The following is a 57,671-nucleotide window of genomic DNA, read 5'->3' as shown; positions in this document are numbered from 1 at the left end:
TAGGTTGATGATAATGTGGACGAACTTCACGACAAATGGTCAAACCATCAGCACCAGGAAGCATCACATCAAGCACGACCATATCCGGTTGCTCTGCAATGATGCGACGGATTGCACGATTACCATCGGGCTCTACCCCAACTTCTAATCCATTACGGATAAGGTATTCTTGAGTCAAACGTGCAAGACGCTCATCGTCTTCAACGATTAAAATTTTTGGTAACTTTTCTTCTTGGCTCATAAAATGCCCCTTTATATGGATTAAGGTATCCTTAAAAATCCAAAGGATACGCTTCAACATATCCAGCAATATACACACGTTTACATTGTAAACAAGATAGCATTCACCAAACTGATACATCAAAGTAGTTTTTTGTTATATTTTTATTAAGTGTTGAATTTATTAAACTTTTAAAAATATGTTACAAATACAGCTTCATTAATAATATATTTTGTTACAAAATGACCTTTTTGTGCACGATTTCACCTCTTGTTCAGAATATGACTGATTAAACCAATTAATCCTGCTCTTTTAAACTTATCCACAATGTTATCTATAAGCACATTTTTTTAGCTTTGCTATGCTATATCCTTGTCTCATAAGACTTATACCAGAAACATAAAAATAGGGATTTTTTTGCAAAGGAATATTGCAAGGCATTAGAAAAATTTTTACTAAAATGTCAATATTGATCTACCCTGAATTTTCCCGTATCTTGTGTTCAATTCGATTTTAAACCACTAGTTCTTGTGTTTAATCCTCAAACACTGAGACGATTTATCGTCCAGTTCAAATGGTTCACACACATAACAATAGATGACAATGGAGCTATGCCAACATGAGCATAATCACTTCAATCCCTGGTCAACTTCAGGTGATTAAACGCACCGGTGATGTTGCCGCTTTTGATGCAGAAAAAATTTCTGTCGCGATCGGTAAAGCATTTTTGGCTGTAGAAGGTCAACAAAGCGCTGATTCAAGCCGTATTCATGATCGTATAGAACAATTGACTGAAATGGTCATGAATACGTTTAACCGTCGTTTGCCATCAGGCGGCACCATTCACATTGAAGAAGTTCAAGATCAAGTTGAGCTAGCGCTTATGCGTACAGGCGAACAGAAAGTTGCCCGTGCGTATGTCATCTACCGTGAGCAGCGTTCTGAAGCGCGCAAACAAATGGGTGCACATCATCACCCGACGTTACAAGTGACTGCTGCAAATGGTCAACTTCAACCTCTTGACCTAGGTGCGCTAAAAGCACATATAGAAAAAGCAGCTGAAGGCTTAGAAGGCATTGATGTTCAAGCGATCATCGATGAAACCATTAAGAACCTATATAACGGCGTAAAAGAGTCTGACATCTCAACCACCATGATGATGGCGACACGTACCCGTATTGAACAAGAACCAAACTACACCTATGTAACCGCACGTTTACTACGTGACAACTTGGTTGCTACAGGTTTAGAGTTTTTAGGTCTATCTACAGATACTTTAGAAAATGCGGCTTTAGAAACCTTCTTAAAGAAAGGGATTGAGCTTGATCTTTTATCGCCTGAACTCCTGAACTTTGACCTTGTTAAATTGGCCACAGCGATTCAACCAGAACGTTCAAACCAATTCACTTACTTAGGTCTACAAACTTTATTTGACCGTTACTTTATCCATTCAGATGGCGTGCGTTTTGAACTACCACAATTGTTCTTCATGCGCGTATCAATGGGTTTAACGCTAAATGAAGAAAACCGTGAAGATCGTGCGATTGAGTTCTATAACTTATTGTCTAGCTTCGACTATATGGCATCTACACCGACCCTATTCAACTCGGGGACTTTACGTCCACAGTTGTCGAGCTGTTACTTAACCACCATTGGTGATGACCTGTACAACATTTATGGCGCAATGCGTGATAACGCAATGTTGTCTAAATGGGCAGGCGGTTTGGGCAATGACTGGACACCAGTTCGTGCCTTGAACTCATACATCAAAGGGACAAACGGTAAATCACAAGGTGTTGTGCCATTCCTAAAAGTGGCCAACGATACTGCTGTTGCGGTTAACCAAGGTGGTAAACGTAAAGGTGCCGTGTGTGCTTACCTTGAAACTTGGCATTTGGACATTGAAGAATTCCTAGAACTGCGTAAAAACACGGGTGATGACCGTCGTCGTACCCATGACATGAACACAGCAAACTGGGTTCCAGACTTGTTCATGCAACGTGTATTTGAAGATGCTGAATGGACGTTGTTCACACCTTCTGAAACCCCAGATCTTCATGATTTGATGGGCGTAGAATTTGCTGAACGCTATGCTTACTATGAAGGCATTGCAAAAGAAACCAACATGTTGCACAAAGTCATTCGTGCAAAAGATTTGTGGCGCAAAATGCTGTCGATGTTGTTTGAAACGGGTCACCCGTGGATCACATTCAAAGACGTATGTAACTTACGCTCACCACAACAACACGTGGGTGTCGTACATTCATCTAACTTGTGTACAGAAATTACGTTAAACACCAATGAAGATGAAATTGCGGTGTGTAATTTAGGTTCAATCAATCTTGTGCAACACGTTAAAGGTGGTGTACTTGACCGTGAGAAACTTGCTCGCACAGTAAAAACTGCGGTTCGCATGCTCGACAACGTGATTGACATCAACTACTACGCTGTTCCTCAAGCACGTACTTCAAACTTGAAACACCGTCCAGTCGGTATGGGCATCATGGGCTTCCAAGATGCACTATATGAAATGAACTTGGCGTATGGTTCTGATGCCGCAGTTGAGTTTGCCGATGAATCAATGGAAGTGATTAGCTACTACGCAATTACAACTTCTAGTGATTTGGCTGTTGAACGTGGTACCTATGAGACATTTAAAGGATCACTTTGGGATCAAGGTATCTTGCCAATCGACTCTTTAGACTTGGTTGCGAAATCACGCCCAGAACGTATGTTCGAAGTGGATCGTACACAACGTTTAGATTGGGACACTTTACGTAACAAAGTTCAAAAAGACGGTATGCGTAACTCGAATGTGATGGCAATTGCACCAACGGCAACCATTTCCAACATTTGTGGTGTTTCACAATCAATCGAACCAACATTCCAAAATCTTTATGTGAAATCTAACCTTTCTGGCGAATTCACAGTGATTAACCCGTACTTAGTACGTGCGTTAAAAGATCGTGGTCTTTGGGATTCTGTGATGGTTAATGACCTGAAACATTTCGAAGGTTCTGTTCAAAAAATTGCGCGTATTCCTGAAGAGCTTAAAGCCATCTTCGCGACTGCATTTGAAGTTGAGCCACGTTGGATTGTGGATGCGGCATCACGTCGTCAAAAATGGATCGATCAAGCACAATCGCTTAATCTTTATATCTCGGGTGCAAACGGTAAAAAATTAGACATGACCTATAAAATGGCATGGTTACGTGGTCTTAAAACCACCTATTACCTCCGAGCTTTAGGCGCAACTTCTGCTGAAAAATCAACCATTAACACGGGTGCATTGAACGCAGTTAAATCAAACATGGGCGCTCCTGTCGTAACTAGCGCACCTGTTGCCGAAGTTGCGAAAAAACCTGAAGCAGTGACTGAAGATGATTTTGCTCAAGCGGCACCAGTACCACTTGCATGTTCAATTGACAATCCTGATTGTGAAGCTTGTCAATAATTTGGTGAGTTTCTAGAATCCCCCCTTTTTCAAAGGCGGACTTCCAAGAAGTCATTTGAATTCGAAGAAGTCCCTCCTTTTTAAAGGTGAGCAGCATTGCTGCGCAAGGGGGAGGACTAAAAAATATAAATAAAGGAAAAGACCATGCAACATATGACTCATAACTACATGTTAGGACTCGCAGTGCTGGTCTTTGCCTTTATTGTCTTTTATGTACCAATGGTCTATGCATTTTTAGCCATCCGTAAGCAACAGCGTAAGCAAAATAAGTAATGGGGATATTGCTCTTTATGAACAAAACAAGAGCACTCATCGACAAAACTTGATTTTGCTTACACAGAATAAGCGTATAGTAGACATCTTCGTTTGTGAGATGTCCGAAAACAGATATAAGCAACGAAGAGAGAATTGATATGTCTATCCTAAGTTGGGACGATTTCGAAGATGATTCGCAAAAACCGGCTGCACCTGAACACAAGTCTGCGTCCATCGACTCGCAAAAAGCGGTTAATACGCAGATGGTATCTGATGCACACAACACATCGTCGGATGTGGCAACTGCACAACCCGCTACAGCCCGTAAAGGTGGAACAAAACATTCAACCGATTCACTGGCAAGAGCATCTGCTGCCTTAGAGACACTCGATGTTGCACCGGGTTTAGAAGAGCTTGAAATGGGTGCGCAGCGTGTACAAGTTGATGATAAAGCCATGATCAACTGTCGTGCGGATTTGAACCAGCTTGTACCATTCAAATACGAATGGGCTTGGCAGAAATATCTAGATGGTTGTGCAAACCACTGGATGCCACAAGAAGTTAACATGAACCACGACATCGCTCTTTGGAAGTCTGAAAATGGCTTAACTGAAGATGAACGTACCATTGTGATGCGCTCACTTGGTTTCTTCTCAACTGCCGATTCATTGGTTGCAAACAACTTGGTATTGGCGATTTACCGTCATATTACTAACCCTGAATGCCGCCAATACATTTTACGTCAAGCATTTGAAGAAGCTATTCATACCCATGCTTACCAATACTGTATCGAATCTTTAGGTATGGATGAAGGCGAAGTCTTCAACATGTATCGTGAAGTACCATCAGTAGCACGTAAAGCAGCTTGGGGCCTAAAGTACACACAATCTTTATGTGATCCTACATTCAAAACGGGTACACCTGAAAATGATCAAATCTTGCTTCGCAACTTGATCGCATTCTACTGCGTACTTGAAGGAATTTTCTTCTACTGTGGTTTCAGCCAAATTTTGTCGATGGGTCGTCGTAATAAAATGAATGGTGTTGCTGAGCAATTCCAATACATCTTACGTGATGAGTCGATGCACTTGAACTTTGGTATCGACATGATTAACCAAATCAAGAATGAAAACCCAGCCCTTTGGACAGCAGAATTCCAAGAAGAAATCATTCAAATGATTCTTGAAGGAACCATGCTAGAAATTGAATATGCACGTGACACCATGCCACGTGGTGTATTGGGTATGAATGCTGCCATGATGGAAGAATACTTGAAGTTCATTGCAAACCGTCGTTTAGCACAACTGGGTCTGCCTGAACAATTTGCTGGTGTGAACAATCCATTCCAGTGGATGTCTGAAATGATGGACTTACGTAAAGAGAAAAATTTCTTTGAAACTCGCGTAACAGACTACCAAACGGGTGGTGCGTTAAGCTGGTAATTTAACGATTTTCCGGTAAATGACCATTAAAATTTCCTTATAATAAAAAAGGTCACCTAGCGTTAGGTGACCTTTTTTAATCTCTTAAAAGCTTTAAAAAATTATCAGATCATAAAAAATTCTATTTTTTCTTTAAAATAATTATGTAGCAGTACAGATTATATTTCTATTCAAGAAACATTAAAAATAACAAACATAGCTTCAAATTGATTTACTCAATATTGGGTAAGACAGGATTCTAGCGATTGTTGATTTATGCTTATGAAAATTAATTTCCAAGAAAAAACTTACCTCTATCATTAGAATCAAAAAAAATTCTTCACAGATGCAGAAACCCGCCCATATTTAAATATGGAAAATTCACGCATGACAAATTGAGTCAGCCACAGTGTTATAAGTGCCATTTATTTAGGGCAGTTAAATAAAATCGGATGACTTTAAAATAAGAAAATATTATTTTTCAGAAGAAAATGGTTCTTAGATTCGCATAATGCTATCCACAACTTTTCATAAAAAACTCATACCAAGAATATTACATCACCCCACTCTTGCATCTTACAACAACAAAAGACAATCTTTGAAAAAATGCTCCACCATGTTACTATCATATTAGTATTTACTATTTTACGTCTATAGAAATCAATCATGACTAAACCAACCAATCTTGAAGTCTGTCCAATCGCGAGAAGCCTTTCAGTCTTGGGCGATGCTTGGAGCATGTTGATATTAAGAGATGCACATGCGGGTTTCACCCGTTTTGATCAGTTTCGTAAAAGTCTTGGCATTGCTCCCACAATGCTAACAAAACGGTTGTCTGTTTTAGTTGATGAAGGTCTGCTTGAAAAAAGACAATACTCTGAACACCCACCACGCGAGGAATATTTGTTAACTCAAGCGGGTAAGGACTTTTTACCTGTTTTATTTGTGATTGGTGCATGGGGACGTAAGCACAAACCTTATGAACATCCTGAGCAAATGGTCACGTTTCTTGATGCAGAGCAAGGCACTGAAATTAAACCAGTTGTGATTGATCAAATGACAGGAGCCCAAATAGGCACCCGACCAATTCGTCAACAAAACAAATAAATAAAACACTCAAGAAGATTGCTTTTTATACTAAATCTAGCCTGAATAACTCATGATTTTGTTCAAGTCCGTTGTGTAGCATAAATGCTCAGCCACTTCGTGAAACTGATTTGATAAATGCCCTCTACACTGCAAAAACCACCTATGAGCAGCAAAGGTGTTTACATGACTTCTAACCTTTTCTGCAAAATCTAAAAAAAGCTTCACGCATTACAGTAGAAGCTTTTTGTGGTGCTTTAGCTACGTCAGGCTGATAAGTACATGTCAATACTTTAACTAACCCAACGCAAATACAACCGCATATGTTTTTCGGTTGTATTGTTTGAATACGTAACTCAAGTTGCACGGGTTGTCGCCTTAGCCAAACGATTTTGGAATCACAGCACCATTCGGCAAAATTAAAGGCTGATTCAGAAAGTGTATTTTAATTACAGAGAAAGCATTGTTTGTCTCACATCGTTAAAGATGGCTTAGCGTGGGGCTGAATAAAGTCCACTAAACTTTGAAACCACATCACATCAACAAAATTTCCTGTAATCACAAGATCCTGTGTTCTCAATGCAGTTAAAAATGTATTCACACTATCTTTAGCAGATAACACGGCAAAACCTTTGCTGCCCGTCTTAAAGATAAAGGTAAAACTGGGTGATTTAGTCTGTCCTGCATACGAGTTAATCTTGCCATTTTTAACTTCAAAATAACGCCCTTCGCCACCTGTCGTTTGGATTTGGAATATGACATTTTTATCTTTCACGTATGCGGCACATTTCGGATTGGTTTTCACAGCCCGTTGCAATAACTTAGTCAACATCCAAAGTAAGAGTTTAAATTTCATCATTTTATTTCTCAGCTTAATAATTTATAAACAAAGCACTTTGCGGATTCAAATGAGTTACTCATCCAAAAACTGTATTGCATGTTTCACAAACCGTTCAGGGTATTGAAACTGCGCCCCATGTCCTGCATCGGGATAAATAAACAGCTGTGCATTGGGGATGTTGAGTGCCATGTGATAGGCATTAATCGTCGGAATCATCACATCATCTACACCATTTAGGATAAACGTTGGCTGCTTAATTGCACGTAAATGTGCAAATGGATCTTGTTCATCCAGCTTCGGTAAAAAATGCATATTGGCTTCAATCTGCGCCTGCATCACATCAACTGAGCTTGCTGGGTCTTGATCTTTGCGTTGATGGCGACGTAGCCAAAATTCATGGCCTGCTTGGATTGCTGCTTCTGATCGACCAAAAAATAGAAAAAGAAAATCTTCTTCAGTAGGTACAGCACTGGTTGCATGCTTCAAGACCAAAGCAGGTACTTCTGGATCATCAACACGCGGTTTTCCGCCTCTTGGCCCTGTACCCAAGAGCATTAATTTTCTGACCAGCTCAGGATGACGACGGACTAAATCCTGTGCCTGAAATCCTCCGAGTGAGAAGCCTAGTAGATCTACTTGTTTTAAACCTAATGCTTGAATCACCGCGGCAGCATCATCTGCCATAGCTTCAATGCGAGTACGTGGTTGACCTGTAGATGATGCAATGCCACGACCATTCAATAAAATGACTTCGCGCCCTGCCGCCAACCCATCGGTAATTAACGGATCCCAATGATCTAAGCCTCCACGGAAATGTTGCAGAAAAAATAAAGGGGGTTGCTGTGTATTTTGATTTCCCCAGCGACGATAAGCAAATGTTGCCCCATTGACTTCAATGAACTGCGTTTCGGCTGTTTGATGTGTAATCGTTGTCATCTTGATTATCCTGTGTTCAAGTTTCTAATTCATCTCAAAGTTATTGAGCCAAGAAAGTGAGTGATTGCTTGACGAAATCTTGATGAAACTGAAAAACGCCACCATGACCTGCATCTGGATAAATAATCAGTGTGCTATTCGGCAAACGCTTGGCTAAGTCATAAGTATTTACGGTTGGAACCATGCGGTCATAATCACCATTCGCAACCAAGACAGGCTGTTGAATGATAGATAAATCAGCGGGTGTCTTATTGCCCCACTTCTTCAAAGCTTGTAATTGTGAATGGTATGCTGAAATCGTAATTTCTTTATCGCGATTTTCAGTTCGTTCACTAATACGCTGAACAAATGCTTTCGCAGCAGCTTTGCCGTTGTCTGTACGGGTAAAGAACAAATAAACTTTAGGATCTTGACGAGTCACCATACCTCGTACCAAATCCCAATTGGAAATTCGTCCTACTGTGCTGATTCCTGTACCACCTGCGGGGCCAGTTCCCGATAAAATCATTTTACGAATCAATTGTGGCTGTTTTAGCACAATCTCCTGTGAAATCATGCCACCCATTGAAAAGCCGAACAAATCGACTTTTTTGAATCCTTTCGCTTCAATGAAAGTAATTGCATCATCTGCCATTTGCTCAATTGATTTTGCAGCTTCACCTGTAGAAGCCCCCACTCCGCGATTATCAAAAATGACCACATGATGTTTCGCTGCAATGCCATCAATGATTCGCGGATCCCAATTATCTAGCACAGCAGCTAAATGATTTAAGAAAATGACAGGTGTTCCACCATGTTGCTGACCATATTCTCGATATGCGAAGTGAATCCCCTTTGCTGAGATAAATTGGGTCGGGACATTTACCCATTGATATTGTTTTTCTGTCATTACCGTTGCTCCTGAGTTCTGGATCATGCCTGCATTTATATCTGCATAGATTGAACTAGACATAGTTAACATCATGAAGATAAGACTTTTTTTGAGTAAATCACGCATGATTAATGTCCTAAAGTAAGCTGTATGCCTGAACCATTATCCTCAAAATAAGAACCTTAAATGTATTGAATCATTCATATCTTGAGTCGGTTAACACGATATCGTCAATGGCAACAGCTAGTTACTATCGAATTAATATTTACAGTACAACAATAATTTCAAATAGTCACTATCTTTTTAGTAGTAACTATTTTATTTTTAGATTATGATAAAAAAATCGAGGTGAAATTGATTACTCAATTACCTGCAAACGACAAGTAGGAAACATGATATGACGGCTAAAGTGGTTCTGATTACAGGTGCATCTTCTGGTATAGGTTTCGCTACGGCAGAGCTTTTACATGAAGCAGGATTTATTGTTTATGGTACGAGCCGACGTGCAAACATGGCTTCGAAATATAAATTCCACCTAATTGAATTAGATGTAGATCAAGAGGACTCAGTCTCTCAGGCCGTTAAAAAAGTGATAGAAAATGAAGGTCGAATCGATGTTTTAATTAATAATGCTGGCTTTGCACTTGCTCCAGCAGGCGCTGAAGAAAGTTCAATGCAGCAAGCGCAGGCTATTTTTGAAACCAATTTTTTCGGTGCCGTCAGAATGACCCGTGCAGTGATTCCTTTTATGCGGCAGCAGCGTTCAGGGCTCATCTTAAATATCAGTTCAATTCTCGGGCTTTTACCCATGCCTTTTGGCGCACTTTATTCTGCATCAAAACATGCACTTGAGGGTTATTCTGAGTCTTTAGACCATGAATTAAGATCGCAAGGCATTCGCGTATCGCTTATTGAACCCGCGTATACCAATACCTCTTTAGGGGTGAACTTACTTGAAGCAGATGCCAAAGTTGCGGCTTACCAGCAAATTCGTGAGAAGTTGCAGCAGCAGATGATGAAGTCAATCAATAAATCAGATGATCCGCGTGTGGTTGCCAATACCATTTTAGCGGTCATAAATAGTCAACACATTTTGCCGCGCTATACCACAGGCAAGATAGCCAAGCGTTTGAAGAATTTACGACGATTTGCACCTGTGAAGATCTTTGACAAATTAATTCAGCGCAGTTTGAAAGTTTAATCCAGATCACAACCTGTAAAACATTAAAATAAAATCCGACAAAATAGAGGTCTCAAATGAAAGCAGCCTACATTAAACGCTATGGCAATATTAATGATGTACAACTAGATGAACAATCCAAACCATCTGTTACAGAAAATGCTGTCCTTGTTAAAGTCCATGCCGCAAGTATTAACCCACTCGATTTAAGAGTTTTAGAGGGTGAATTCAAAGCAATTCTGCCCGTTAAATTCCCTTTTATTTTAGGCAATGATTTTGCAGGTACAGTTGCTCAAGTTGGTTCAAATGTTACTCAGTTCAAAGTCGGTGATGAAGTGTATGCTAAGACAGATCTAAATGGTGCTTTTGCCGAATATACTGTCATCCAGCAATCCTCTCTTGCGCTGAAACCTCAAAATATTTCTATGGAACTCGCAGCTTCTTTACCGCTGGTATCGTTGACAGCATGGCAAGCACTGGTCGAAATTGCAAAAGTTCAAGCAGGACAAAAAGTACTGATTCATGCCGGTTCAGGTGGTGTTGGATCAATTGCTATTCAGCTTGCCAAGCATTTAGGCGCAACTGTCGCAACCACCACAAGCAGTAAAAATACGCATTGGGTCAAAGCATTAGGTGCAGACATTATTATTGACTATAAAACTACAGATTTTGAGCAAGAACTTAAAGATTATGACGTGGTTCTAGATACGCAAGGTGGAAAAATTTTAGAGAAATCACTGAATGTTCTTAAACGTGGTGGTCGTATGATCAGCATTTCAGGGCCACCTGACCGAAATTTTACTGAGACAATCAAAGCCAACGGATTACTTAAACGGATTATTCCCCTTTTAAGTTGCTCAATTCGGCATAAAGCAAAAAAACGTGGCATTACTTATTCATTTCTGTTTATGCAGCCCAATGGTCAACAGCTATCGAAAATTTCTCAGCTGGTTGAAGCTGGGAAAATAAATCCAATAGTCGATAAAATTTATGATTTTTCACAAATAAAAGAAGCACTCCAATACGTCAATACAGGGCGAGCTAAAGGTAAAGTCATTTTAAAAATTACAGAATAATATTGGAGATGAATCAATGAACTATCAATTGTTTGGTCAAACGGGTTTACATGTTTCACAAGTTGCATTGGGTACAGGAAACTTCGGTACAGGCTGGGGTTATGGCGCTTCACCTGAAGAGGCGAAATTAATACTGGATGCATATCTAAATGCAGGTGGCAATTTCATTGACACAGCCGATGTTTATCAATTTGGTCAATCTGAGCAAATTTTGGGTGACTTATTACAAGGCATTCGTGATCAAGTCATATTAGCTACAAAATTTTCCAATAGTGCTGTACCCGATGCAAATCAACTGCATAAAGGCAATAGTCGAAAAGCCATGTTTTATTCTGTCGAGCAAAGTTTGCGTCGATTAAAAACGGATTATATTGATCTTTACTGGGTACACCACCCCGATCATGTTACACCCAGCGAAGAAATTTTAAGAGGTTTAGAGGATTTGGCACGTGCGGGAAAAATTCTCTATGCAGGACTGTCAAATTTTCCAGCATGGCGAGTATCTCGTGCTGCGACACTCGCTGAACTTAAAAATACGGTGCCTATTGCCGCAGCACAATTCCAGCATAGTTTGCTCTATAGGGAACCTGAAACAGATTTAATTCCAGCATCTCAAGCACTGGGGCTTGGGATGGTGACATGGTCACCTTTAGGTGGCGGAATGCTCACAGGTAAATATCGCAAGGGTGAAAAAGGACGTAAAGAGGGTTTTGGCGGTAAAGTTTTTCAGCCAGAAAACTCCATCCAGCGCACAGCAATTTTAGATACCGTGCTTACAATCGCGAGTGAACTGAATGTCTCAGCCGATCAGGTGGCAATTGCTTGGGCGGGTACACATGGAACCATTCCGCTGATCGGGCCAAAATCTTTACAGCAACTAGAAAGCAATTTACATGCAATCGATGTTGTATTGTCACCAGACCAAATTCAGTTATTAGATTCTATCAGTCAAATTTCAGCTTCAGATCAAAACCAAATAGCTGTGCTACACAGGGATGCTAAACACCGAATTATTATCGCCTAAATAACGACTCACTCAATTTTTTAAGCAAAAAACTCAAATTTAAGCACTATACAATCAGGATATTGAACATGGAAATAATAGATGTTATTGCACAATGGGAAGAAACTGAGCGGGAAATTCGTCTGCGTTTAGGAACTCCTGATGCTGTACATTTATCTGAATTAACCAAGCGTTCAGGACTGGACGTTTTTGATGCTATTTTTTCTGGCGAACTGCCTTCACCGCCAATTGGAGAAACACTCGACTATATTCCTGTACATATGGAATATGGGATTGCTATTTTTCAGGGTCGGCCTCAGCGCAAACATTACAATCCATTAGGAACGGTGCATGGGGGTTGGTTTTGTACTCTACTTGATTCTGCTGTGGCATGCGCCATTCATACCACACTCCCTGCTGGAAAGGCTTATACAACCCTCGAACTCAAAGTGAATATGGTACGAGCACTGACAGTTGCAACGCCTCTCGTTCGTGCAGAAGGCAAAATTGTCCATGTCGGCCGTCAAACAGCAACGGCTGAAGGGCGAATCGTAGGGCCTGATGGAAAATTATATGCACATGCGACCACCACATGTCTTATTTTTGATGTTCCAACACAGATGTAAGAAGCTATCTTAATGATTTTTTAAATAACTTATTTTTATTTAACAACCATGATCAGATCGAGGTGCAACATGACAGATAAAAATCTTTTCAGTCCTTATAAATTGGGCAATATTGAACTCGCCAACCGTATTGTAATGGCTCCGCTGACACGTAACCGCGCAGGAAAAGGACTTATCCCCAGTGAATTCGCTGCTAATTATTATGCTCAGCGTGCGACCGCAGGACTTATTATTTCTGAAGCAACACAAATTTCACCACAAGCTCAAGGGTATCAAGATACACCAGGGCTATACACGTCTGAACAAATTGATGCTTGGCGAAAAGTAACAGATGCCGTACATGCCAAAGGCGGAAAAATCTTTGTTCAATTATGGCATGTGGGACGAATTTCCCATGTTGATTTGCAACCCAATGGGGCTAGCCCTGTTGCACCCTCCGCGATTCGAGCAGACACAAAGACTTTTGTAAATAATACTTTTACTGAAGTGTCCGAACCAAGAGCATTGGAATTACATGAAATTCCAGCCATTGTGTCAGATTTTCGCCAAGCGGCAGCTAATGCTATTATTGCTGGATTTGACGGTGTTGAAATCCATGCTGCAAATGGATATTTACTGGAACAATTTATAAAAGATGGTGCCAACCAACGAACCGATCTGTATGGTGGCTCTATTGAAAATCGAGCTCGTTTATTACTTGAAGTTGTTGAAGCTGTAGCCAACGAAATTGGTGCTGAATGCACGGGTATACGCATCTCGCCTGTATCTCCAGCCAATGGCATAAGCTGTAGCGACCCTCAACCGCAGTACAATTATATTACTGAACAGCTCAACAAGTTGGGCATCGTCTATTTGCATGTTATTGAAGGTGCTACAGGTGGACCTCGTGATATTGCACCCTTCGATTATTCTGCTATCCGCAGCCGTTTTGAACAGACGTATTTGGCCAATAATGGCTACGATTTAGAACTTGCAAATGCTCATCTACAATCTAATGAAGCTGACCTTTTTGCTTTTGGCAAACCATTCATCAGCAACCCTGATTTGGTCGAGCGTTTAAAACAGGGATTACCATTGACTGAATTAAACCCAGCAACCTTGTATGGTGGCGGTGCGGAAGGTTATACCGACTATCCAAGTTATCAAGCTCAATCAAAATAAACTGTTGCTTAAACTTAGCTGAATGTGTGCAATAGCATTCAGCTATAACAACGCTTTAATCAACCAAGTAGAAATCGAAAAAGCCATTTTTTATGTCATTTTTGCAGTTTTCAATTAATACAAACCACTGATTTATAGAAATAAAAAATTAAAATTCATACGTTTTTTTTCGAAATTTTGCACCATACGATATTTTTTAATTTAAAGATAAAAATATTATAAAAAACAATAGAAATACAGCAACTTAAGAACAAATATTTTGTTTAAATTATAAGCTGTTCTGCTATTATAAAGTTGAATAACAACACTAAATTTATAACTTAATAAACATAAAATCATAGAGGTTAAAATGAAAGGAAATATTTTAGATTTTTCAATTCAGACCAACACAGGCATTATCAGTGGTGATGATCAAAACCGCTACAATTTTACGGGTGCAGAATGGCGTGGACAACGCCCACCCGCTCGTGGTGATCGTGTGGATTTTGATGTCGACAATACTGGTAACGCGATTCAAATTTTTACAGCACTCGGTCACAGCAACCCTGTACAGAATCTATCTAGTCAATTAGACAAAATTTCTGATCAAAATAAAGCTGAAGAACAATTCAACATGCTTGATTGGTTTGTGAAATGTTTAAAAAATTATGTCACTTTTGATGGACGTGCGCGTCGTAAAGAATTTTGGTTCTTTATGTTAGTGTCTATTATTTTAGGCATCATCGTACAAATCATTGATGCAATACTTGGTACAGACAAAATTCTGAATGGCGTCTTAAATCTAGCATTATTCTTACCAAGCTTAGCTGTCGGGGCACGTCGTCTACATGACGTTGGTCGCTCTGGCTGGTGGCAATTATTGGCGTTGACTATTATTGGTATTATTCCACTCATTATTTGGTGGGCATCCAATACCAAACCAGAAAGTAATCAATGGGGACAACCTGCAAAATAGGCATTGTTCAATCATAAAAATAGAGGGCTTTCAAAACCCTCTATTTTAAATAGACTAGCCATATTTACGTGCAAAATCTTCATCTGAAGTACATAAATAAATAATGAATTCAATAAAAGCAACCAATGCAGGAATAAAAGTCCAGCAGAAAAGTAAATAAGCAATACCCCAGCCAATTTGACCTAAATAAAATTTATGTACACCAAAACTACCTAAAAAGAATGCCAAAATTGCGGCAACAATTCGATTTTTTGAACCCACTTGCCCAGAAAATGCTGAAGGATGGCTAAGAACATAAACATTCAGTGCCTGCCCTGATGGATCTATTTCAAAATCAACAATCTGACCACGGCTCGGAACGGTTTGCCCTCGCCACTCTGCACCTGTAAAGGAATAACGTCTCTGGTCATCGCCACTAATAAAACCCGCATTATTCTGAACAGAATAATCTAATATTTGCCCTTTCATTTTTAACCTAATTATTTTTTATCAATGACTTATTTATTTTATCTGCTACGGTATTTTTTATATATGATTTTTTTAAACAAACAAGGCGCATTAAGCGCCTTTTAAAATTCAAAAAATAGAGAGAAAACCAATATAAAAATCGTCTATGAAAGTATCTTAGTTCGAATATTTAATCAAACACGTCATTTAACAATCCTCTATAACTATCGCAATTCAATTTGATTCATCTGTTCTAAACTTTGTACCGCAGCAGAAAAATCCAACTGACTCGCCTGTTTTTTTTCAATACGCGCAAACTGTTGCTGAATGAGATGCATACTGGGCAGCTGCAAAGCTGTCTGCTGAATCAAATCAATGGCAATAGCAATATCTTTTTGCAACAAATCCAGTGCAAAGGTTTTATCAAAACTACGATTCAGTACCCGCTGCGCCATAATATTTTCAGAGATGCTACTCTTACCACTGGAATGATTAATACAATTCAAAGCAGCGCTTAAATCGACACCTTTAGATTTCAGCACAGTCAGTCCTTCCGCCAAAGCCCATAAATGTGTTGCCATTAAAGTATTATTAATAGCTTTTACCGCAAAGCCCGATCCACTTTCTCCGACATATTCAATTAAAGCTGAAAATGCTGAAATAATGGGTTTGGCTTGTGCAAAAGCATGAGCATCGCCACCAATCATCACCGTTAACGTGCCACGTTCAGCACCGATGGTTTGCCCTGAAATGGGTGCATCTAAGTATTCAACACCAATTTCCTTAAGGCTTTGACTGATTTTTTTTGCTGCCTCAGGTACACCACTGGTGCAGTCAATCCAGATGCTGCCTTGTTTTGGCAGATGCGCAGCGATCAACTGTTCAACATCGGCACTGGTGGGTAAACAGCTAAAAATAAAATCTGCCTGTAATGCTTTCTGCAATGACACCGCTTGCGTTTCGAAGCAAATGGCGTGGTGATCTGCCTTTGCCTGCGTTCTGTTCCACACCCAAACCTCATGCCCAAGTTTAGGAAGATGGGAGGCCATATGCCAGCCCATTGCACCAAGTCCGATAAATGAAATTGTATGACTCAAAATAAGCTCCTAATGATGCACCACAGGTGTTACCGAATTTTCGGCATTTTCACTCACCGAACGGGTCGCCTCTTCACCCCGATTTAAAAATAGATTCAGTACAATGGCCGCTAAAGTTGCCGTACCAATTCCGCCTAAATCAAATGCACCGATATGTAGGCTAAAGTTACCTGCACCCATAATCAGGCTGACCGCAGCAATAATTAAAGTACTGTTTTTGGTAAAATCAATTTGATTGTCTACCCAAATTTTCGCACCTGCCACCGTAATTAAACCAAACACCACAATTGATGCACCACCCAATAAAGCCACTGGAATGGTGCTAATCACTGCGCCAAATTTTGGTGATAAGCCCAATAAAATGGCAAATAAACCCGCCACCACAAAGATCGTGGTTGAATAAACTTTGGTGACTGCCATTACCCCAATATTTTCAGCATAGGTGGTCATACCTGTACCACCTACCGATGCCGACATGGTGGTACAAATACCATCGGCAAAAAATGCCCGTCCCATATAAGGCGATAAATTTTTACCCGTCATGGCCGAAACCGCTTTAAAGTGCCCCAAATTTTCTGCCACCAAAATAATCGCTACAGGTGCTATCAATAACATGGCATTGGCATTAAAAATTGGACTATGGAAGGTTGGCAGACCAAACCAAGCGGCATTTGAGATGAAAGAGAAATCAATAGGTTTGCCAAAACCCATCACATTGGCCAGTAAGAAATAGACAAAATAGGCACTACATAAACCCACCAGCAATAACAAACGACGCAGCATGCCGCGAGTAAAAACCGCCACAACACTGATACATAAAATCGTGACCACAGCCATCCAAGTATCAAAACTATTTGCCGAAACACTTTTAATGGTAATTGGTGCTAAATTCAGACCAATAATCATCACAATGGCACCCGTCACAAGTGGTGGCATGAGTTTCTCAATCCAACCTGTTCCCGTTTTCATAACAATTAAACCTATAGCCGCATAAACCAGACCGCAAGCCATGGTTCCCCCCAATGCAAGCCCAATATTCGGATTTGCCCCCACACCGGCATAGCCCGTTGCTGCGGCAATGGCACCAATAAAGGCAAAACTTGAGCCCAAATAACTGGGCATTCGACCACCCGTCATGAGGAAAAATAAAATCGTGCCTATTCCCGTAATAAAGATGGTGAGGTTTGGATCAAACCCCATTAACAAAGGTGCGAGTACAGTTGCACCAAACATCGCAAAAGCATGTTGCAAACCTAAAACAATACTTTTACCCGCAGGTAAATACTCATCCACCTGTACAGGTGTTACATCTAAGTCGCCTTGATAAGGCTTAAATTTCGGAAACCACGGTTCTTTAGCTTGCATGGGTTTCCCCTCCCTCAAATTAGGAATTTTGGATTAGTACATCGGTTGTGGCTCGCAATAGGTGCGGTTGAAGTACATCAGTGCATTCTGACCTTCATTTTTTTTCATCGCTTTAACCTGACAGATCAGTACATCGTGACTCCCCACAGACATGCTTTGCACCACTTCACAGTCAAAAGAAACCAAAGCATCATCTAAAACAGGTGCCCGTGTGCTTAAGGTTGACCATGTTCCACGCAAGAATCGTTCTGACATGGGGGTTTTTCCACCAAAAATATTTGATAACTCAATTTGATGTGCTGCCAAGGTATTTACACAAAGGACTTTATTGGTTTTAAAGGTTTCAAATACCGATGCAGAACGATTTAAACATACCAATAACGTTGGAGGTGAATCCGTCACACTACACACAGCAGAAGCGGTAAAACCAGCTTGTCCTGCCTCGCCATGAGTCGTAATCACATTCACTGCTGCACCCAAATTAGACATCCCTTGTCGAAAAGCAGCCTGATCAACTTCTATCTGCTTTTCATCCGCAGTAATTTGAAAATTTTGAGCCCGTTGCGCTACAGCATGACTCGACTGAACTGACATTATTTTGCTGTTCATAGCGATCTCCTCACTGAAATTCAGTGCTTAATATCTCATCTGAATTTCAATGCTCTCCTTTATTAATACCAAAGCTAAATAGGCTTGTTGTTAAAAACGGTGACAACTTAGACATGCGCAACTGACGCAATTTCAACCAAAGCATCTGGTTTGACCAATCCAGTTTGTACGCAATAGCGTGCAGGTTTATCTCCCGGAAAATATTCTGCATAGACCGTATTGATCGCAGCATAATCGGCCCAATCTTTAACAAAAACATGATTAAAGGTCACGTCATCCATGCTACCGCCTGCGGTTGCAATCACTTTTTTAATGGTTTCTAAAATATGTCGGGTCTGTGCCGCAGCATCGCCCACATGTACGACATTGTTATTTTCATCAAAGGCTAAAGTGCCAGAAACATAAACAATATTGTCAGCTTGTGTCGCTGGAACATAAGGCGCGAGTGGCTTTCCTGTTCCCGCTGGAAGAATGATCTTTTTAGGCATAGATTGATTTCCTGATAATTTGATTCAACAAGTGACTTAAGCGCTTTGGTCGAAATATTGTTTTTTAAATTGAAATGTTTTCACAAATTGCTGTGTATCCGACACCCAGCCAAAAAATGTTTTAATGTTATACAGGCTGGCTTGCTGTGCTTCTGCTGGCCCAGCCTGATAACATGCGTCACTCAGTGCTATGCCAAAATATTCAAGAAAAAAACCATCTCTTAACGTCGATTCCACACACACATTGGTCGCAATACCGACAAAAACCAAGTTACGAATACCCCGACTGCGCAACATGCTATCCAGTGCGGTATTAAAGAAACCGCTATAACGTGGTTTTTCAATCACAATGTCTTGTGCTAAAGGTTGTAACTCATCAATTAATTCAAAGTCCCAGCCTCCTTTTGCCAGCAATTTTCCTTGCAACTCAGGTTGCTTACGCATGGTTTTTAAGGCATTGGATTTATGAAAATTCGGGGAATTTACACCGCCAGCCTCAACATACTGCTCATCCCAGCCATTTTTGAAATAAATCACCTGAATGCCCGCTGCATGTGCAGCAGCAACCGCTTTTTTAATGTTGTCTACTACAGGCTGAGTGGTCGAGACATCAAAACCAGCTAAATCTAAATAGCCACCTTTTGAGGTATAGGCATTTTGCATATCAATCACGATTAACGCTGTTTGTTCAGCTGCAAGTTGAATCGCTTCTGGTTCTGCTTTTAAAATTTTTCCAGTGCCTGCGGCTTGGGTAAATCCTGTACAAACCACATTTTCAAATGACACATTGCTCTTCATGCTGATTTCTCCAAAACAGGAATTTGAGTCACTTCACCCTCAACCACAATATGTTCACGACATTTCATCAGCGGTTGAATTTTCTGACCAAAGTCCTCGACCCCCTGAATAAAATCATCAAAGGTTAAAAGAATGCCTTCCGTTGCTTGAATTTCACCAATTTCATCCAGCATTTTCGCAACATTTTCATAAGAGCCAACAAGCGTTCCCATATTGATATTTACTGGAGATACACTCGAAGCCATTTGGCGAATATTGGTATCTGCACCCGATTTAGTGTCTTTACCGCCCTGATTTAATAACCAGTTAATGGCTTCTACATCGGCCCCATCGTTATAGTTTTGCCATTTCGCAAAAGCATCATCATCCGTTTCAGCAGCAATTAACATGAATAAAACATAGGTCGAAACATCACGCCCTGTTTTATCGGTTTGCGCTTTTAAGCGGTCATTAATATCGGCATAGGCTGTAGGTGTATTTAAGCCTTTACCAAAGACAAAATTGTAGTCAGCATATTTAGCCGAGAACTCCAAACCTGTATCGGACTGTCCTGCACAAATAATTTTCATATCTGCTTGTGGACGCGGACTGACCCGACAATCATCCATTTGGAAATGTTCGCCTTTAAAATCGGATTGCCCTGTCGCCCAAAGCTCACGTAAAATTTCCACATATTCCGACAAATAATCATAGCGCTTCGCGAAATATTCATCCCCTGGCCACATGCCCATTTGTTTATATTCAGGTGCTTGCCAGCCTGTAACCACATTTAAACCAAAACGCCCATTCGAAATGGAATCAATGGTCGATGCCATACGTGCCACAATTGCAGGTGGCATGACCAGTGTTGCAGCAGTGGCATAAATTTGGATTTTGCTTGTCACTGCTGCCAGCCCAGCCATTAAAGTAAAGGTTTCAAGGTTATGATCCCAGAATTCTGTTTTTCCGCCAAAGCCACGTAGCTTGATCATCGATAGTGCAAAATCGAATCCGTAATGTTCCGCACGTTGTACGATCTGTTTGTTCATTTCAAAGCTAGGCTTATATTGTGGTGCATTTTCAGACAGCAACCAGCCATTATTTCCAATTGGACAGAAGACACCGATTTTCATTTTTAAGTACCTCTTTTTACCATTTGTTTAAGAATACCCTTTAGGTATTTCACTTGATTATTTATATCAAGTATTTAGCAAATGGCGTGCCAAATATATTTTATTAATATTAATCAAATGTTTATATTTTATTTATTTTATCAAACAGTAAAATAACCCATTATTCAGATGCACCGTTATAGTTGCAATGGCTCCAAAAAAATGCACAATTAAAAAAACAGTCACTATTTTTTTATAAAGCCTAAATATCTTTAAGCCTATAAATAAAAAAACCGTGATCTTAAAATCACGGTTTAATCAAACACTCTAAAAACCAGCTTATTCACACATTTAAAAATACAGATGCGCGCTGTAGATTCATTGATGAAAAACTATGAAGCCGTCATTTGCATAAAATGGGGCTGAAAAAATTGAAGTATCGTTTTATTCAATAGCTCTGCTCTGGTCACTGTTGAAGCATGTGCGCCTGTTTCAAGAACAGTCAGTTGTCCATGTCCAAACTGTTGCTGTAAATCACTAGATTTTTGTACAGGCACTAAAAAGTCATCCTGATTTGCAATGAAATGCAGTTGACTATGCTGCAATGCATGTATGTGCTGTTCATTGATCCTAAATTTTTGTGCAGCATCAATGCGCCTAAGAACATTTTGAATCGGTGGAAAATTTTCCAGTTGAATATTTTCTAGTGTATTTAAATGTTCATAATTTTTTGAAATCCATGCGGGCGGATACAGGAACAATCCCTGTGCTCTAACATAAGCCTCTGAACCTGCTGATTTTAATAAATGAATTCGAGTTTCAAAGCATTTGCTTGTATGCGGATCTAACTCATTCCATGCATTAATACAGGTTAAACTTAAGCATGTATTTCCAGATGAGCTAAGCAAGACAGCCAGTTCTGCACCAATAAAGCCACCAATCGCATGTCCAATAAAATGAAAATGCTGAATTTTTTCTTGCGCCAGAATTTGCACCAATTGCTTGGCTAAATCAGTCATTGAATATTGTTCTGGTAAAGCCATGGAGTCGGCATGGCAACCTTCTTGGTCATAACTTAAAACATGAAAATGCTGGGTAAGTGCTGCAATCTGAGGCTGCCAAAAACTGGCATGACCGCCTAAACCTGAAGCTAAAATCAGAAAATCAGCATTTAAGTTTTTTGTACAACGATTAATTTGATAAGTCATTTTTACCATTCATTAAAATAAATTTAATGGATCAATAGCAAAATTTGTGCCTAAAAATGAGTGCATGACCATTAATGTTATACACATAGCCTGCTCTATGGATAATCATGCGCAACTTATCATGTTCAGAAGAATAAAGTTCATTGGGTAGAATAAAGCTGACTTAAAAGAACTTATCTATGATTTTTATCAGAGATAAAAATAGATAAACCAAATTAAATATAAAAAATTAAACATCAAAATGCGGCAAGATGACCTCAAAATCCACCCAAAAACCATTTGGATTAGAGTCTATTCCAGCCATGTACAGCTCAATTTCAAACTTTAATATGACCTAATTTATTGGCAATTTCTTATATAAATGGTTCTAGTAATATGATTAAAGCCATCTATTGCTGCGTTTTGGTGCTGCATTCTTTTAGCAACAGTCTAATTACAACATCAAAAAGATCCTGCATATTTTTTCGTATGCCACAATTGCGATTTATCCTGCTAAATAAATCGTCTGCCATTTTTTTAAATTTTTATGCAAAAGTTAGCTCTGGTGAACCAAACTGAACAGTAGCTAATCAAATTTGCGTAACAACCGTTTTCATTTTCCATTAAAAAAGCCACCTAAAAGGTGGCTTTCATTTTCAGCTAGGCTGAAACAACAATTAACCTAGTTTCTTAGAAACATAGTCAATTGCAGATTGAACAGTTGTGATTTCGTTAGAATCTTCATCAGGGATAGTGATGTCAAAATCATTTTCGAAAGACATAACAAGCTCAACTAAGTCTAAAGAGTCAGCACCTAAGTCATCCATAAAAGATGCTTCGTTTTTAATCTCTTCAGCTTTAAGACCAAGTTGTTCTGCAACCGCTTGTTTGATACGTAGTTCGATATCGCTCACAGGAATTCTCCTCATTGCTTGTGGCGTTTTTAATGCCGTTAGTTTAATTGAATATCTGATTTTTGGAAAGTTTATACTTGAGCTTAGCTCATGTATAGACCACCGTTCACATGTAAAACAGTACCAGTGATATAACTTGCTTTCTCGCTAGCTAAAAAGCTCACTGCATTTGCGATATCTTGTGGATCACCTAAACGGTTTAATGCCACTTGATCACTCATTTTCTTACGAATTTCTTCACTTAATTGCTCAGTCATTTCTGTTGCAATGAAACCAGGGGCAACAGCATTCACCGTAATTTGGCGACTACCCATTTCTTTTGCAAGACTACGACCGAACGCTTCTATGCCTGCCTTAGCGGCAGAATAGTTGGCTTGTCCCGGGTTTGCAAAGTGTGCAACCACAGAACTAATATTAATAATGCGTCCAAAACGTGCTTTGGTCATGCCTTTTAAAACACGCTTAGATAGACGATAAACGGCTTTCAAATGAATATTGAGAATATCATCCCAATCATCTTCAGACATGCGTAATAACAAATTATCTTTGGTAATTCCTGCATTATTTACCAGTGCAAGAACTGGACCATATTTTTGTTCAATATCTGTAACCAAGGCATCAATGGCTGTCGCATCACGTACATCCAGTACTTTACCTGCACCATTTTCAGCAAAACTTGCAGATAATTTTTCTGCGCCTGCTTCAGATGTTGCCGTACCCACGACAAAATAACCGTCTAAAATTAATTGCTGAGCAATGGCTGCACCAATTCCTCTGCTCGCACCTGTTACCAATGCGACTTTGCGTTGTTGTGTCATGCGATTTTCCCTTCAGCCACTAAAATGGCATTTAATGCATCCTCCAAACGACTATTACTGTCGAGTGGGAACGCTTTTTCAATATTTGGTAAACGCTTCGCAAGATTGGCAAGCACATTCCCTGGACCACACTCAACCACATATTGCACACCTTGATCTTGAAGGTACTGCATCGTCTTGGTCCATTGCACAGATTGGTACAATTGAGCGGTTAATGCCTGACGTAATTGCGTCACGTCTGTCGCAATTTCTGCGTTGACATTTTGTATTACAGGAAGGCTAGGTAGCTCAATGGCAGTTTGTTCCAAAGCTTCTGCAAACTTTTCAGCAGCAGGTTTCATCAGTGAACAATGCGACGGCACTGAAACAGGAAGCGCAATCGCTTTACCCCCTTTTTCTTTTGCCGTTGCCATGACGGCTTCCACTAAAGTTTTATCGCCAGCAATCACAACCTGACCTTGCGCATTATAATTGGCTGCTTCTACTGAGCCACGACCTTGCATATTGGCTTGTTCACACAATTCAAGCACTTGAGCATCGTCTAAACCCAAAATTGCGGCCATTGCACCCTGCCCTTGAGGGACAGCATCTTGCATGAGTTTACCGCGCAAATTGACCAGTTTAACTGCATCACCAAGGCTCATTGCCCCAGCCGCAACCAATGCACTGTATTCACCAAGTGAATGACCTGCAAGATATTTTGGCGCAACACCACCTAATTCCAACCACACGCGCCATAAGGCGATACTTGTAGTCAGCAATACAGGCTGTGTAAATTCTGTTTGGTTTAAGCCTTCGCCACTTTGTGCAATATGCCATAAATCGAAACCAATGGCTTCTGACGCTTCAGCAAAAGTATCCGTTATCCCACTAAACTGTTCAGCAAGTTCAGCTAACATGCCAACTTTTTGTGAACCCTGACCAGGAAAAACAAATGCAGTTTTTGTTGCTTGAGCTGCTTGCTCGAGTCGTTTAGACGACATATAAAAATCCTTTCATGAACCTAAGCTCGTTTATGCTGCGAAATTTAGCACTTAATTTTTGTTTTGGTAATTGCCAAATACAACAAAAAACAGCAACAAAAAAAGGGAGCTTTCGCTCCCATTTTTTCCACTAAGCTTTAAGCCTAATGCTTCGTTAATTATTCAGCAGATGCTTTAGCGAATAATTGACGACCACGGTAGATACCATCTTTAGATACATGGTGACGACGGTGAGTCTCGCCAGTAGCTTGGTCTACAGTTAATGCATTCTCGGTTAAAGCGTCATGTGAACGGCGCATGTCACGGCGAGAGCGACTTTTACGGTTTTGCTGAACGGCCATGATGGCTCCTTACAAAGATCGAAAAAATGGATCAGAACAAATTCAGTTGTCTTATACTTGACAGTATAACACAAAAAATTAGTTAAGTTTACCCTTCAAACCTGCCAAAATATCAAACGGATTGTCCCGTTTTTCTTCGACAATGTCATCATTGGCGGGTTGATGCTTATGCTCACAAACATCATGTTTAGGAGACAAAGGCATCAACAATAACAATTCATCTTCTATTAGTGCGAGTAAATTAGCCGACGCAGGTGCATCAATGCTACCTTTTGTCGTTGCTTCACTTTCACCTAAAACGATGAAATCAGCATCCTCATCCAAGCGCTCTATCAGTGATTCATCATCCACAAGCGCTAAATGAAAATCTGAAACGAGAGTAAGCTCAACAGTATTCAGACAACGCTGACATTCCATTGGAACTTTCGTTTCAACATGACCATTTAACCATACGATACGATGATACGCATCCATTGATAGCTTACAGTCTATGTTAATCAATTGATGTTCAATTGATCCAACAGCTTCACGGGAAATTCGAACAAAGCGAGACAATGGCAGGTTACCTGACCATGCATAACCTTGTTCAGCCCATTTAAACGGCTCAATCTGTGCCGGAAAGGTATTTGCTGACATAATTAAGGCGGCAATTCTACAAATTCATGGGTACTCTGTCAAAGATTAAGATACAATTTTGTACTTATTTAGACAGATCATTTGGGTAATACAAGTCATGCATCAGTTGCAGCCGCAACCTGAAGTCACAACTTCATTACAGTTCGACACGCATTCAACTTCGGTTTTTACTGAAAATTCAGTCCCTGCGCAACGTTTACAGTGGGTGAATTTACAGACAGAAGTTCAACAGGTCGATTGGCTTATCTTACACTTTAATCATTGGTTTTCCCACCTAAATGTGACGCTTGTACGTGGAGATTTTGAACCAGAATATTTCCCTGCAACTGAAACCGAAGCTGCGCGGATTCAATTTGCCCATGGTTTTTTTAATAGTGCATTGCATGAAATCAGCCATTGGAGCATTGCAGGCGAGCAAAGACGCTTATTGCCAGACCTCGGATATTGGTATGCACCTGATGGTCGAACCGCTGAACAACAGGCTTTATTTGAACAGGTTGAAATTAAACCGCAAGCAATTGAATGGTTATTTTCAAAGGCATTTGGACGTAAATTTCGGGTGTCTTTAGATAATTTAACTGGCGATGGCGGCAATGGTGCAACATTTAAAGATCATGTTTATGCGCAAGTACAACAATATTTTACTGGTGAAGCTAAACTGCCACGCGATGCAGCACACTTTATTGACTGCATCTGTACCTATACGCGAAGTGGCAAAACATTACAAAGTGATGAGTTTCAACGAGAAATGTTAGACTAAATTACACAAACCCATCAAAGCTTGATTGCAAGACTTTGTAAATTCAACAGATAATGTCTAGAAATAAGTTGGGGGAGAATAAATATGCTGCATTTAAGAGTACATCCTGATAATCCTCAACCACGTTTGATCAGCCAAGCGGTAGAACGTATTCGTGCTGGCGATGTCGTGGTTTACCCCACCGATGCGGCTTATGCCATTGGTTGCCAAATTGGTAACAAAAGTGCCATGGAGCGTATTTCTCAAATTCGTGGTCTAGGTCAAAAACACCAATATGCGATTCTTTGTGCTGATTTATCCGATATTGCCACCTATGCAAAAGTGGACAATGCAATGTATCGCTTACTGAAAAATAATACCCCTGCTGTCACGACCTTTATTTTACCTGCAACCAGTGAAGTCCCACGCCGCTTAATGCATCCTAAAAAGAAAACCATTGGTCTGCGTATTCCAAGCAACCCAATTTGCCAGATGTTATTAAAAGAACTCGGTGAACCGCTTTTAACCAGTACACTCATCCTTCCCAATCATGAAGACCCTTTAGATGATCCTTATGATATTGAAATGGCATTGAGTAACCGTATTGATGTATTTATTGATGGGGGTTTAGGTATTTTAAACACCACCAGTATTATTGATTTATCTGGCGAGCATCCGCAAGTGATCCGTCGTGGTGTTGGTGATGTAAGCGCTTTTGAATAAGCGCTTTATTTTATGTACTTGAATCCTGCTTAAATTAACCACCATTTTCCAGTTTTTCATTAAGCGCTAATGTTTTCTTAGAGACTGGCATGCTTTCAGGTACATCTTTGATCACACCTTCTTTTATTGAGGCAACCTCATTAAAATTTGGACATTCCGCAAGCATTTGTTGAGTCTGATAAATTTCTTGTTTGAATTTATTCTGAATAATATAAGTCGAAATCACTTTATCTTCTTTATATACAGTTAAATATGCATTTACCAGATCAGGTTCCTGTCCTTTTAGCTTTTCTAAAATTGAACAGCCTAACAAATTCACATTGTTTTTTATGGAATCAGGTATTTGTTTTCCACTAAATTCTCTCAAATACAGATATGTAATAATATTGGGGTACTGATTTAAGATACCCCCCTATAGGCAATCCTGTATTACTAATTTGTTGGCGTAAGGCATCATTTATACCAATATTTTTAAATTATTTTTCTCATTAAGCAGTTAAATCACTTAATCGCTTCTTCTGTCTACCATCCGTATCAAAATTTTCAGGGCTTAACCACTGTTGATATGCTGTTGCTAAGCTTGGCCATTCTTCATCTAAAATTGAAAACCATGCCGTATTGCGATTTCGACCTTTCGCTATACGATCTTGACGAAAAGTCCCTTCATACTGAAATCCAAAACGTAAAGCTGCACGTTTTGAAGGCTGATTCAATTCATCGCATTTCCATTCCACACGGCGAAAGCCTTGCTCAAAACAAGTTTTTAAAAGTAAATAGATGACTTCGGTTGCGGCAGTAGACTGCTTCATTTGATGTGAAAAATACACATTGCCAATTTCTATGACATGATCCATAGGACGTGGATTCATTAAGCCCACCCATCCCACAATCGTATGATTCATTTCAATTAAATAATGCGCTGCACCCTTAAAACCAAAACAATTGGTCAAAGCAATTCGTAATTCATCGCTGGTCTCAAAACCTGAATAAGGCAAATATGTCCAACAACGACGATCCACTTCCGTTTCTACACATTGCCAAATTTGTTTAACCCGATTTTCACTCAATGTCATTGCAGATAAAGTATGTAATGTGACACTTTTTCCCTCTAGGTTTTCTACCCAAAGATGGATCGGTAAAGGATTAGATACAGGAAACCCGACAATTTGACCATATTCATTTTCTTGTACTTTTGGATCATTTTTCATATGTCATCAGAAAGGATTTGCTTAATTTTATATTGCGCAAAAAAATTCTTTTATGCCAGTAAAAAATACATATCTAACAATGACATCATATTGATGAGGGTCATTTAAATAAATATTCCTTATTTATTTTCAGGTTTTTTTGTCTTTTGTTCGATTTGGTAATTTATTTGAAGCGTGTTTTCCTTTAGACTACGCAAATTAACTCTGTGCTTTTTCTCATCATACTTATCCATCCTGAAAGCTGATCCGAAATAGCATCTTCATGCCTTTGAAAATTCGCGTGGCCTATAACTGTAATGAATCAATCCATCCATGATCCTATGGAGCAAACTTCACACATCCGTGTTCTGGATGAGTGGCAAGAATCGATTCCTGAGGATTTATACATTCCTCCAGCTGCATTTGAAATTCTTTTAGAGCATTTCGAAGGACCACTCGACTTTTTAATTTATCTGATTCAAAAAAGCGGTTTCGACCTATTACAACTTGATATTGCTCCGATTGCAGCACAGTATTTGTCTTATATGGATGCCATGAAGTCACTCAATATTGAACTGACTGCGGATTATATGGTGATGGCAGCATTATTGGCCGATCTTAAATCTCGGCTTTTACTTCCAAAAGCAACGTCATCCATTGTGATTGAAAAAGATCCAAAACAGGCATTAATTGACCGCCTTGAAACCTATTTACGCGTAAAACAAGCCGCTGAACGTCTGGGTCAACTGCCCATTCTAGAACGCGATACGTTTCCAGCCCATATCAGTCTTGGTCAAGTGGCACAAAACAACGAAGGCTATGATGTCGGTCTGTTACGTGATGCCTTATTTTGTGTGTTTAATCGACCAGAACCGATCATTCACCAAATTCAACAAGAAGCTGTGCTGCTAGAAGAACGCATCGCTTTTATTGAATATAAGTTACGCTCTGGTGAAGTTTTACATTTTAATGCTTTACTGAAACCAAGCCAAGGTCGTATGGGCATGGTCGTGACGTTTATGGCAATTCTTGAACTGACACGACAACAAAAAGTCCATATTATTGCAACAGGAATTGAAGCGCCTTTAGCGATTCAAGGAGTGCGAGCATGACTGATCACCAAACTGTGCCGCTGTCTGTTGCTGACAATCAACATGAAATTTTAATGCAACTCGAAGCGATTATTTTTGCCAGTGAAACCGCTGTTTCGCTTGCACGCTTAAAAGAAGCATTACAAAATCAATATAGCAAACCAGAATTGCGTCAGCTCTTACAACAACTGGCTATGCTACAGCATGGCAGATCAATCGAACTTATTGAAACTGCTGAAGGTTTCCGTTTTCAAGTTCGTGCCAAATATCGCAATATCATTACTCAAGTTTGGCCAGAGCGACCAACTCGCTTATCGCCAACAATGCTCGAAACCATGGCTGTGATTGCTTATCATCAACCGGTAACCCGAGCAGATATTGAACAAATTCGTGGAGTTTCAAACAATAGTCAAATATTAAGATCATTGTTTGATTGGAACTGGATTAAAGAATCTGGTTTCAGAGAGCTTCCGGGAAGACCTGCGTTGTTAGTTACAACGCCACAATTTTTAAATGCATTTGGCCTAGCATCTTTAGGTCAGCTGCCTCCCCTACAGGATGCCAAGGAAGCTTTTATGGTTCTCGATGCTCACGCACCGAAGTCATAAATAGGTGAACTGTTGATGATAATTTCTAAGGTTATGCTGTCATGAGTGAAAAATTACAAAAGGTGCTTGCACGTGTTGGTTTGGGTTCTCGCCGTTATATGGAAGAAGTCATTGCCGCAGGTCGTGTCAGTATCAACGGACGTGTTGCCCAAGTCGGTGAACGCATTGAACCAACTGATGAGCTTCGCATCGATGGTCGTAAAGTCCAATTCCAAATTGAAGATGAAATTCGTCGTCGTGTGATCATTTACTACAAACCAGAAGGTGAAATCTGTTCACGTAATGACCCTGAGTCTCGTCCGACTGTATTCGAACAACTCCCATCTATTCCTGGTGATCGCTGGGTGATGGTGGGTCGTCTCGACATCAACTCAACAGGCTTATTATTGTTCACAAATGATGGTGAATTAGCGAACCGCTTAATGCATCCGTCGAATGAAATTGAACGTGAATATGCTGTACGTGTGATGGGTGAAGTCACACCTCAAATCAAAAAGAACATGACTGAAGGTGTTGTTCTAGATGATGGTCCAGCTAAGTTTGAGTCGTTCTCTGAAATTGGCGGTGAAGGGATTAACCGTTGGTATCAAGTGGTGGTTAAAGAAGGTCGTAACCGCGAAGTTCGTCGTATTTTTGAATCACAAGGTTTAAAAGTTAGCCGTTTATTACGTACTCGTTATGGCACGGTGATTCTTCCTCGCGAACTTCGTACGGGCCGCTGGATTGAACTTGATAAAAACGATATCGATAACCTAACCAAATCTGTTGAGTTAAAACCACGTCAAGGGACGGGGCTTTTCGGCATGGCAAAACGCCGTAACGAACGTATGCAAGACAAACCACTGGCTGCACGTCGTGGTGGCTACTTACGTCAACAACGCCGCGATAGTGAAGGTGAAGCGCAACAACCTGAACAACGCCGTGACCAGCGCCAAACTGGCACTGAAAATGCGCGTCCTGATCAGCGCAGTGACAACCGTTTTAATAATCGTCCTGTTCGCACAGAAGCCAATGGCGACAACCGTTTTAATAACCGTCCTGTTCGCACAGAAACCAATGGCGATAAGCGTTTTAACACTCGAAATGATCGTTCAGAGCAGCGCACTGATCGTTCAGAACAACGCAATGACAACCGTGGCAATCGTTTTGACAATGATCGTAACGGTAACACGGTGGATAACCAAAACCGTGGTGAAAACAAATTTGCTCCACGCAAACCTTTTGGTATCAATAAAGGCTTTAAGAAGTTTTAATGCTTAAATCGCTTTAAAGAAAAGCCACTCAAATGAGTGGCTTTTTTATACCTTCTGCTTTTTTCAACTGAAAAAGAAGAAAAAATTTAAAGGACTGGAATATCAATCCACAATGCTTTTGGAAAATGCTTCACTAAATACGCCTTTAAATAGGCTGCGGTATCTTGAGAAATTAGCGCATCTTGCGATTCATCATTTAAGTTATAGGCCAAAGCATACAATGCTAAACCACGAATTTTAAGCGCTTCCAGACTTAAAAGGGTATGATTAATACTGCCTAAACGCCCTGAACTGACCAAAATCACAGGGAATTTTTTCTCAGCAATATAATCAATGGTCAGTAAATCTGTGGTTAAAGGCACCATCAAACCACCAGCACCTTCAAGCAACACCAGATCATATTTTTCAGCCAGCTGTTGCGTTGCATCGGCAATTTTTTGAAAATCAATTTCACGACCATCAATCTGGGTGGCTAAATGTGGCGATGCAGGATAGCTAAAAATCTCAGGCATGGTCAGTTTGCTTTGATCTTCAGGAAACCAGCCCATTCCCATAATTTCACGGTGCTGTTCAATATCTTCAGAAATATCAGTATTACCCGTTTGAATCAGCTTTTGGGTAATGGTTTTTTGCCCCTGCTCATTCCATAATTTTGCCAAATACCCCGTCGTGTAGGTCTTGCCAATGCCTGTATCAATACCACTGATAAAATATACAGGTGCGCTCATGGCTTTCTCCGTGCAATACAATAAATAGGATGATAGCTCAAGCGATAGCTTGCTTGACCTGACTGATCCAGATTTGAAAATTGTTGATAATCTAAATAAAACTGTTGTAACGACTGTTTTGTCCAACGATGCTTGGACGCGGTTGCCGTGACACCGGTGGCTTTTAAATGCTGTAACACTTGTTTGGGATGCTCAAAATATAAAGTTTCGATATTTTCAGATAAATGAATAATATCAAAACCCTGAACAAGCAGTTTTTCCTGAATCGCATCAAGACTCAAATAATCCAAACCCTGCCCTGTTAATGCTTTAATTTCTTTGAGGTTTTGCTGTCCAAAGGTCGAAAAACAAAAATAGCCCTCTCCCATTAAAGCATCTGAACATTGATTAAAAATCGCCTCTAAATCAATCATCCACTGCAACGCAGAACTAGAAACAATCAGGTCTAAAGCTTGGGGAAATTGCAACTGTTCAATATCACCAATGAGCCATTGTAGTTGCTTAGATTCAGAAAAATGTTGCTGAACTTCAGAATATAAATCATTCAAAATTAATTGATTAAACTGAAAATTCTGCATCAATAAATGACTTAAATTACCCGAACCACAACCAATTTCGAAGACACGATCAAGCTTTGTTTTTGGCAAATAATTTTGCATTAACTGAACAAGATGCTGACAAATTTGCTTTTGCACCACCGCATGCTGCGTATAGCTTTGTCCTGCTTTTTCAAAACGCTGAGCCACTTGGACCTTATCAATATTGAGGTTTTTCACAATACATCACTCACAGCAAAGTACTCACAACAACGCAACCAACTGATCCAAATCAGCCTGATTCAGTTGCGAAGTTAAGCAAATTCGCAAACGTGAGCCATGCTGCGGCACTGTCGGGGGGCGTACAGGCATAATATAAAAACCTTGCTGTTGTAAGACTTTGGCTTTATTCACTGTTTTTTGCGATTCACCCATAATCACAGGCACAATATGCGAGGTCGATGGGCAATCAAAACCTTTGCTTTGTACCGCTTGCTGTAAATACTGACTGATCTGTTGTAAATGCTGACGCTGCTGATTCAAGCCTAAAACTTTTTGGAAAATAAAATTTGTCCACGCCATACAAATGGGGGGTTGTGCAGTACTAAAAATAAGCGGTCGCATGCTATTAATCAAATAATCACGAATGATGGCATGACAAATCAAATAACCACCAACAGAAGCTAAAGCTTTACCAAAAGTGCCAACCAAAAAATCAATCTCATCGATCACGCCATATTGTTCAGCACAGCCCAAACCGTGCTCGCCACGCACACCGATCGCATGCGCTTCATCGACATAGAGCATGACTTTGCTAAATTGCTGCTTAATCCGTACCAATTCAGCTAAATCAGTCTCATCACCATCCATACTAAAGATGGATTCAGTCACCACAATAATGCGATCAAAGCTTTCATCGGTATGATACTTTTGTAAAAGTTGGCTTAAATGTCCCAAGTCATTATGACGATAACGCACATATTTAGCCGACGACAAACGAATGCCATCAATCATACTGGCATGAATGAGTTTATCGGCAAGAATTAAAGTTTTTGCATCACTCAAGGCAGGTAATATGCCAATATTCATGTGATAACCACTGTTAAACAACAGCGCTGACCGTCCATGAAATGCCTGACTTAAACTTGCTTCAAGCTGTTCATAGGCAGGAAAATTTCCTGTCAATAAACGCGATGAGGATGAACTCATGACACGTAAATCATTTGGCGTTTGATCGAAAAATTGTTCACGTAAAGCAAGATCCGCAGCTAAGCCTAAATAATCATTCGAACTCAGATTCAGCATGCTTTGACCGTTAATTTGGATCGTGCGACCGTGCTGAATATTCGAAGTAAATTGACGTAAATTACCTTGTTGTTTTAATTGCTCAAGTTGCGCTGCATAATGATCCAGATGTTGCTCAAGTTGACTCATGCCGAATGCTCCATTTGTTCAACCACTTCGACCAATTGTTGCAATAAGATGCTCAGTTCATTTTCCGTGATGATGTACGGCGGCATCACATAGACCAATTTTCCGAATGGACGGATCCAAATGCCACGACGCACGAATTCTTGTTGTAAGGTTTTCATATCGACATTAAACGTCAACTCTACCACGCCAATTGCGCCCAAAATACGCACATCTTGCACATATTCAAGCTGTGATAAGGGTTGTAAATGCGTGGATAATTGTTGGTTGATGCGCTCAATATTGGCTTGCCAGTCTTGCGCCAATAACACTTGGGTACTTTTGACTGCTACAGCACATGCCAGAGGATTCGCCATAAAAGTGGGGCCATGCATAAACACGCCTGCCTCACCTTGACTAATGGTTTGCGCGACTTTTTTACTGGTTAAGGTGGCGGAAAGCGTCATATATCCCCCCGTTAAACCCTTACCAATACACATAATATCGGGTTCAACTTGGGCGTGTTCCCACGCAAACATTTTACCTGTGCGCCCAAAACCTGTCGCGATTTCATCAAAAATCAGCAAGATATTATATTTTTCACAGAGTAATTTGGCTTGACGTAAATATTCAGGATGGTAAAAACGCATGCCGCCTGCACCTTGTACTATCGGCTCTAAAATGAGTCCGGCAATGCTTTGGTGATGCTCAGCCAAAGTCTGTTCCAGTTCGGCAATATCGGCCTGATCCCACTCATCATAAAAACCGACTTGCGGTGCAGGTACAAAAATACGATTTGGTAAACTTGAACCAAAAATCTGATGCATGCCCGTCACAGGATCACAGACGGACATGGCATTCCATGTATCCCCGTGGTAGCCCGAACGTGGTGTGACAAAGTTGGTTTTCTCTACATTCCCCAAAGATGACCCGCTTTTCGATGCCCAGTATTGCACGGCCATTTTTAAAGCCACTTCTACCGCTACAGAGCCTGAATCGGCATAGAAAATTTTATCTAAACTGGGCGGAGTTATTTGGAGCAGCAATTTACCCAGTTCAATGGCAGGTTCATGGGTGAAACCACCAAACATAATATGCGACATTTTGTGTAATTGATCGGTTACCGCCTGATTCAATTCTGGATGGTTATAACCGTGAATGGCACACCACCAAGATGACATCCCATCAATCAATTGACGACCATCTTCAAGCTCAATGGTTGCACCATAAGCCTGTTTTACCTTAAAGGTTGGTAAAGGCTTGGTCATGGAGGTATAGGGATGCCAGATATGTTCAAGATCAAATTGCAGATCATTTAATTCAGTCATCCTTAACTCCACAGCTACAGCAAAAATCTATTTTGTTGATCTTAAACCCGCACAGATAAAAAATAAATTGCGATATTTGCCACTTATCAGCATGTTTAATTCATTTTCTGTAAATATTGGCAGATTTTGTCAGTTATGACTTCAGCTTTAAAGACAGGACAACCATGTGAACCTTGAATTAAATCGACATGCAAAAATTTTGCATCGAATTGTTGGAAATTCTGGACAACTTTGCAATCAACTAAGGCATCCTGCTGTGCAAAAATATGATACTGCTTGCCCTGATAATTTTTTAATATATCGACAATATTTAAATTTTCCAGCAATTCTAAACCCTGTTTAAGTAGGTCAATTTGTTGTGGCTGAATTAAACTTTGTAAAGTGATGAAGTCTTTTTTGCTACTTTCTACACCCTGACAAACCATATAGCCAAATTTCTTCAGTGTCAGAATTGCATCCTGTTCAAAAGAGTGTTTAAAAGCTTGAAAGGTCTGTTGTGGCATAGCTGTTTGCCAGCTGTCATTGGCGACAAAACAAGGATTGGATGCCAAGGTGATTAAAATCTTTTGTTCAGCATAATGTTGTTCAATTTCATCCACCAAAAGACTGGCAATCTGCCCACCTAAAGACCAACCAATAATCACATCAAATTGACGCGCCCATTCAGCCTTGTGTTGCAAAACATCTTGATCAAAAGCATTAAAGATATTGATCAGTTCAACTTCATGACCTTGTTGTTGCAAAGCCAGTTGTAATGAATGCAGGAGATTTGTGCCCCCGCCCCAGCCTGTAATCAGTAAAATACGTTGTTTCACAATCAGCCCCAAATTAAAAAATATAAACTAAGCATTATTTTCCAAATCTAGCAATAACTTTGCTGGAAAAACCTTGGCCCAATTATTTTTAAATTGTTTATGTACCTGATCAATCGGGAAATGACTATTTCGACCGATTTGCTGAGCTTGTGCAATATCATCTGCCCGCATATAGGCTAACAAATAATCTTGACCATCTAATTCCAAGTGAAACCACGATTCCACATGCACACCTTCTGCCCGAAGTGTTTCTATCGCTTCATCTTTACGCTCATTCAGTTCTTTTTTCCATGCTTCAACATGATCCAACGTATCAGGCTTTAATTTGATTAATACCGCACCAACATCCATACATTGCTCTTATTTTATAATTTTGATTCATCTTTATAACATACCTGCTGTATGCAAAAAACCTGAGTAATTTCCAGCACTGCGCCATTCTAAACTCTGCTAAACTGAGTTCACTTCCAATAAAAAGTAAACGATATGAACTATACAAAATTCTTTGGCATTGGCTTGGTTTGTATCAGCACATCCGTTGGATTTTCCACTTTAAGCCATGCGGAAAACTCTATTTTTACCAAAACTGATACTCAACAAAAGCAATGGGTTGGCAAGCCTGCACCGATGTTTAAATTACAAGATCAAAATCAAAAATGGCATGAATTGAGCCAATATAAAGGCAAATGGGTGGTACTTTATTTTTACCCAAAAGATAATTCACCCGGCTGTACTCAAGAAGCCAATCAATTTAAAGCACTGTATCCACAGTTTTTAAAAAGTAATGCCGTTGTTCTTGGCGTCAGCTTAGATGATGTGCAATCGCATCAAAAATTTTCCGAAAAATTAGGCTTACCGTTTCCTATTTTGGCAGACAATAAGCACCAATTAGCCAATCAATTCGGTATTGTGCGAAATTTAGGGGTAACTAAAATAGCAAAACGAGAGAGCTTTTTAATTGATCCGAAAGGAACCATTGTTTATCACTACAACAGTGTAAACACACAGTCCCATGCCGCTCAGGTTTTAGCAGATATTCAAAAAATAAAATGGAAATAATTCATGCAATTACAAAACAATGAGAAAATTTTATATAAAACAAAACCTATAAACTCTATTTACCTATTTTTCCTATGTATAACCCTATGCGTATATGTTTTGTTTGTACTTCCGTTGCAGTCCAAACATTTTATAATGTTGGCTATATTCTGCTTGTTGAGTTTTTTCCGATTTTTTGACTCTATCGTTATTACCAACCAACGTATCATTTCGCATCTGTTTTTACGCCAGCGCACAATTCAACTTTCTACATTGCAACAACCGCCTTTTCTCACGATTGATCCTAAAAAATTCAGACAATATGAATGGCAACGTAAATTATTAAAAAAAAATTTCCAAGATTTTTGGTTTTATAAAACAGATATTTATTTTAAACAATTAATAAGTGCAGTAGATCCAAATCCTTTAGAAAGAATCCCTTTATCTCTTTTTTCGAAAAAACAGAAAGATCGAATCATTCAAACATTGGCACAATCATGGCAACTTGATCCAACGATTGAACATCGGGAATAAGCTGTAATTTGATATCAAAAGAAATTTAAAGCATAAAAAAGCCCAGTAAACACTGAGCTTTTTTATGTAAAACTAAAATCTTACATTTGTGATTGAATATAGTTTTGTAAACCAATCAATTCAATCAAACGAATTTGTTTTTCTAACCAATAGGTATGATCTTCTTCAGTATCCGACATTTGCTGACGAAGCATATCACGCGTCACGTAATCACCTTTTTCTTCGCAAAGTTTCACACCTTGCGCAAGTTTATCACGAACATGATATTCCAGTTTTAAATCTGCTTTTAAGCAGGTGACAACATCTTCACCTGTTTCAATATCATCACGATTCATATTCGGTGTGCCTTCTAAAAATAGGACACGGCGAATAATTGAATCAGCATGCGCTGCTTCTTCTTGCATTTCATGATCGATACGTTCAAAAATTTTAGTTAAACCCCAATCTTCATACATACGAGAATGAATGAGATATTGATCACGAGCAGCCAGTTCGCCACCGATCAACATATTTAGATAGTCTATGACTTCTGGATTGCCACGCATTTCAAATACTCCATACCCTTTTTTAATATTATGGGCAAAATAAACCATCAATGCAAAGTAAAAATTATGTAAGTTAATGATTTTTATAAAATAAAAATGAGAAACATACGCATTTGCACTTTAAACCATCAAATTCCTATTTAGAAAACAAGCTGTTGCAGTTTTTATGACTCAAATCCGAATCATTTTTTGCTCTCTTTTAAAGTATAATTTTTTGTAACCAATCACGATCTATGCAAATTTATCTTTTTTGACTCACAAGTTTCATCTTTAGCCCAAGACAAGCCACTTTTTTCTGACTATCATGCGTATAGACTTGAGAACAATAACGGCTTAAAAATGACAGCAACTCAAAACACAGCTCCAATTTTAGTGACTGGCGCAACTGGTTATATCGCCAGTTGGGTCATTCAAAAACTGCTTGAACAAGGTCATCAGGTACATGCCACTGTCCGTGATCTAAATAAAAAATCGGGTTTTGCCCATTTGGAAAAAATTGCAGCGCAAAGTACAGGTACGCTTAAACTCTTTAAAGCCAATTTACTGGAAGAAAATTCTTTTGATGAAGCCATGCAAGGCTGTGAAATTGTTTTACATATGGCTTCGCCTTTTGTCGTCACCAACTTTAAAGATGCTGTAAAAGATATTATTGAGCCGGCTGTTTTAGGTACAGAAAATGTACTTAATAGTGTCAATAAAATCGAGTCAGTGAAACGTGTGGTCGTGACTTCGAGTATTGCCTCTACCTATGGCGATGCAATCGACATTCTAAAAACCGAAAATAATGCCTTTGATGAGTCACATTGGAATACCAGCAGTTCTGAAACCCATCAACCTTATCCCTATTCTAAAGTCATGGCAGAGCGTAAAGCTTGGGACATGCAAAAAGCACAAAACCGTTGGGATTTAATCTGTATCAATCCTGCTTTGGTTCTTGGCCCTTCTCTAACCCCAAATACACAATCGGGTAGTGTCGAAGTTTTGCAACAATTTACCAATGGTATGACCCTTTTAGGCGTACCGCCAATGTGGAATGGTATTGTTGATGTACGCGATGTTGCCGATGCGCATATCCATGCTGCATTTAAAGCCGATGCTCAAGGGCGTTATATTATTAGTGGTGGCACACTTAGTTTATTAGAAATGGGCAAAATTTTACGTCAAAATTTTGGTCATAAGTTCCCGTTCCCGCGTAATCATTTACCGAAAGCTGCCTTTAAAATTTTTGGTCCATTGGTCGGGTTTTCTAAAGACTTTGTCGAACTAAATATGGGTTATCCAATTTACTTCAATGCCGATAAGAGCAAGCAAGAATTTGGCATTGAATACTATAATATTGAAAGCAGTTTGGTTGAACATTTCCAACAACTGCTTGATGATGGCGTGGTGAAAAAATATCTTTAAGCTCAAAAAAGCCACCGAATTAATAATGCCAGTCAGTTAAAAAACTGACTGGCATTTTATTTTTTAAATTCATCGTGTTATTCGAAACACGAAAACGTCATCCACAATTTGAGCAATAAATGATGCCTTTCATGCGAACTTAAAATATATTTTGAGGCTTCTCATTTAGGCTTATTCAGAGTAATACCAATTTTCATCAATATCTCAATATTCTAAAGATCTCCCCTAACTCCTCTTTATTCAAGAGGGGAATATAACGAATCAAATAAATATTTAAATTTGTGTCACTCCTCCCTTTTTCAAAGGGAGGTTGGGAGGGATTTAGCTGATGAAAGATGATCATTTAATTTTAAAAAATAAGACTCCATCGCGAATAACTAAAAAGCTAAGGAGTTAATTGAAAAACCCCTTAACCGATCAGCATTACACCAAATCGGTGGCTTTTTTATAGATTTAATACAGCTTAAATTTGCCCATAGTCTGTCATTAAGGCAATAAACTCTTGCTCATTCAGCACTTGTACACCTAACTTTTCAGCTTTTTCAAGTTTCGAACCTGCTTTTTCCCCTGCAACCAAACATTTGGTTTTACTGGAAATACTACCGCTCACCCGTGCCCCTAAAGCTTGCAGCATTTGTGTGGCCTCATCACGCCCCATTTGGCTGAGTGTGCCTGTAATCACCCAACTTTCACCATTTAACGGCTGACGTGTTGGTGCAATCGGTGCATCCCAATGGATACCTGCATCAATTAAACGCTGCACCACTTCCAAATTATGCGGCGCTTGGAAAAAATCAATAATCCATTCTGCGGTAATCTCCCCCACATCAGGCGTTTTCTTTAAGGTTTCAATATCGGCATTTTGTAATGCCTCCAAAGTTTGAAACGTATTGGCCAACATGCGTGCTGTAGTTTCACCTACACCGCGAATACCTAAGGCATAAATAAAGGCCGCAAGGGTGGTTTTTTTACTCTTTTCAATTGCATCAAATAGGTTTTGAACAGACTTCTCGCCCATTTTTTCAATCGTTAATAATTGCTCACGATGCTCATGTAAGCTGTAAATATCAGCGACATTTTTTAATAGGTCAAGGTGTAATAAAGATTCCACCCAACGATCACCCAAACCTTCAATATCCAGTGCTTTACGCGAAACAAAATGACGAATCGCTTCAATACGTTGCGCTGCACAATATAAGCCCCCCGAACAACGTGCCAATGCTTCACCTTCGGGCATCACCACAGGCGACTCACAGACTGGACAATTTTCAGGTAAATGAACTTCTACCGTATCATCAGGGCGAAATTCAGGCCAAACTTTTTCAACTTTAGGAATCACATCGCCACTGCGGTATACACTGACGGTATCACCAACGCGGACATCTAAACGATGGATTTCGCCAATATTATGCAATGTCACATTGGATACAGTGACCCCGCCCACAGCAACTGGATTTAACCGTGCGACTGGGGTTAAAGTTCCCGTCCGACCCACTTGCCAATCAATATTTTCAACCGTGGTTAAAGCGGCAACGGCTGGAAATTTATAGGCAGTTGCCCAACGTGGTTCACGACTTAGAAAACCCAACTGTTGTTGCTGTTTTAAATCATCGACTTTGACAACCATGCCATCAATTTCAACGCTTAAGTTTGGGCGTTCTGCATTGATCTGTTCATATTTTTCTTGGACTTCTTGAATGCTATCGCAAACAAAATGGCGCTCACCGACAGCAAAACCAAAATTGGTTAACCACTGTAAGCTTTCGGACATTGATGTTAAGCCATGATTTGGTTCACATTGTGCAATACCATAGGCATAAAATGCCAAAGGACGAGATGCCGCGACTGCTGGGTCTAACTGACGTAAACTACCTGCTGCTGCATTACGTGGATTGGCAAAAGTCTTTTCACCTTTGGCTTCATTCTCCGCATTCAGTTTCTCAAAGCCCGCTTTCGGCATTAACACTTCACCACGCACTTCTAACAGTGTCGGAATTTTCACCAAATCAGAACTTAAAACCTTCGGTAAGTTACGAATGGTTTTAACATTTTGAGTAATATCTTCCCCTGTTTCACCATCGCCACGGGTCACACCACGAACCAATATCCCATTTTCATACCACAGTGAAATCGCCAAGCCATCAAATTTTAATTCCACATCATATTGAATTTTCTGATTCGGCAAGCGTTCTTCAATACGACGTGCAAATGCAAATAGATCTTCTTGATTAAATACATTACCCAATGACAGCATGGGTACAACATGGGTAATACTGTCAAATTTAGGCAGTGCTTGACCGCCCACTTTATTGGTCGGTGTATCGGCTTGTATACATTCTGGATATTGTTGTTCTAACGCTTTCAACTGATGAAACAATTGATCATATTCACTATCTTCAATGGTCGGTTGATCCATTACATAATAAGCATGATTATGCTTGGCTAAAATTTGGATCAATTGACGCATTTGCGCTTTGATAGTTGAATCTTGAGTCATTTCTTCACCATAAAAAAGGGCGGTCTATTTTCCGCCCTTAAAAAATTTTATCTACTCGCTATTATAGAAATCGAGTGCTTCTGTTTCAAACTAAACTTCTGCTGCATGTCCTGAACGGTAATCAATCGCCTGATGACGCCATTGCTCACGTAACTGTGGCGTAAATTCTTGATTATTTTGATCGTAAACAGTGCCATCAATTTCACGGGCAATTAAGCGCGAAATACTGTCCATGGTATCAAAGGCATTTTGTACGTCACTATGTGGTAACGCTAAGAAAAATGCTAAACCTTTGACTTGTTCAGTGGACAAGGTTTCAAGGTCAAAACCAGCCGCGCCTTCATCCGTGATTTGTAAAACGGAAAAGAGTAATTTGCTATCGTCTTGACTATAGCGATGGAAACACGCCATTTCACCAAAACGTAGACCATATTTAAGCAAGACTTTTAAGGTTTTTTCACCTGAAAGCACACGACGTTCTGGATAAATATTTAACGCAATGAATTCAACCGCAGTGGATAATGCACTTTCCTCATCAACACGCTGCTGTTCATGTAAATGCTCATCCAAAATGCTGCTTTCATCTTCAAACTCTGAAATTTCAGCTTTGGCGATATTGGCATTCAGACTAAATTCTGCCGCTTCTTTTGCTTCGGTTTTTTTCAATTGAGCGGATGGTTCAGTTGCAACATCGACCGCTTTAGCAAGTTCAGGTTCAAGCGAATCTACACCTGATTCAGTATTGCTAATGCTTTCAGCTGCATCAGCCTCAGTATTTTCAGTTTTTTCTTCTGTACTGGTTAAATCTTGAGTCGCTTCAATGCTTGACGTTTCTGCGGCATTTTGTAATTGATCACGTACATGGCGAGGAATCACAGGCTGCTGGCTATCTGAGTCGACATGCAGTTCTGAATCCAATGAAGGTGCTGCATCAGCAGGTTTTTTAAACAGCATTTTTAAACCGAATAACATAATGATAACGGCGATAACAATACCAACGACGGTTGTGACTTCCATATTATGACTCCGCGACTAAACCGTATTCTTTTGCCTGTTCCAAATCGACAGTGACTAATTTTGATGTACCGGGTTCTGGCATGGTAACACCTAACAAATCGGTTGCCATCGTCATTGCAACTTTATTATGAGTAATGTAAATGAATTGTACTTGTTCAGAAAGCTCTTTTACCAAATTACAAAATCTTCCCACATTGGCATCATCCAAAGGTGCATCCACTTCATCTAAAACACAGAACGGTGCTGGATTCAAACGGAAGATTGCAAACACCAATGCCAATGCCGTAAGTGCTTTTTCACCACCAGACAATAATGCCAAAGAACTGTTACGTTTACCCGGTGGACGAGCCATTAGTTTTACACCCGATTGCCAGTCATCTTCAAGACTTAAACTCGCTTCCCCACCATTAAATACTTTAGGGAACAAATCTTGTAGCTCGATATTGACCCGATCAAAGGTGGTCATAAACAATTTTCGGGTTTCTTGATCAATACTTTTCATGGCATTTTTTAATTGATCAACCGTTTTTTCCAAATCTTCAATTTGGTGACTCAACTCGGCAAAACGCTTCGATACTTCTTCATATTCTTCCGAGGCAGCTAAATTCACCGCGCCCAACTTATCAAAGCGTTGTTGTGCTTTTTCTAGCTGTTGTTGATGTGCCAGCAAATCAATGCTTAAACCTGCAATGACTTCACTATTTAAAGCCGTCAATTGTTCTGAATAATGCTGTAAATCAGATTTCGTGACTTGCCAAGCTAGACGTTTTTCTTCCAATTGACCACGTAATTTTTCATCGTGTTGTTGCTGTTGATGACGCTGCTTAGTCAAAGATTGCTGTTTTTCTTGCAAATTATTCAGTTCAACTTGCCATTCATGCCAAGTCTTTTGCAATTTCTCTGTCACTAGGGCTTGTTGATTAAATTGTGACTCCAGTGCGGGTAATTCCAATTGCACAGGATCGATAAAATTTTTCGCTTGTGCCATTTGCAGCATAATTTGTTGATATTGCGCTTTTAAGAATGAAGCATCTTTTTCCAATAGTTCAGTTTGCTGTCCCGTTTGTGCGGTCTGACGACGCAGCAACTCCAATTCCTGTTGCGCCTGCTGCCAAATTTGTTGCGTATTTTCAAGCTGCTCGGTGAGTTCCTCAACTTGAAATTGCATGGTTTTATAATGTGGTAAAGCCTGTTCCAATTTCAAATTTAAGGCATGCAAATCAATTTCCAAATCATCTTTTTGCATGGCATCTTCTTCCAGCTGCTCATCCAGTTGTTGTAACTGATGTTGCAATTGTTGCTTTTGCACTGAAAATGCCTGAACTGTGCTTTGTACTTGCGCTATTTTGACATCAAGCTGTTGCAATGCCTTTTGCTGTTGCTTTAACGTCTCTTGCTGATCTTGAATATTTTTTTGCAAGGTTTGAATGTGTTGTAGCACTTCTGGCACTTGTTGTTCAGCCACTTCAAGCTGGGATAACTGCTGTGCCAGTGTACTTTCAATTTCATCTAAACGGATGCGATGGCTGAGTACCCCTTGCCCTGCTTGACTGGCTTCATCATAAAATAAACCAATCACCCAATCCACACCGACATGATAGCCATCCAGACTTAAAATGGACTGTCCTAAGCTCAACTGGCTTTGCAAAGACAAGGCCTGAGTTAGCGTATCTGCCACCGCCACCTGTTGCCAAATGGAATACTGGGGTGACTCAATCCAATCGGCCAAACACTCTAAATCCGCTAACTGAATCCGATTTTGCAAAACATTGCTTTTAAGCTGACGAGCAATACTTTCAGCAAAATGAGCATTCGCATCTAATATTTGTGCAGAAAGCCATTTCGCCAAAAACTTTTCAATTAAATTGGCATGCGGTTTGGCTTGATCTTTCAGCTTGAATACCTGCATCAACTGCACAGTATCCTTCTGAACTTTCGGACTGTTTTTAATCAGCAATTGATTCAGATTTTTTTGTTCCGATTGCAACACCTGAATTTCAGACTTCAAACTGGAAACAACATTTTTCTGCTGCGTATATTGTGCCTGTGCTAACTCTAATGTTTGTTTCTGGGTTTGAATATTTTGTTCTAACTGCTCAAACTGCTGTGTGAATTGAATTTTGTCCTGCTCAAGCTGTTCAATATCATCATGCTGATTTTGCTGTTGGATTTGAGCAGTTTGCTGTTGCAAGGTTTGCTTTTGCTGTTCTATTCGGATGATATTTTTGGCTAATTGCTCACTTTGTGCCAACATTTGCAGCTTGTGCTGTTGCTGTTTTTCAACCTGAGTTTTGACCAATTCAAATTGCTGTTGCACCTGTTGTTGTTGTTCTTTCAAACCACCCACATTTTGGCTTTGATCTTGGCTCTGACTTTCTTGCTGCTGTAATTGCTCGCTCTGCTGTTCGTATTGCGCTTGCAAGGTTTCAATTTGCAATTCAATCAACTGCAAGCGCTCTTTGGTCTGTAATTTTTGTTGTTCTAACTGCGTTAAAGTCGAGGTATTCTGTTGAAATAAAGACTGTTTTTGTTCCAGTGTCATTTTCAATTCAGAACATTTTTTCTCTGCCTGTTGCCATTCGTTTTGCAAAGGCGTGGACTGTTGAATCAGGCGTTGAAATAATTCACTGGTTGCCGTTAAATCATGTTCTAAAGTACTCAGTTCCGAGCGAACCAACTTAAAGCTTTCACCCAAGGCATTCATCTGCACAGTATATTCTTGCTGCAAGCGGCTGCTTTGCTCACATTGAAATGACAGCACTTCAACTTTGATGGTACGAATCTGGGTTTCAAGTTCTTTGTATTGCACAGCGGTTTCAGACTGACGTTTTAGCGTTTTCAGCTGTGACTTCAGTTCCGCATTAATATCTTCCAGACGCGATAAATTTTGTGTGGTGTGATCGAGATGCAATAACGTTTCACGACGACGCGCCTGATAACGTGAGACCCCCGCAGCTTCCTCAATAAACACGCGCATTTCATCAGGTTTGGCATCGACCAGACGGTTAATCATGCCTTGTTCAATAATTGAATATGAACGTGGCCCTAGACCTGTACCCAGAAAAATATCGGTGATATCACGACGACGGCATTTAGTACCATTTAAGAAATATTCAGACTTCCCATCACGGTTGACCTGACGGCGTACTGCTAATTCATTGTAGCCATTGTATGTCCCACCGAGCTTGCCATAGGTATTATCAAAGCGTAATTCAACACTTGCCACACCTACAGGTTTACGTTTCGCTGTACCCGTAAAAATGACATCCTGCATGCTACCGCCACGCAGTTGCCGTGCACTTGATTCACCCATGACCCAACGAATGGCATCAATCACATTCGATTTACCACAGCCATTTGGCCCAACCACAGCGGTACGATTCGCCTTGAAGTGTAAAGTCGTACTATCGGCAAAAGATTTAAAGCCGGAAAGTTTTAAGCTGCTTAAACGCATAATGTCCTGATTAACGTCGTGAACGTCTTGCCCATGCAAGTTCGATTTGTTTCATCCGTGTTAGAGATTCCAACACAAGGTTACGCAAGTGTCGACAAAAATCGTCCATAAATAAAGTAGCTTGTTGTGATTTTCGGATCAAAACTGCATCAGTCACCAACTTAAACAATTCAAATGATTCCTGTAGCTCACGGCGAGAGATATTTAAGGTTAAAAAATAGCTGCGACGCAATGACGGCAGCAACTCTTGATAGAACTTGATTAAATAGGGATTACCGACCATCTCTTGTTGCCGTGCTAAACCCTGAAAGATTAAATCATAGAATTTTTCAGTATGTCCCTGACGCGTTTCCTCATGCAATTGTGTCAATAATGCTTGAATTCGTTCGGCTTCATGTGTGCGCCAAGCTTCTGCCATACGCTGCACAATTTGCCCTAAGAGCAAAGCACTCATATCAAACAAAGCACGCACTTGCTGCGCAGACATTTCTGACACAACCGCACCACGACGTGGGTAAATTTCAATCAGCTGTGTTCGCTCTAATAGCAGTAATGCTTCGCGTACAGAACCTCGACTCACATCAAGCTCAGCCGAAATTCGCAACTCTTGGATGCGTTCGCCTTCTACCAGTTCGCCACGAATAATTTGCTCACTAATATGTTTGGCAATTTGTTCGGACAAACTCTCCTTCCCCTGTTCGTGCATACTATTCCTATCTTGTTTTTATAAGATGCAATCGAAAAACGGTCATAAATACTGACTGATATTCTCTTTTACTCAATTGTAACCATAAAGAAAATGACATTGTCAGACAATTTTTAAGTCTATACAGTCAATTTTAAAAAAATGAAATCATTGACTTGCATGAGAAGCGCATGCGCACCTGAAAAATAGACCTAAATTCTATTTGTTAGTCCTATTTTCCTTTTTTGACCTTGGCATAAAAAGAATGCCAATTAAAAATCTAAGCGATACAGCGTCATTAAATATAGAACAAAGATGTGCAGGATTTCATCATCACGTAGCTTAAGCCAGCTATTTTTAGTTTAATTTACAAGGTTAAAAATAGTTTGAAAAGCCTTGATAAATAAAATATGAACCAACGACGGTTAAAAGACAGGCAAAGCATCTTTTCAGCATAGCTGGCGATAACTTATGTGCTACTTTAGCCCCCAGTTTCGCTGTAATAAAGCTCATCACGCTAATCCCAATAAAAGCATAAACATGTACATAACCAATACTATGCGGCACTTCAACGGTTGCATTCGAACCAAACCACATGAAGCCTAATGCACCCGCAATGGCAATAGGTAACCCACCTGCTGCCGACGTTGCTACTGCTTTTTGAATGACCACACCATGACGATTTAAATAAGGTACGGTAAGGCTGCCACCGCCAATGCCAAAAATAGCCGATGCAATGCCAATACCACCACCTGCAAGCATTTGCATACCTTTGGCAGGTAAGTGCTGAGAAGGATCAATACGTTTACTTGCACCGTTAAACATGCCATATCCCACCCAAATCGCAAAAAAACCGATCAGCAATTGCAAACCCTGACCCGAGATATAATCCGCAATACCCGCACCTATAAATGAGCCGAAAGCCAGACCTGGTGCTAAATTACGAAAGACATCCCACATCACAGCACCACGTTTGTGATGTGCTGAAACAGAGCTAATGGAGGTCACAATAATCGTCGCTAAGGATGTACCCACAGCCAAATGCATAATGACCGAAGCATCATAATGTAACTGGGTAAACACAATATATAAAATAGGTACAATAATGAGACCGCCACCGACCCCAAATAGTCCAGCAGTAAAACCCGCCATTGCACCAATCAACAAATATATGATTAACTCCATGATTCACATTCCACTGCTGCTTAAATTTAAATGGATTTAGAGACTCGACAACTGCAAAAAATCCTCGACGACGCTCATCAGCGCCCTGAAGTATTAATACTGAAACCCGTCACAACTTCAACCAATGATGATGTCCGTGAAATTGCACTCAAAGGTGTTCACAGCGTTTTAGTCTGTAGCACAAAGCAAACTCAAGGTCGTGGACAACGTCAACGACAGTGGATATCACCTGAAGGGAATATCTATTTAAGCACATTGCTGAATACACGAACACCCATTGATGGGCGTCTTGCCCTTGAAATTGCATTAAATATTTTGCAAATGCCAAGTCTTAAAAACTTAAATCTGCAAGTCAAATGGCCGAATGATCTCTATAGTACACAAGGCAAATGGGGCGGAATTTTAGTTGAACCGCTTTCCCCACATCAAGTGATTGTCGGTGTTGGCATCAATCTTGATCCCATTCCCAAAGAAAATATTGACCAGCATGCAACATCATTAAGTGAATTAGGCTTGAGCTATATTTCTCGTCCTCAACTGATTGCCGAGTTATATATGGCCATTCAACAGGCCAGTGAATGGTTTGATCATGATTGTTATAACCTTGCTGTTCGTTTTAACCATTATGCGGCATTTAAAAATCAAGCTGTTGAATTTGAACATCATTCAGGACTTTGTTCAGGCATTTTTATCGGTATTCAAGATGATGGTGCGGTGAACATTGAAACCAGCGCAGGTTTACAACAATTTTATCAAGGGCGCTTACGTCGCTTAGAAACCTCTCTTTAGAGAAATGCAATGAAGAATTTATGGTTAGATATTGGCAATACGCGGCTCAAATATTGGATTACTGATAACAATCAAGTGATCGAGCATGCGGCAGAAATGCATTTGCAGTCTCCAGCAGATTTACTTTTAGGTCTGATTCAACACTTTAAAGCACTTAAACTGCACAATGTCGGCGTGTCTTCGGTACAAGACAAAAAGAATAATGACCGTATTCAACGTATCTTAAAAAGTCTCAACATTCCTGTGGTCTTTGCCAAAGTTCATGCTGAATATGCAGGTCTAAGTTGCGGGTATGATGATACCACTCAGCTGGGAATTGATCGTTGGCTACAAGTTTTAGCGGTCGCACATGACCCCAAGCAAAATTATTGCATCATTAGTTGTGGCACGGCTTTAACCATTGATCTTGTGGATGGTTTACAGCATTTAGGTGGCTATATTTTACCCAATCTATATTTGCAACGTGATTCACTGATTCAAAACACCAAAGGCATTAAAATTCCTGATGCAGCTTTTGATGAGCTTACACCAGGACGTAATACCATTAATGCAGTGCATCACGGTATTGTTTTAGGCTTGGTCAGTGCAATCGAAAAAGTGTTGCAACAATCACCACGAAAATTAATCTTAACGGGTGGTGATGCCGCTTTATTTGCCAAGTTTCTTACACCCTATCAACCCAATATTGAGCCAGATTTGTTGCTCAAAGGCTTGCAGTCATTTATTCAACATTATCCTGAAACCAGTATTGGTTGAAGTAATGTCCATAATTGCGGAAATTCGCTAAAGCCATCTTGACGCATAAAATGCCCCGCTTCTTTTACAACGTGTATTTGGGCATTAATAAAATGCCCAAATTGTAATGCCAATGGTGGTGGAATATAAGGATCATCACTGGACAGCAACTGTAAACTCAAAGGCATTTTGGTCTGTAATAAACCACTATCCAAGCATGCCTGTGCAATAAAATCATCTAATTCAGGTCGGCTTGGTAGCTTGGACTTCAATCCAGAAATAAAAATTCCCGCTTTAATTTTCTGACCTCTATTTTTAAAATGTTGATTCAGATAATGCAGCACACTGATACAACCTAAACCATGTGCGACAATAATCGTATTTTTATCCAACTCACGAATTTGCATGTGTAGCGCCTGCTGCCAATGGTGGAATTCAGGTTGATTAGATTCAGGCAATACGATACGTTTAGAAATATGCCCTGCTTGTTGTATGCTCTGGCTGAGCCATGGAAACCAATGATCATTGCTGGACGCTTGATAACCATGAATAATATAAATTTTCTTTTGCTGTATATTCATAAATAATTATTTTTCTTATTAGAATTGGGGAAATAACAGCCTAAAATAGTGTGCTTTTTCACCAACAAAAAATATGAGTATTTTGTAATTTTGCCCTGCTGCATCTATAAATCGTGCTTAAAATAATTTCTGCGCTGGTCTTATCACAATCGCAATGACTAGAAATAGAAAAAGGCGCATTAAGCGCCTTTTTTGCATAAATCAAAAGATTATTTCTTCTGATCATTACCACCGAACAATGGGCCCATACCGCCACCACCGCCGAATTGTTTTTGCATACCACTGAATGATTTCATCATTTTTGCCATACCTGACGGATTGGCAAATTTCTTCATCATTTTCGCCATTTGCGCATGCTGTTTAATCAATTTATTGACTTCAACCACATCCATACCACAGCCTGCTGCAATACGTTTTTTACGGCTTGGATTCATCAAGTCAGGGTTACGGCGCTCTTTGACGGTCATCGATTGAATAATCGCTTCCATCTTTTTCACTTGTTTTTCAGGATTCGCTTGTGCAATTGCATCTTGAATACCTGAATTACTCATGCCCGGCAACTTGTCTAAGAAGCCCATCATGCCGCCCATTTTATTCATTTGGTCAAATTGCATCAGCATATCTTCAAAAGTGAAGTTTCCGCCTTTTTGCAATTTTTTCGCCATTTTTTCGGCTTTTTCTTTATCGACTTTACGTTCAAGTTCTTCGACTAAAGAAAGGACGTCACCCATACCCAAGATACGTTGTGCAATACGCTCAGGATGGAATGGCTCTAGAGCATCGAGCTTTTCGCCCATACCCAAGAATTTAATTGGCTTACCGGTAATTGCACGAACAGAAAGTGCTGCACCACCGCGGGCATCACCATCGGTTTTGGTTAAAATCACACCTGTAAGCGGTAAAGCATCATTAAAGGCTTTTGCAGTATTTGCCGCATCTTGACCTGTCATGGCATCAACCACGAACAAAGTTTCAGTTGGATTAATGGCTGCGTGAAGCTCTTTAATTTCGTCCATCATGTCTTCATCGACATGTAAACGACCTGCGGTATCGACAATTAAAACATCAGCAAACTGAATTTTTGCCTGTTCAATTGCACGCGTAACAATTGTAATTGGCTTTTCATCAGCAGTCGATGCAATGAAATATGCACCCACTTCGCCTGCCACAGTTTCTAGCTGTTTAATGGCTGCTGGACGATAAACATCGGCAGAAACCATCGCAACTTTTTTCTTTTGGCGTTCTTGTAAAAAGCGTGCCAGTTTAGCCGCAGTGGTGGTTTTACCCGCACCTTGTAAACCAGCCAGCAAAACCACAACAGGTGGCTTTGCTGCAAGGTCGAGGCTTTCATTCGCCGCGCCCATCATTTTTGTTAATTCGTCATGGACGATTTTTACGAAAGCTTGGCCCGGTGATAACTGAGTCATCACTTCTTGACCCAATGCTTCTTCCTTAACTTTCGCGATGAATTCACGAGTTACAGGTAACGCAACATCGGCTTCAAGAAGTGCCATACGTACTTCACGTAACGTATCTTTAATATTATCTTCGGTTAGCTGCCCTGAGCCAGTAACATTTCTTAAACTCTGCGTGAGTCGTTCTGTTAAGGTATCAAACATTGCAAAATCCGCTTAAAATTGCTAGTTGCAAAAAAATCTTTCTTAAAATAGAAAATTTATGCATAAGATGCTATAGGATACTGTAGTTCGCATAGAATTTATATAAATGAATATTCATCATCCTGAAAAAGGTTTGACATGATCAGTCTCCCCTTGGTTTACACGATCTTAGCATTAGTCGCTTATACCACATCTTTTTGGTATCTGTTTATAAAATTAATGGCTAAACATGATCCAAACCATTGGTTTATTGGTATTATTTTAGGCTTAGGCCTATTGCTCCATGCAACCGTTTTATACCATGACATGCTCACACCGATGGGGGTGAACTATGATGTTTTTGTCTTAATGTCATTTACATCAGGGCTCATGCTGTTACTTAGTCTGTTGTTCAGTACTTATCGTCCTATTTTGGCATTGAACTTGATTGGCATTCCTGTGGCAGCCACAGGACTGATTTTAGGTTTTGCCTTGAGCCAACCCACCCAGTTCATTGAACAACGCTCTTTGGGTTTAGATATTCATATTATTTTATCACTGTCTGCCTATGCTGTTTTACTCATGGCAACCATACAAGCGGTGATTTTATGGTTCCAAAACCGTGAGTTAAAAAACAAACAAAAAAAGCGCTTTTGGGTCAATTTACTGCCCTCTTTTCAAACGATGGAATCCTTACTGTTTGACCTGATCAATACCGGTTTTATTTTACTGACCGTGGCGTTGGTTTTTGGTTTCTTTACCATTGATAACTTCTTTGCCCAACATCTGGCACATAAAACAGCCTTTAGTATTGTGTCATGGTTTGTGTATGGTGCCTTGCTCATTGGTCACTACCAGTTTGGTTGGCGGGGGCAAAAAGCCATTCGCTTTACCTTAATTGGCTTTTTCTTATTGGCCGTGGGTTTTATCGGTTCCAAGTTTGTTTTAGAAATGATTTTAGGGAAATAATGCCTTTTATTCAATTTTACCAATTAAAAATATGGAACACTGATTAAATAATAGGCGTGGAACGTGGAAAATACACAAAAAAGCCCAATCGGGTAGGATTGGGCTTTGATTTAAAATCATAAACAACTGATTTATATAAAATAAAAATATAATTTCGTATAAGATGTATTATGTTAATTTTAGAAAAATTAAATTATGGTAAGAAAATAGATATCCCCATCCGACCAATTAAAAATACTAATAAAATAAGAAAAAACACTCGAATAAAACCACTTCCATAGCGTAAAGCCAAAAATGCCCCAAATATCGAACCAGCCATATTACAGATAGCGACTATCGCTCCAATGCTCCATAGAACATGACCCGAAGGGATAAAAAATAGTAATGCAGCACTAAATGTCCCTAAATTCACTAATTTTGCTGAAGCAGAAGCATTTAAAAAATCAAACCCAAAACACCTGACGAATAGGAAAAGTAAAAAACTTCCGCTACCTGGCCCAAAAACTCCATCATAGAATCCAATTAGAGCACCAAAGAAAATTCCCAATAGAACTTCCCTTTTACCACATTGAATATATGTATGAATTTTTCCTAAATCTTTTTTGATAAATGTATGAATTGCCATTAATATCAACAGAAAGAAGACAATATATTTCATTAATTCTTTTGGAATGAATGAAACAGACATAGCCCCTAAAAAGGCAAATATAAAGGCTGAAACCATAGTCGGTAATATTAGTATCCATATAATTTTTATTCTTTTTATATAAGTAGAAATAGAGGAAAGTGTTCCAGCTAACACAGCTAGTTTATTCGTTCCGAAAATAGTCGCTAAACTGTACTGCGGTAAAGTATGTATAAGCGCAGGTAATTGGACAAGTCCACCACCGCCAACAGCAGCATCGATTAGACCGCCACAAAAAGCAAAAAAACCTAATATAATTAAAGTATTATAAAAATCCATATGAAATGAACAATTCCTTTGATAAAAATATTTTTATCTAATTTTTTATTTTATAAAAACTGCTGTTATTTTAACCTACTTAAAGTTGTAATGATGCTTTTAAATATTTAATTATTCGACTCGACTTCGTTCCCATTTAATATAATGGTCGTTATGCAAAATTATCAAAAAAAATTAGTAAAAATAAAAATTTAAGACTCCCATTTTTATTACGGATAATGACCATTATGCTAATTTTAGTCAGATTAACTACATGTACTTTTTCCAGGTTCTACTTTTTTAATAATATTTAAGTTCTTTTCCTTTAAAATACAAATTTGAGAGCTAAATAATTTATTGATAGTGCTTAAGCTAATTGTATAAGCTACATTTTCTTCTATTTTATTTAAAGGAATATATATACAATTTTTTTCATCAACTGGAAGATTGACGTCTTTATAAGATATATCATATTCACTTTGATATTCTTTAGAAAAATCAATTTTTCCTATCTCAACTAAAAAACTATCCTTTCCGTAATTTTCAGACTCATTTGTGAAAATACACAAATTATCGTCAATAATTTTTGTATTAAGATCTCTACTCTGCTGATTACAGCCTATAAGTATTACTGCTAAAAAACTATATGTTATTTTATTCATAATCATGACTTTGGTAATAATTTTTTATCATAAGGATTCAATAAAAAACCTCTTAATATTTTTTCAAGGTATTCTGATAATTTTATACTTTTTTGATGATGATTTCTTATGGGCTTTACATTTTGTAAATACATTGCATCAAACCAAAACTCAATAATCCTACCTTGTTGTTCAAAATTAAAATCTTGAAATTTCTTATTTAAGTCTCGACCTGTTAAGTCTGTATCATAAGCTTTTAATTCACCTTTACCAGAATCAGTCGAATCTATTTCGGAGGTATATCCTCCACAACAAAGCTGCTTTATGCCAAGCCAAGCAGTGGATGCACCCATTTGGTACTGCCAAACATGCACCATTTCGTGAATAAACCAATGGCGTTCTTGACCTAATGCTTTACTATAATCAGGTGTTCTTAAGTAATCATCTTTGGGTAAATATATCTCACCTGCTGGAGTCATAGCATTACCTGTTCGAGTATGTATAATCCCGCCAATATGTATCCACACTTTAGAATAGTCGACAGCATCTTTAAAGACTAATCTAGACATAGCAACTTCACCTGAAGTCAGCTTTCTTTTCGTTTCTACTTTTATGACTGATGCTTTTGCCTTCATATCACCATCTATTATTTTTAGTTTTTCGATATAAGTAGAGATAACATTACTCGTCATGTGTATGCTCCTTAGAAATAATTTTTAGTTCAATTTGTTCAACTTCACTACCTGTTATAAGTTTAGTAAAACCATTTTTATCACTTGTTCCATAAATAACTTCACCTTTTTTATGGACTTCATAACAAACTTCAGTCAGTGGCTCACCTGTTAACTCATCTTGTAATAAAAATCTTTGACCATACTGAAACTCAGGTTTAGATACAAAGTTATTAGTATTTTTTGATTTTGATAAGGTTTGGGAACTACCTGATCCACTACTCATGACAGCAAGGTCAGAAATTTTTAAATATCTTGAACCACAAGTCGAAGTATCACCGATAGCAACAATACTTTTATCGCTAACAATCATAAAACCTTGATTAGAGGCAATAGCTCTCGATTGAACTTTACATTTAGGGCAATAATGCGTCATTCCATCTAGATGTACAGCCTTACCCTCAACCAGAAAAGATGAGTCACCTAAAACAATGATTCCACCATGATCCGTTTTACAACCAATGGTAATTAATGCTTTCATTTATAATTTTATATTTGATTAATAATATCGCTATTAAAACATAAGAAATAATTGATACAAAATTTGAGCTCCCCTAAATTGAAGTCTATTTAACCCAAATCTTGCTTAAGAAAGGCTGTTTATTTATCTTAAGCCTAATGATTATTTTTCAAGACAAAACATTCTAATTTAAATTGGTTGGTTTAGTTGTAACTATGTTGACTGGTCAATTTGGGGTAAATCGAGTCTTACGTAATCGTATTAAATAATTTAATCCTTAGATCATATAAAGAAAACTAAATCCTGTGCTTGACTCTTGTAGTTAAAAACAGGACATTTTAATTGGTGAATAACAGCATTTGTTATTCACCAAATACTCATGCCGATCTCAGGCTATAATATTTCAAAGCCCTTTGCCTAGACAACCCACACAAAAAAACGTATAACACCGTTTTTCAATTTGACCGGTGACACCGCTGTGAAACTCATTCTTGCACCCATGGAAGGCTTAACCGATCCCATTATGCGTGATGTACTGACGCATATCGGCAGCTTTGACTGGTGTGTCACTGAGTTTATTCGTGTCACCAACTCTGTCTTACCTGACCACGTTTATCATCATTATTGTCCTGAATTACTGACTGAAGGTAAAACTGCGGCAGGTACTCCCGTACATGTACAATTTCTAGGCAATGATCCTGAAATGCTGGCAGCCAATGCCATTCGCGCTGTCGCACTGGGTGCACCTGCCATTGATATGAACTTTGGTTGCCCTGCCAAAACCGTGAACCGTCACCGTGGTGGTTCAGTGCTGTTAGATGAACCTGACGTGGTTTATGAACTGGTCAAAGCCGTTCGGGATGCTGTACCTAGCCATATTCCAGTATCTGCAAAAATGCGGTTAGGCTATATGGACAGAAACTTTACTTTAGAAAATGCACATGCAATTGAAGATGCAGGTGCTGCTTGGGTAACGGTACATGCGCGTACCAAAGCCGAAGGTTATACACCACCTGCATTTTGGGATCAGCTGCAACCCATTCGTGAAGCACTTAAAATCAATGTCATTGCCAATGGTGAAATTTGGACCAATAACGATGCTAAACAATGTCGTTTAGAGTCAGGTTGTGAAGATTTAATGATTGGTCGTGGTGCAGTCACCACCCCCGATTTAACCCGATGTATCCGCCAAAATTTAGATGAAGCACTCATCACTTGGGATGAGCTTTTAGCCCTACAAATTCGTTTCCTACATGGCCCTTATAAAAAAGAAATTAATATGGTAGGACGCTATAAGCAATGGATTGGTATGATGTCAAAGCATTACCCTGAAGCAAAAATGCTGTGGAATGAAGTCAAACGTATCAAGCAGCTAAGTGAAATTATTAAAAAACTAAAAATTTCTTAAATTTTAAATAAAAATTTTTAATAGTTTAAAAGGTTTTATTTTTCAATCAAAAACTAATAGGTAGTGTTTAAATTTAACGTGTTATCCACCTATTTTTCATATCCTGATTATATTTCAACAAAAATAGATGTAAGACAGCCTCGTGATTCTCTTTCTTCTTTGAAAAGCTCAAAGTTTTTC

Annotated in this window: 58 protein-coding genes and 1 pseudogene (1 of these 59 running past the window's edge); 22 read left to right on the top strand and 37 right to left on the bottom strand. The window is 39.4% G+C overall.

Annotation, left to right across the window (positions count from 1 at the left end; translation table 11 throughout):
- Positions 1-241, bottom strand: the beginning of a protein-coding gene (gene bfmR, locus B9T30_RS11255) for a response regulator transcription factor BfmR (RefSeq protein ID WP_004651027.1). Its footprint begins 476 nt before the window's first position; 241 of the gene's 717 nt are visible here — the first part of the coding sequence; its start codon is at positions 239-241; the stop codon falls past the left edge of the window.
- Between the two features lie 598 nt (positions 242-839).
- On the opposite strand from bfmR, the gene B9T30_RS11250 reads away from it, so the two are divergent.
- From B9T30_RS11250 to B9T30_RS11235, 4 genes are all read left to right on the top strand, one after another.
- The gene (locus B9T30_RS11250) at positions 840-3,674 is read left to right on the top strand and encodes a ribonucleoside-diphosphate reductase subunit alpha (RefSeq protein ID WP_086185072.1); all 2,835 of its coding nucleotides are present in this window, start codon (positions 840-842) and stop codon (positions 3,672-3,674) included.
- Between the two features lie 144 nt (positions 3,675-3,818).
- A complete protein-coding gene (locus B9T30_RS11245; RefSeq protein WP_086185071.1) occupies positions 3,819-3,947 on the top strand; it encodes a preprotein translocase subunit YajC in 129 nt (42 codons plus the stop codon).
- Positions 3,948-4,087: 140 nt separating this feature from the next.
- Positions 4,088-5,371 carry a ribonucleotide-diphosphate reductase subunit beta gene (locus B9T30_RS11240; protein WP_086185070.1) on the top strand — a complete coding sequence of 428 codons (1,284 nt, stop codon included), beginning with the start codon at positions 4,088-4,090 and terminating at the stop codon, positions 5,369-5,371.
- 645 nt (positions 5,372-6,016) lie between these two features.
- Positions 6,017-6,457 carry a winged helix-turn-helix transcriptional regulator gene (locus tag B9T30_RS11235; RefSeq protein ID WP_086185069.1) on the top strand — a complete coding sequence of 147 codons (441 nt, stop codon included), beginning with the start codon at positions 6,017-6,019 and terminating at the stop codon, positions 6,455-6,457.
- Positions 6,458-6,908: 451 nt separating this feature from the next.
- Here the strand turns inward: B9T30_RS11235 and B9T30_RS11230 are convergent, their stop codons facing one another.
- The 3 genes from B9T30_RS11230 to B9T30_RS11220 are packed head-to-tail and all read right to left on the bottom strand — an operon-like array spanning position 6,909 to position 9,129.
- A complete protein-coding gene (locus B9T30_RS11230) occupies positions 6,909-7,295 on the bottom strand; it encodes a helicase (RefSeq protein WP_086185068.1) in 387 nt (128 codons plus the stop codon).
- A gap of 54 nt (positions 7,296-7,349) precedes the next feature.
- Complete coding sequence (locus tag B9T30_RS11225) at positions 7,350-8,213, bottom strand: alpha/beta fold hydrolase (RefSeq protein ID WP_086185067.1); 864 nt, start codon at positions 8,211-8,213, stop codon at positions 7,350-7,352.
- 40 nt (positions 8,214-8,253) lie between these two features.
- The gene (locus tag B9T30_RS11220; protein ID WP_227518971.1) at positions 8,254-9,129 is read right to left on the bottom strand and encodes an alpha/beta fold hydrolase; all 876 of its coding nucleotides are present in this window, start codon (positions 9,127-9,129) and stop codon (positions 8,254-8,256) included.
- Between the two features lie 352 nt (positions 9,130-9,481).
- Here B9T30_RS11220 and B9T30_RS11215 point away from each other — a divergent pair, with 352 nt between their 5' ends.
- The 6 genes from B9T30_RS11215 (at position 9,482) to B9T30_RS11190 (ending at position 15,085) form a co-directional block, all read left to right on the top strand.
- Positions 9,482-10,285, top strand: coding sequence for an oxidoreductase (locus tag B9T30_RS11215; protein ID WP_086185065.1), 804 nt, complete (start codon positions 9,482-9,484; stop codon positions 10,283-10,285).
- A gap of 56 nt (positions 10,286-10,341) precedes the next feature.
- Entirely contained in the window at positions 10,342-11,340 is a 999-nt protein-coding gene (locus B9T30_RS11210) for an NADP-dependent oxidoreductase (RefSeq protein ID WP_086185064.1), read from the top strand.
- 16 nt (positions 11,341-11,356) lie between these two features.
- Positions 11,357-12,364, top strand: a complete 1,008-nt coding sequence (locus B9T30_RS11205) for an aldo/keto reductase (RefSeq protein ID WP_086185063.1) — start codon at positions 11,357-11,359, stop codon at positions 12,362-12,364.
- 68 nt (positions 12,365-12,432) lie between these two features.
- Entirely contained in the window at positions 12,433-12,969 is a 537-nt protein-coding gene (locus tag B9T30_RS11200; RefSeq protein ID WP_086185062.1) for a PaaI family thioesterase, read from the top strand.
- Positions 12,970-13,038: 69 nt separating this feature from the next.
- Positions 13,039-14,130: an alkene reductase gene (locus B9T30_RS11195; protein ID WP_086185061.1), complete on the top strand. Its 1,092-nt coding sequence runs from the start codon at positions 13,039-13,041 to the stop codon at positions 14,128-14,130.
- A gap of 349 nt (positions 14,131-14,479) precedes the next feature.
- Positions 14,480-15,085, top strand: coding sequence for a DUF805 domain-containing protein (locus tag B9T30_RS11190; RefSeq protein WP_086185060.1), 606 nt, complete (start codon positions 14,480-14,482; stop codon positions 15,083-15,085).
- Between the two features lie 54 nt (positions 15,086-15,139).
- On the opposite strand, the gene B9T30_RS16360 is transcribed toward B9T30_RS11190, so the two are convergent.
- From B9T30_RS16360 to B9T30_RS11125, 13 genes are all read right to left on the bottom strand, one after another.
- Positions 15,140-15,553, bottom strand: coding sequence for a TM2 domain-containing protein (locus tag B9T30_RS16360; protein ID WP_092692230.1), 414 nt, complete (start codon positions 15,551-15,553; stop codon positions 15,140-15,142).
- Positions 15,554-15,756: 203 nt separating this feature from the next.
- Positions 15,757-16,629, bottom strand: a complete 873-nt coding sequence (locus B9T30_RS11180; protein WP_086185059.1) for an NAD(P)-dependent oxidoreductase — start codon at positions 16,627-16,629, stop codon at positions 15,757-15,759.
- 9 nt (positions 16,630-16,638) lie between these two features.
- Positions 16,639-17,994 (bottom strand): pyrimidine utilization transport protein G, encoded by a 1,356-nt coding sequence (gene rutG, locus B9T30_RS11175; RefSeq protein WP_086185058.1) that lies wholly within the window; start codon positions 17,992-17,994, stop codon positions 16,639-16,641.
- Positions 17,995-18,027: 33 nt separating this feature from the next.
- Positions 18,028-18,603 carry an NADH-dependent FMN reductase RutF gene (gene rutF, locus B9T30_RS11170; protein WP_143223205.1) on the bottom strand — a complete coding sequence of 192 codons (576 nt, stop codon included), beginning with the start codon at positions 18,601-18,603 and terminating at the stop codon, positions 18,028-18,030.
- Positions 18,604-18,710: 107 nt separating this feature from the next.
- Positions 18,711-19,091: a pyrimidine utilization protein C gene (rutC, locus tag B9T30_RS11165; protein WP_086185057.1), complete on the bottom strand. Its 381-nt coding sequence runs from the start codon at positions 19,089-19,091 to the stop codon at positions 18,711-18,713.
- A gap of 36 nt (positions 19,092-19,127) precedes the next feature.
- A complete protein-coding gene (gene rutB / locus B9T30_RS11160) occupies positions 19,128-19,889 on the bottom strand; it encodes a pyrimidine utilization protein B (RefSeq protein ID WP_086185056.1) in 762 nt (253 codons plus the stop codon).
- Positions 19,886-21,001: a pyrimidine utilization protein A gene (gene rutA / locus B9T30_RS11155; protein ID WP_086185055.1), complete on the bottom strand. Its 1,116-nt coding sequence runs from the start codon at positions 20,999-21,001 to the stop codon at positions 19,886-19,888. Before rutA ends, rutB begins: the two co-directional genes overlap by 4 nt.
- A gap of 371 nt (positions 21,002-21,372) precedes the next feature.
- Positions 21,373-22,188: a pyrimidine utilization protein D gene (rutD, locus tag B9T30_RS11150; RefSeq protein WP_086185054.1), complete on the bottom strand. Its 816-nt coding sequence runs from the start codon at positions 22,186-22,188 to the stop codon at positions 21,373-21,375.
- Positions 22,189-22,844: 656 nt separating this feature from the next.
- Positions 22,845-23,081: an acyl carrier protein gene (gene acpP, locus B9T30_RS11145; RefSeq protein ID WP_004651013.1), complete on the bottom strand. Its 237-nt coding sequence runs from the start codon at positions 23,079-23,081 to the stop codon at positions 22,845-22,847.
- Between the two features lie 83 nt (positions 23,082-23,164).
- Entirely contained in the window at positions 23,165-23,899 is a 735-nt protein-coding gene (gene fabG / locus B9T30_RS11140; protein ID WP_086185053.1) for a 3-oxoacyl-ACP reductase FabG, read from the bottom strand.
- Positions 23,896-24,882, bottom strand: coding sequence for an ACP S-malonyltransferase (gene fabD, locus B9T30_RS11135; RefSeq protein WP_086185052.1), 987 nt, complete (start codon positions 24,880-24,882; stop codon positions 23,896-23,898). The genes fabG and fabD overlap by 4 nt, the downstream gene beginning before the upstream one ends.
- A 158-nt stretch (positions 24,883-25,040) precedes the next feature.
- Entirely contained in the window at positions 25,041-25,223 is a 183-nt protein-coding gene (rpmF, locus tag B9T30_RS11130) for a 50S ribosomal protein L32 (protein ID WP_004279227.1), read from the bottom strand.
- 78 nt (positions 25,224-25,301) lie between these two features.
- Entirely contained in the window at positions 25,302-25,859 is a 558-nt protein-coding gene (locus B9T30_RS11125) for a YceD family protein (protein WP_086185051.1), read from the bottom strand.
- Between the two features lie 97 nt (positions 25,860-25,956).
- On the opposite strand from B9T30_RS11125, the gene B9T30_RS11120 reads away from it, so the two are divergent.
- Both B9T30_RS11120 and B9T30_RS11115 read left to right on the top strand, forming a co-directional pair.
- Positions 25,957-26,619, top strand: a complete 663-nt coding sequence (locus B9T30_RS11120) for an elongation factor P hydroxylase (protein ID WP_086185050.1) — start codon at positions 25,957-25,959, stop codon at positions 26,617-26,619.
- Positions 26,620-26,703: 84 nt separating this feature from the next.
- Positions 26,704-27,321 carry an L-threonylcarbamoyladenylate synthase gene (locus B9T30_RS11115; protein ID WP_086185049.1) on the top strand — a complete coding sequence of 206 codons (618 nt, stop codon included), beginning with the start codon at positions 26,704-26,706 and terminating at the stop codon, positions 27,319-27,321.
- A gap of 34 nt (positions 27,322-27,355) precedes the next feature.
- Here the strand turns inward: B9T30_RS11115 and B9T30_RS11110 are convergent, their stop codons facing one another.
- Both B9T30_RS11110 and B9T30_RS11105 read right to left on the bottom strand, forming a co-directional pair.
- Positions 27,356-27,640: a hypothetical protein gene (locus B9T30_RS11110; RefSeq protein ID WP_086185048.1), complete on the bottom strand. Its 285-nt coding sequence runs from the start codon at positions 27,638-27,640 to the stop codon at positions 27,356-27,358.
- Between the two features lie 169 nt (positions 27,641-27,809).
- Positions 27,810-28,529, bottom strand: a complete 720-nt coding sequence (locus B9T30_RS11105) for a GNAT family N-acetyltransferase (RefSeq protein WP_086185047.1) — start codon at positions 28,527-28,529, stop codon at positions 27,810-27,812.
- 296 nt (positions 28,530-28,825) lie between these two features.
- On the opposite strand from B9T30_RS11105, the gene B9T30_RS11100 reads away from it, so the two are divergent.
- From B9T30_RS11100 to rluB, 3 genes and pseudogenes are all read left to right on the top strand, one after another.
- Positions 28,826-29,620, top strand: coding sequence for a segregation and condensation protein A (locus tag B9T30_RS11100; RefSeq protein ID WP_086185046.1), 795 nt, complete (start codon positions 28,826-28,828; stop codon positions 29,618-29,620).
- Complete coding sequence (gene scpB / locus B9T30_RS11095; protein ID WP_086185045.1) at positions 29,617-30,207, top strand: SMC-Scp complex subunit ScpB; 591 nt, start codon at positions 29,617-29,619, stop codon at positions 30,205-30,207. Before B9T30_RS11100 ends, scpB begins: the two co-directional genes overlap by 4 nt.
- 41 nt (positions 30,208-30,248) lie before the next feature.
- Positions 30,249-31,145: pseudogene (rluB, locus tag B9T30_RS11090) on the top strand (23S rRNA pseudouridine(2605) synthase RluB); the annotation flags it as partial.
- A 401-nt stretch (positions 31,146-31,546) separates the two neighbouring features.
- Here rluB and bioD read toward each other — a convergent pair.
- The 6 genes from bioD to B9T30_RS11060 all read right to left on the bottom strand — a co-directional run bounded on the left by bioD (position 31,547) and on the right by B9T30_RS11060 (position 36,628).
- Positions 31,547-32,188, bottom strand: coding sequence for a dethiobiotin synthase (gene bioD / locus B9T30_RS11085; protein ID WP_086185043.1), 642 nt, complete (start codon positions 32,186-32,188; stop codon positions 31,547-31,549).
- A complete protein-coding gene (bioC, locus tag B9T30_RS11080; protein ID WP_086185042.1) occupies positions 32,185-32,964 on the bottom strand; it encodes a malonyl-ACP O-methyltransferase BioC in 780 nt (259 codons plus the stop codon). Before bioC ends, bioD begins: the two co-directional genes overlap by 4 nt.
- Positions 32,965-32,988: 24 nt before the next feature.
- Positions 32,989-34,158, bottom strand: a complete 1,170-nt coding sequence (locus B9T30_RS11075; protein WP_086185041.1) for an 8-amino-7-oxononanoate synthase — start codon at positions 34,156-34,158, stop codon at positions 32,989-32,991.
- Complete coding sequence (gene bioA, locus B9T30_RS11070) at positions 34,155-35,462, bottom strand: adenosylmethionine--8-amino-7-oxononanoate transaminase (protein WP_086185040.1); 1,308 nt, start codon at positions 35,460-35,462, stop codon at positions 34,155-34,157. The genes B9T30_RS11075 and bioA overlap by 4 nt, the downstream gene beginning before the upstream one ends.
- Positions 35,463-35,557: 95 nt before the next feature.
- The gene (locus tag B9T30_RS11065) at positions 35,558-36,277 is read right to left on the bottom strand and encodes a hydrolase (RefSeq protein WP_086185039.1); all 720 of its coding nucleotides are present in this window, start codon (positions 36,275-36,277) and stop codon (positions 35,558-35,560) included.
- A 27-nt stretch (positions 36,278-36,304) separates the two neighbouring features.
- Entirely contained in the window at positions 36,305-36,628 is a 324-nt protein-coding gene (locus B9T30_RS11060; protein ID WP_086185038.1) for a DUF6176 family protein, read from the bottom strand.
- 135 nt (positions 36,629-36,763) lie between these two features.
- On the opposite strand from B9T30_RS11060, the gene B9T30_RS11055 reads away from it, so the two are divergent.
- Both B9T30_RS11055 and B9T30_RS11050 read left to right on the top strand, forming a co-directional pair.
- Positions 36,764-37,336 (top strand): peroxiredoxin, encoded by a 573-nt coding sequence (locus B9T30_RS11055; protein WP_086185037.1) that lies wholly within the window; start codon positions 36,764-36,766, stop codon positions 37,334-37,336.
- 3 nt (positions 37,337-37,339) lie between these two features.
- Positions 37,340-37,849 (top strand): hypothetical protein, encoded by a 510-nt coding sequence (locus B9T30_RS11050; RefSeq protein WP_143223204.1) that lies wholly within the window; start codon positions 37,340-37,342, stop codon positions 37,847-37,849.
- 80 nt (positions 37,850-37,929) lie between these two features.
- Here B9T30_RS11050 and ftn read toward each other — a convergent pair whose 3' ends face one another.
- Entirely contained in the window at positions 37,930-38,394 is a 465-nt protein-coding gene (gene ftn / locus B9T30_RS11045; protein WP_086185035.1) for a heteropolymeric bacterioferritin subunit Ftn, read from the bottom strand.
- Positions 38,395-38,733: 339 nt separating this feature from the next.
- Here ftn and B9T30_RS11040 point away from each other — a divergent pair, with 339 nt between their 5' ends.
- Positions 38,734-39,798, top strand: coding sequence for an SDR family oxidoreductase (locus B9T30_RS11040; protein ID WP_086185034.1), 1,065 nt, complete (start codon positions 38,734-38,736; stop codon positions 39,796-39,798).
- A 463-nt stretch (positions 39,799-40,261) separates the two neighbouring features.
- Here B9T30_RS11040 and ligA read toward each other — a convergent pair whose 3' ends face one another.
- The 5 genes from ligA to B9T30_RS11015 all read right to left on the bottom strand — a co-directional run bounded on the left by ligA (position 40,262) and on the right by B9T30_RS11015 (position 48,636).
- Positions 40,262-42,295: an NAD-dependent DNA ligase LigA gene (gene ligA / locus B9T30_RS11035; RefSeq protein ID WP_086185033.1), complete on the bottom strand. Its 2,034-nt coding sequence runs from the start codon at positions 42,293-42,295 to the stop codon at positions 40,262-40,264.
- A 90-nt stretch (positions 42,296-42,385) separates the two neighbouring features.
- Positions 42,386-43,312, bottom strand: a complete 927-nt coding sequence (locus B9T30_RS11030; protein ID WP_086185032.1) for a cell division protein ZipA C-terminal FtsZ-binding domain-containing protein — start codon at positions 43,310-43,312, stop codon at positions 42,386-42,388.
- A 1-nt stretch (position 43,313) separates the two neighbouring features.
- Positions 43,314-46,766, bottom strand: coding sequence for a chromosome segregation protein SMC (gene smc / locus B9T30_RS11025; protein WP_086185031.1), 3,453 nt, complete (start codon positions 46,764-46,766; stop codon positions 43,314-43,316).
- A gap of 10 nt (positions 46,767-46,776) precedes the next feature.
- The gene (locus B9T30_RS11020) at positions 46,777-47,472 is read right to left on the bottom strand and encodes a GntR family transcriptional regulator (protein ID WP_086164521.1); all 696 of its coding nucleotides are present in this window, start codon (positions 47,470-47,472) and stop codon (positions 46,777-46,779) included.
- Positions 47,473-47,826: 354 nt separating this feature from the next.
- Complete coding sequence (locus tag B9T30_RS11015; RefSeq protein ID WP_086185030.1) at positions 47,827-48,636, bottom strand: sulfite exporter TauE/SafE family protein; 810 nt, start codon at positions 48,634-48,636, stop codon at positions 47,827-47,829.
- A gap of 30 nt (positions 48,637-48,666) precedes the next feature.
- Here B9T30_RS11015 and B9T30_RS11010 point away from each other — a divergent pair, with 30 nt between their 5' ends.
- Together B9T30_RS11010 and B9T30_RS11005 are read left to right on the top strand one after the other, a co-directional pair.
- Positions 48,667-49,425, top strand: a complete 759-nt coding sequence (locus B9T30_RS11010; protein WP_086185029.1) for a biotin--[acetyl-CoA-carboxylase] ligase — start codon at positions 48,667-48,669, stop codon at positions 49,423-49,425.
- Positions 49,426-49,434: 9 nt separating this feature from the next.
- Positions 49,435-50,181 (top strand): pantothenate kinase, encoded by a 747-nt coding sequence (locus B9T30_RS11005; RefSeq protein WP_086185028.1) that lies wholly within the window; start codon positions 49,435-49,437, stop codon positions 50,179-50,181.
- Here the strand turns inward: B9T30_RS11005 and B9T30_RS11000 are convergent.
- Positions 50,157-50,741, bottom strand: coding sequence for an RBBP9/YdeN family alpha/beta hydrolase (locus B9T30_RS11000; protein WP_086185027.1), 585 nt, complete (start codon positions 50,739-50,741; stop codon positions 50,157-50,159). The two genes, B9T30_RS11005 and B9T30_RS11000, sit on opposite strands and share 25 nt — an antisense overlap.
- Positions 50,742-50,950: 209 nt before the next feature.
- Positions 50,951-52,360, bottom strand: a complete 1,410-nt coding sequence (ffh, locus tag B9T30_RS10995; RefSeq protein ID WP_086185026.1) for a signal recognition particle protein — start codon at positions 52,358-52,360, stop codon at positions 50,951-50,953.
- Between the two features lie 138 nt (positions 52,361-52,498).
- Here ffh and B9T30_RS10990 point away from each other — a divergent pair, with 138 nt between their 5' ends.
- Entirely contained in the window at positions 52,499-53,308 is an 810-nt protein-coding gene (locus B9T30_RS10990) for an inner membrane protein YpjD (protein WP_086164527.1), read from the top strand.
- A gap of 193 nt (positions 53,309-53,501) precedes the next feature.
- Here B9T30_RS10990 and B9T30_RS10985 read toward each other — a convergent pair whose 3' ends face one another.
- From B9T30_RS10985 to B9T30_RS10970, 4 genes are all read right to left on the bottom strand, one after another.
- Complete coding sequence (locus B9T30_RS10985; RefSeq protein ID WP_086185025.1) at positions 53,502-54,272, bottom strand: sulfite exporter TauE/SafE family protein; 771 nt, start codon at positions 54,270-54,272, stop codon at positions 53,502-53,504.
- Positions 54,273-54,517: 245 nt separating this feature from the next.
- Entirely contained in the window at positions 54,518-54,919 is a 402-nt protein-coding gene (locus B9T30_RS10980; RefSeq protein WP_413772570.1) for an NF045616 family extracytoplasmic (lipo)protein, read from the bottom strand.
- Positions 54,916-55,584 (bottom strand): zinc protease, encoded by a 669-nt coding sequence (locus B9T30_RS10975; protein ID WP_086185024.1) that lies wholly within the window; start codon positions 55,582-55,584, stop codon positions 54,916-54,918. Before B9T30_RS10975 ends, B9T30_RS10980 begins: the two co-directional genes overlap by 4 nt.
- Entirely contained in the window at positions 55,574-56,104 is a 531-nt protein-coding gene (locus B9T30_RS10970; protein WP_086185023.1) for a PAAR domain-containing protein, read from the bottom strand. Before B9T30_RS10970 ends, B9T30_RS10975 begins: the two co-directional genes overlap by 11 nt.
- 457 nt (positions 56,105-56,561) lie before the next feature.
- Between B9T30_RS10970 and B9T30_RS10965 the strand changes: the two genes are divergently transcribed.
- Positions 56,562-57,491, top strand: coding sequence for a tRNA dihydrouridine synthase (locus B9T30_RS10965; protein ID WP_086185022.1), 930 nt, complete (start codon positions 56,562-56,564; stop codon positions 57,489-57,491).
- Positions 57,492-57,671: the final 180 nt, after the last annotated feature.

This window comes from Acinetobacter sp. ANC 4973 (assembly GCF_002135275.1).
In the GTDB taxonomy this organism is placed as follows: Bacteria; Pseudomonadota; Gammaproteobacteria; order Pseudomonadales; family Moraxellaceae; genus Acinetobacter; species Acinetobacter kyonggiensis.
The sequence above is the reverse complement of the archived record's forward strand: the minus strand, read 5'-3'. Positions and strand labels throughout refer to the sequence as shown.

Excerpts from the sequence above, each read along its gene's own strand:
- B9T30_RS11250 (WP_086185072.1), top strand. The coding sequence starts at position 840 with ATGAGCATAATCACTTCAATCCCTGGTCAACTTCAGGTGATTAAACGC.
- B9T30_RS11245 (WP_086185071.1), top strand. The coding sequence starts at position 3,819 with ATGCAACATATGACTCATAACTACATGTTAGGACTCGCAGTGCTGGTC.
- B9T30_RS11240 (WP_086185070.1), top strand. The coding sequence starts at position 4,088 with ATGTCTATCCTAAGTTGGGACGATTTCGAAGATGATTCGCAAAAACCG.
- B9T30_RS11235 (WP_086185069.1), top strand. The coding sequence starts at position 6,017 with ATGACTAAACCAACCAATCTTGAAGTCTGTCCAATCGCGAGAAGCCTT.
- B9T30_RS11230 (WP_086185068.1), bottom strand. The coding sequence starts at position 7,295 with ATGATGAAATTTAAACTCTTACTTTGGATGTTGACTAAGTTATTGCAA.
- B9T30_RS11225 (WP_086185067.1), bottom strand. The coding sequence starts at position 8,213 with ATGACAACGATTACACATCAAACAGCCGAAACGCAGTTCATTGAAGTC.
- B9T30_RS11220 (WP_227518971.1), bottom strand. The coding sequence starts at position 9,129 with ATGATCCAGAACTCAGGAGCAACGGTAATGACAGAAAAACAATATCAA.
- B9T30_RS11215 (WP_086185065.1), top strand. The coding sequence starts at position 9,482 with ATGACGGCTAAAGTGGTTCTGATTACAGGTGCATCTTCTGGTATAGGT.
- B9T30_RS11210 (WP_086185064.1), top strand. The coding sequence starts at position 10,342 with ATGAAAGCAGCCTACATTAAACGCTATGGCAATATTAATGATGTACAA.
- B9T30_RS11205 (WP_086185063.1), top strand. The coding sequence starts at position 11,357 with ATGAACTATCAATTGTTTGGTCAAACGGGTTTACATGTTTCACAAGTT.
- B9T30_RS11200 (WP_086185062.1), top strand. The coding sequence starts at position 12,433 with ATGGAAATAATAGATGTTATTGCACAATGGGAAGAAACTGAGCGGGAA.
- B9T30_RS11195 (WP_086185061.1), top strand. The coding sequence starts at position 13,039 with ATGACAGATAAAAATCTTTTCAGTCCTTATAAATTGGGCAATATTGAA.
- B9T30_RS11190 (WP_086185060.1), top strand. The coding sequence starts at position 14,480 with ATGAAAGGAAATATTTTAGATTTTTCAATTCAGACCAACACAGGCATT.
- B9T30_RS16360 (WP_092692230.1), bottom strand. The coding sequence starts at position 15,553 with ATGAAAGGGCAAATATTAGATTATTCTGTTCAGAATAATGCGGGTTTT.
- rutG (WP_086185058.1), bottom strand. The coding sequence starts at position 17,994 with ATGCAAGCTAAAGAACCGTGGTTTCCGAAATTTAAGCCTTATCAAGGC.
- rutF (WP_143223205.1), bottom strand. The coding sequence starts at position 18,603 with ATGAACAGCAAAATAATGTCAGTTCAGTCGAGTCATGCTGTAGCGCAA.
- rutC (WP_086185057.1), bottom strand. The coding sequence starts at position 19,091 with ATGCCTAAAAAGATCATTCTTCCAGCGGGAACAGGAAAGCCACTCGCG.
- rutB (WP_086185056.1), bottom strand. The coding sequence starts at position 19,889 with ATGAAGAGCAATGTGTCATTTGAAAATGTGGTTTGTACAGGATTTACC.
- rutA (WP_086185055.1), bottom strand. The coding sequence starts at position 21,001 with ATGAAAATCGGTGTCTTCTGTCCAATTGGAAATAATGGCTGGTTGCTG.
- rutD (WP_086185054.1), bottom strand. The coding sequence starts at position 22,188 with ATGACTTATCAAATTAATCGTTGTACAAAAAACTTAAATGCTGATTTT.
- fabG (WP_086185053.1), bottom strand. The coding sequence starts at position 23,899 with ATGACACAACAACGCAAAGTCGCATTGGTAACAGGTGCGAGCAGAGGA.
- fabD (WP_086185052.1), bottom strand. The coding sequence starts at position 24,882 with ATGTCGTCTAAACGACTCGAGCAAGCAGCTCAAGCAACAAAAACTGCA.
- rpmF (WP_004279227.1), bottom strand. The coding sequence starts at position 25,223 with ATGGCCGTTCAGCAAAACCGTAAAAGTCGCTCTCGCCGTGACATGCGC.
- B9T30_RS11125 (WP_086185051.1), bottom strand. The coding sequence starts at position 25,859 with ATGTCAGCAAATACCTTTCCGGCACAGATTGAGCCGTTTAAATGGGCT.
- B9T30_RS11120 (WP_086185050.1), top strand. The coding sequence starts at position 25,957 with ATGCATCAGTTGCAGCCGCAACCTGAAGTCACAACTTCATTACAGTTC.
- B9T30_RS11115 (WP_086185049.1), top strand. The coding sequence starts at position 26,704 with ATGCTGCATTTAAGAGTACATCCTGATAATCCTCAACCACGTTTGATC.
- B9T30_RS11105 (WP_086185047.1), bottom strand. The coding sequence starts at position 28,529 with ATGAAAAATGATCCAAAAGTACAAGAAAATGAATATGGTCAAATTGTC.
- B9T30_RS11100 (WP_086185046.1), top strand. The coding sequence starts at position 28,826 with ATGAATCAATCCATCCATGATCCTATGGAGCAAACTTCACACATCCGT.
- scpB (WP_086185045.1), top strand. The coding sequence starts at position 29,617 with ATGACTGATCACCAAACTGTGCCGCTGTCTGTTGCTGACAATCAACAT.
- bioD (WP_086185043.1), bottom strand. The coding sequence starts at position 32,188 with ATGAGCGCACCTGTATATTTTATCAGTGGTATTGATACAGGCATTGGC.
- B9T30_RS11075 (WP_086185041.1), bottom strand. The coding sequence starts at position 34,158 with ATGAGTCAACTTGAGCAACATCTGGATCATTATGCAGCGCAACTTGAG.
- bioA (WP_086185040.1), bottom strand. The coding sequence starts at position 35,462 with ATGACTGAATTAAATGATCTGCAATTTGATCTTGAACATATCTGGCAT.
- B9T30_RS11060 (WP_086185038.1), bottom strand. The coding sequence starts at position 36,628 with ATGGATGTTGGTGCGGTATTAATCAAATTAAAGCCTGATACGTTGGAT.
- B9T30_RS11055 (WP_086185037.1), top strand. The coding sequence starts at position 36,764 with ATGAACTATACAAAATTCTTTGGCATTGGCTTGGTTTGTATCAGCACA.
- B9T30_RS11050 (WP_143223204.1), top strand. The coding sequence starts at position 37,340 with ATGCAATTACAAAACAATGAGAAAATTTTATATAAAACAAAACCTATA.
- ftn (WP_086185035.1), bottom strand. The coding sequence starts at position 38,394 with ATGCGTGGCAATCCAGAAGTCATAGACTATCTAAATATGTTGATCGGT.
- B9T30_RS11040 (WP_086185034.1), top strand. The coding sequence starts at position 38,734 with ATGACAGCAACTCAAAACACAGCTCCAATTTTAGTGACTGGCGCAACT.
- ligA (WP_086185033.1), bottom strand. The coding sequence starts at position 42,295 with ATGACTCAAGATTCAACTATCAAAGCGCAAATGCGTCAATTGATCCAA.
- B9T30_RS11030 (WP_086185032.1), bottom strand. The coding sequence starts at position 43,312 with ATGGAAGTCACAACCGTCGTTGGTATTGTTATCGCCGTTATCATTATG.
- smc (WP_086185031.1), bottom strand. The coding sequence starts at position 46,766 with ATGCGTTTAAGCAGCTTAAAACTTTCCGGCTTTAAATCTTTTGCCGAT.
- B9T30_RS11020 (WP_086164521.1), bottom strand. The coding sequence starts at position 47,472 with ATGCACGAACAGGGGAAGGAGAGTTTGTCCGAACAAATTGCCAAACAT.
- B9T30_RS11015 (WP_086185030.1), bottom strand. The coding sequence starts at position 48,636 with ATGGAGTTAATCATATATTTGTTGATTGGTGCAATGGCGGGTTTTACT.
- B9T30_RS11010 (WP_086185029.1), top strand. The coding sequence starts at position 48,667 with ATGGATTTAGAGACTCGACAACTGCAAAAAATCCTCGACGACGCTCAT.
- B9T30_RS11005 (WP_086185028.1), top strand. The coding sequence starts at position 49,435 with ATGAAGAATTTATGGTTAGATATTGGCAATACGCGGCTCAAATATTGG.
- B9T30_RS11000 (WP_086185027.1), bottom strand. The coding sequence starts at position 50,741 with ATGAATATACAGCAAAAGAAAATTTATATTATTCATGGTTATCAAGCG.
- ffh (WP_086185026.1), bottom strand. The coding sequence starts at position 52,360 with ATGTTTGATACCTTAACAGAACGACTCACGCAGAGTTTAAGAAATGTT.
- B9T30_RS10990 (WP_086164527.1), top strand. The coding sequence starts at position 52,499 with ATGATCAGTCTCCCCTTGGTTTACACGATCTTAGCATTAGTCGCTTAT.
- B9T30_RS10985 (WP_086185025.1), bottom strand. The coding sequence starts at position 54,272 with ATGGATTTTTATAATACTTTAATTATATTAGGTTTTTTTGCTTTTTGT.
- B9T30_RS10980 (WP_413772570.1), bottom strand. The coding sequence starts at position 54,919 with ATGATTATGAATAAAATAACATATAGTTTTTTAGCAGTAATACTTATA.
- B9T30_RS10975 (WP_086185024.1), bottom strand. The coding sequence starts at position 55,584 with ATGACGAGTAATGTTATCTCTACTTATATCGAAAAACTAAAAATAATA.
- B9T30_RS10970 (WP_086185023.1), bottom strand. The coding sequence starts at position 56,104 with ATGAAAGCATTAATTACCATTGGTTGTAAAACGGATCATGGTGGAATC.